51 protein-coding genes and 1 tRNA gene (1 of these 52 cut by a window edge) are annotated in these 57,671 nt (G+C 34.3%); 21 read left to right on the top strand and 31 right to left on the bottom strand.

Annotated features, from left to right (window positions below):
* Positions 1 to 62: 62 nt before the first annotated feature.
* The 5 genes from mtaB to ACQY29_RS07650 all read right to left on the bottom strand — a co-directional run bounded on the left by mtaB (position 63) and on the right by ACQY29_RS07650 (position 5,143).
* Positions 63 to 1,391, bottom strand: coding sequence for a tRNA (N(6)-L-threonylcarbamoyladenosine(37)-C(2))-methylthiotransferase MtaB (gene mtaB / locus ACQY29_RS07670; RefSeq protein WP_428224636.1), 1,329 nt, complete (start codon positions 1,389 to 1,391; stop codon positions 63 to 65).
* Between the two features lie 268 nt (positions 1,392 to 1,659).
* Positions 1,660 to 3,057 (bottom strand): aspartate ammonia-lyase, encoded by a 1,398-nt coding sequence (gene aspA, locus ACQY29_RS07665; protein ID WP_428224635.1) that lies wholly within the window; start codon positions 3,055 to 3,057, stop codon positions 1,660 to 1,662.
* A 72-nt stretch (positions 3,058 to 3,129) separates the two neighbouring features.
* Positions 3,130 to 4,302 carry a GlmU family protein gene (locus ACQY29_RS07660; protein WP_428224634.1) on the bottom strand — a complete coding sequence of 391 codons (1,173 nt, stop codon included), beginning with the start codon at positions 4,300 to 4,302 and terminating at the stop codon, positions 3,130 to 3,132.
* Positions 4,303 to 4,304: 2 nt separating this feature from the next.
* A complete protein-coding gene (locus ACQY29_RS07655) occupies positions 4,305 to 4,805 on the bottom strand; it encodes a hypothetical protein (RefSeq protein WP_428224633.1) in 501 nt (166 codons plus the stop codon).
* A gap of 86 nt (positions 4,806 to 4,891) precedes the next feature.
* Positions 4,892 to 5,143, bottom strand: a complete 252-nt coding sequence (locus ACQY29_RS07650; protein ID WP_428224632.1) for a type B 50S ribosomal protein L31 — start codon at positions 5,141 to 5,143, stop codon at positions 4,892 to 4,894.
* 226 nt (positions 5,144 to 5,369) lie between these two features.
* Between ACQY29_RS07650 and ACQY29_RS07645 the strand changes: the two genes are divergently transcribed.
* From ACQY29_RS07645 to ACQY29_RS07620, 6 genes are all read left to right on the top strand, one after another.
* The gene (locus ACQY29_RS07645; RefSeq protein WP_428224631.1) at positions 5,370 to 5,888 is read left to right on the top strand and encodes a DUF4199 domain-containing protein; all 519 of its coding nucleotides are present in this window, start codon (positions 5,370 to 5,372) and stop codon (positions 5,886 to 5,888) included.
* A complete protein-coding gene (locus ACQY29_RS07640) occupies positions 5,888 to 6,838 on the top strand; it encodes a glycosyltransferase family 2 protein (protein WP_428224630.1) in 951 nt (316 codons plus the stop codon). The genes ACQY29_RS07645 and ACQY29_RS07640 overlap by 1 nt, the downstream gene beginning before the upstream one ends.
* Positions 6,839 to 7,144: 306 nt before the next feature.
* Positions 7,145 to 7,303, top strand: a complete 159-nt coding sequence (locus tag ACQY29_RS07635; protein WP_428224629.1) for a hypothetical protein — start codon at positions 7,145 to 7,147, stop codon at positions 7,301 to 7,303.
* 6 nt (positions 7,304 to 7,309) lie between these two features.
* Positions 7,310 to 9,037, top strand: coding sequence for a phospho-sugar mutase (locus ACQY29_RS07630; protein ID WP_428224628.1), 1,728 nt, complete (start codon positions 7,310 to 7,312; stop codon positions 9,035 to 9,037).
* Between the two features lie 118 nt (positions 9,038 to 9,155).
* A complete protein-coding gene (locus tag ACQY29_RS07625; RefSeq protein WP_428224627.1) occupies positions 9,156 to 10,985 on the top strand; it encodes an ABC transporter ATP-binding protein in 1,830 nt (609 codons plus the stop codon).
* 72 nt (positions 10,986 to 11,057) lie between these two features.
* Positions 11,058 to 11,759, top strand: coding sequence for a hypothetical protein (locus tag ACQY29_RS07620; protein ID WP_428224626.1), 702 nt, complete (start codon positions 11,058 to 11,060; stop codon positions 11,757 to 11,759).
* Positions 11,760 to 11,878: 119 nt separating this feature from the next.
* Here the strand turns inward: ACQY29_RS07620 and ACQY29_RS07615 are convergent, their stop codons facing one another.
* The 3 genes from ACQY29_RS07615 to ACQY29_RS07605 are packed head-to-tail and all read right to left on the bottom strand — an operon-like array spanning position 11,879 to position 16,756.
* A complete protein-coding gene (locus ACQY29_RS07615) occupies positions 11,879 to 12,565 on the bottom strand; it encodes a hypothetical protein (RefSeq protein ID WP_428224625.1) in 687 nt (228 codons plus the stop codon).
* Between the two features lie 36 nt (positions 12,566 to 12,601).
* Positions 12,602 to 15,025: a TonB-dependent receptor gene (locus ACQY29_RS07610; RefSeq protein ID WP_428225890.1), complete on the bottom strand. Its 2,424-nt coding sequence runs from the start codon at positions 15,023 to 15,025 to the stop codon at positions 12,602 to 12,604.
* Between the two features lie 36 nt (positions 15,026 to 15,061).
* Positions 15,062 to 16,756 (bottom strand): M23 family metallopeptidase, encoded by a 1,695-nt coding sequence (locus ACQY29_RS07605; RefSeq protein ID WP_428224624.1) that lies wholly within the window; start codon positions 16,754 to 16,756, stop codon positions 15,062 to 15,064.
* A gap of 269 nt (positions 16,757 to 17,025) precedes the next feature.
* Between ACQY29_RS07605 and ACQY29_RS07600 the strand changes: the two genes are divergently transcribed.
* The 3 genes from ACQY29_RS07600 to rny all read left to right on the top strand — a co-directional run bounded on the left by ACQY29_RS07600 (position 17,026) and on the right by rny (position 19,330).
* Complete coding sequence (locus ACQY29_RS07600; protein WP_428224623.1) at positions 17,026 to 17,253, top strand: hypothetical protein; 228 nt, start codon at positions 17,026 to 17,028, stop codon at positions 17,251 to 17,253.
* Positions 17,254 to 17,261: 8 nt separating this feature from the next.
* Positions 17,262 to 17,558 carry a cell division protein ZapA gene (locus tag ACQY29_RS07595; protein ID WP_428224622.1) on the top strand — a complete coding sequence of 99 codons (297 nt, stop codon included), beginning with the start codon at positions 17,262 to 17,264 and terminating at the stop codon, positions 17,556 to 17,558.
* Between the two features lie 209 nt (positions 17,559 to 17,767).
* Positions 17,768 to 19,330 carry a ribonuclease Y gene (rny, locus tag ACQY29_RS07590; RefSeq protein WP_428224621.1) on the top strand — a complete coding sequence of 521 codons (1,563 nt, stop codon included), beginning with the start codon at positions 17,768 to 17,770 and terminating at the stop codon, positions 19,328 to 19,330.
* Between the two features lie 102 nt (positions 19,331 to 19,432).
* Here rny and ACQY29_RS07585 read toward each other — a convergent pair whose 3' ends face one another.
* From ACQY29_RS07585 to ACQY29_RS07575, 3 genes are all read right to left on the bottom strand, one after another.
* Positions 19,433 to 20,629 carry an IS256 family transposase gene (locus ACQY29_RS07585; RefSeq protein ID WP_428224620.1) on the bottom strand — a complete coding sequence of 399 codons (1,197 nt, stop codon included), beginning with the start codon at positions 20,627 to 20,629 and terminating at the stop codon, positions 19,433 to 19,435.
* Between the two features lie 126 nt (positions 20,630 to 20,755).
* Positions 20,756 to 22,267 (bottom strand): PAS domain-containing protein, encoded by a 1,512-nt coding sequence (locus ACQY29_RS07580; RefSeq protein WP_428224619.1) that lies wholly within the window; start codon positions 22,265 to 22,267, stop codon positions 20,756 to 20,758.
* Positions 22,268 to 22,392: 125 nt separating this feature from the next.
* A tRNA-Met gene (locus ACQY29_RS07575) sits at positions 22,393 to 22,466 on the bottom strand.
* A 271-nt stretch (positions 22,467 to 22,737) separates the two neighbouring features.
* On the opposite strand from ACQY29_RS07575, the gene ACQY29_RS07570 reads away from it, so the two are divergent.
* Both ACQY29_RS07570 and ACQY29_RS07565 read left to right on the top strand, forming a co-directional pair.
* Positions 22,738 to 23,130, top strand: a complete 393-nt coding sequence (locus tag ACQY29_RS07570) for an START-like domain-containing protein (protein ID WP_428224618.1) — start codon at positions 22,738 to 22,740, stop codon at positions 23,128 to 23,130.
* A 46-nt stretch (positions 23,131 to 23,176) separates the two neighbouring features.
* Positions 23,177 to 23,986 (top strand): aminotransferase class IV, encoded by an 810-nt coding sequence (locus tag ACQY29_RS07565; protein ID WP_428224617.1) that lies wholly within the window; start codon positions 23,177 to 23,179, stop codon positions 23,984 to 23,986.
* On the opposite strand, the gene ACQY29_RS07560 is transcribed toward ACQY29_RS07565, so the two are convergent.
* The 5 genes from ACQY29_RS07560 to ACQY29_RS07540 all read right to left on the bottom strand — a co-directional run bounded on the left by ACQY29_RS07560 (position 23,983) and on the right by ACQY29_RS07540 (position 28,541).
* Entirely contained in the window at positions 23,983 to 24,543 is a 561-nt protein-coding gene (locus ACQY29_RS07560; protein WP_428224616.1) for a YqgE/AlgH family protein, read from the bottom strand. The genes ACQY29_RS07565 and ACQY29_RS07560 overlap by 4 nt on opposite strands.
* A 116-nt stretch (positions 24,544 to 24,659) precedes the next feature.
* Positions 24,660 to 24,935, bottom strand: coding sequence for an HU family DNA-binding protein (locus tag ACQY29_RS07555; protein WP_428224615.1), 276 nt, complete (start codon positions 24,933 to 24,935; stop codon positions 24,660 to 24,662).
* Between the two features lie 167 nt (positions 24,936 to 25,102).
* A complete protein-coding gene (gene fmt / locus ACQY29_RS07550) occupies positions 25,103 to 26,053 on the bottom strand; it encodes a methionyl-tRNA formyltransferase (RefSeq protein ID WP_428224614.1) in 951 nt (316 codons plus the stop codon).
* Positions 26,053 to 27,951 (bottom strand): RecQ family ATP-dependent DNA helicase, encoded by a 1,899-nt coding sequence (locus ACQY29_RS07545; protein ID WP_428224613.1) that lies wholly within the window; start codon positions 27,949 to 27,951, stop codon positions 26,053 to 26,055. The genes fmt and ACQY29_RS07545 overlap by 1 nt, the downstream gene beginning before the upstream one ends.
* 53 nt (positions 27,952 to 28,004) lie before the next feature.
* Entirely contained in the window at positions 28,005 to 28,541 is a 537-nt protein-coding gene (locus tag ACQY29_RS07540) for an AAA family ATPase (protein WP_428224612.1), read from the bottom strand.
* Between the two features lie 137 nt (positions 28,542 to 28,678).
* On the opposite strand from ACQY29_RS07540, the gene ACQY29_RS07535 reads away from it, so the two are divergent.
* The 4 genes from ACQY29_RS07535 to ACQY29_RS07520 all read left to right on the top strand — a co-directional run bounded on the left by ACQY29_RS07535 (position 28,679) and on the right by ACQY29_RS07520 (position 32,365).
* On the top strand, positions 28,679 to 28,966 hold the full coding sequence (locus ACQY29_RS07535) for a DUF493 family protein (protein WP_428225889.1): 288 nt from the start codon (positions 28,679 to 28,681) through the stop codon (positions 28,964 to 28,966).
* Positions 28,966 to 29,715 carry a DUF4290 domain-containing protein gene (locus ACQY29_RS07530; protein ID WP_428224611.1) on the top strand — a complete coding sequence of 250 codons (750 nt, stop codon included), beginning with the start codon at positions 28,966 to 28,968 and terminating at the stop codon, positions 29,713 to 29,715. The genes ACQY29_RS07535 and ACQY29_RS07530 overlap by 1 nt, the downstream gene beginning before the upstream one ends.
* A 286-nt stretch (positions 29,716 to 30,001) precedes the next feature.
* Positions 30,002 to 31,312, top strand: a complete 1,311-nt coding sequence (murA, locus tag ACQY29_RS07525) for a UDP-N-acetylglucosamine 1-carboxyvinyltransferase (RefSeq protein WP_428224610.1) — start codon at positions 30,002 to 30,004, stop codon at positions 31,310 to 31,312.
* Positions 31,313 to 31,597: 285 nt separating this feature from the next.
* On the top strand, positions 31,598 to 32,365 hold the full coding sequence (locus tag ACQY29_RS07520) for a sulfite exporter TauE/SafE family protein (RefSeq protein WP_428224609.1): 768 nt from the start codon (positions 31,598 to 31,600) through the stop codon (positions 32,363 to 32,365).
* A 47-nt stretch (positions 32,366 to 32,412) separates the two neighbouring features.
* Here ACQY29_RS07520 and ACQY29_RS07515 read toward each other — a convergent pair whose 3' ends face one another.
* Both ACQY29_RS07515 and aroQ read right to left on the bottom strand, forming a co-directional pair.
* Positions 32,413 to 34,887, bottom strand: a complete 2,475-nt coding sequence (locus tag ACQY29_RS07515) for a DUF5686 and carboxypeptidase regulatory-like domain-containing protein (protein ID WP_428224608.1) — start codon at positions 34,885 to 34,887, stop codon at positions 32,413 to 32,415.
* A 49-nt stretch (positions 34,888 to 34,936) separates the two neighbouring features.
* Positions 34,937 to 35,353 carry a type II 3-dehydroquinate dehydratase gene (gene aroQ, locus ACQY29_RS07510; protein WP_428224607.1) on the bottom strand — a complete coding sequence of 139 codons (417 nt, stop codon included), beginning with the start codon at positions 35,351 to 35,353 and terminating at the stop codon, positions 34,937 to 34,939.
* A 345-nt stretch (positions 35,354 to 35,698) separates the two neighbouring features.
* Here aroQ and ACQY29_RS07505 point away from each other — a divergent pair, with 345 nt between their 5' ends.
* From ACQY29_RS07505 to xerD, 3 genes are all read left to right on the top strand, one after another.
* Positions 35,699 to 36,253, top strand: coding sequence for a porin family protein (locus ACQY29_RS07505; protein ID WP_428224606.1), 555 nt, complete (start codon positions 35,699 to 35,701; stop codon positions 36,251 to 36,253).
* A 65-nt stretch (positions 36,254 to 36,318) separates the two neighbouring features.
* Positions 36,319 to 36,924, top strand: coding sequence for a porin family protein (locus ACQY29_RS07500; protein WP_428224605.1), 606 nt, complete (start codon positions 36,319 to 36,321; stop codon positions 36,922 to 36,924).
* 47 nt (positions 36,925 to 36,971) lie between these two features.
* Positions 36,972 to 37,874, top strand: coding sequence for a site-specific tyrosine recombinase XerD (gene xerD, locus ACQY29_RS07495; protein ID WP_428224604.1), 903 nt, complete (start codon positions 36,972 to 36,974; stop codon positions 37,872 to 37,874).
* Positions 37,875 to 38,000: 126 nt separating this feature from the next.
* Here xerD and hisS read toward each other — a convergent pair whose 3' ends face one another.
* Positions 38,001 to 39,419, bottom strand: coding sequence for a histidine--tRNA ligase (gene hisS / locus ACQY29_RS07490; RefSeq protein WP_428224603.1), 1,419 nt, complete (start codon positions 39,417 to 39,419; stop codon positions 38,001 to 38,003).
* 201 nt (positions 39,420 to 39,620) lie between these two features.
* On the opposite strand from hisS, the gene ACQY29_RS07485 reads away from it, so the two are divergent.
* Entirely contained in the window at positions 39,621 to 40,862 is a 1,242-nt protein-coding gene (locus ACQY29_RS07485; protein WP_428224602.1) for an ABC transporter permease, read from the top strand.
* Between the two features lie 106 nt (positions 40,863 to 40,968).
* Here ACQY29_RS07485 and ACQY29_RS07480 read toward each other — a convergent pair whose 3' ends face one another.
* Positions 40,969 to 42,315: a LysM peptidoglycan-binding domain-containing protein gene (locus ACQY29_RS07480; protein WP_428224601.1), complete on the bottom strand. Its 1,347-nt coding sequence runs from the start codon at positions 42,313 to 42,315 to the stop codon at positions 40,969 to 40,971.
* A 202-nt stretch (positions 42,316 to 42,517) separates the two neighbouring features.
* Between ACQY29_RS07480 and ACQY29_RS07475 the strand changes: the two genes are divergently transcribed.
* Together ACQY29_RS07475 and ACQY29_RS07470 are read left to right on the top strand one after the other, a co-directional pair.
* Positions 42,518 to 43,096 (top strand): Crp/Fnr family transcriptional regulator, encoded by a 579-nt coding sequence (locus tag ACQY29_RS07475; RefSeq protein ID WP_428224600.1) that lies wholly within the window; start codon positions 42,518 to 42,520, stop codon positions 43,094 to 43,096.
* 1,594 nt (positions 43,097 to 44,690) lie between these two features.
* Positions 44,691 to 45,074: a VOC family protein gene (locus ACQY29_RS07470; protein WP_428224599.1), complete on the top strand. Its 384-nt coding sequence runs from the start codon at positions 44,691 to 44,693 to the stop codon at positions 45,072 to 45,074.
* A 439-nt stretch (positions 45,075 to 45,513) separates the two neighbouring features.
* Here the strand turns inward: ACQY29_RS07470 and ACQY29_RS07465 are convergent, their stop codons facing one another.
* From ACQY29_RS07465 to ACQY29_RS07415, 11 genes are all read right to left on the bottom strand, one after another.
* Positions 45,514 to 47,778, bottom strand: coding sequence for an aconitate hydratase (locus tag ACQY29_RS07465; protein WP_428224598.1), 2,265 nt, complete (start codon positions 47,776 to 47,778; stop codon positions 45,514 to 45,516).
* 174 nt (positions 47,779 to 47,952) lie between these two features.
* Positions 47,953 to 48,459, bottom strand: coding sequence for a hypothetical protein (locus tag ACQY29_RS07460; RefSeq protein WP_428224597.1), 507 nt, complete (start codon positions 48,457 to 48,459; stop codon positions 47,953 to 47,955).
* A gap of 117 nt (positions 48,460 to 48,576) precedes the next feature.
* The gene (locus ACQY29_RS07455) at positions 48,577 to 48,759 is read right to left on the bottom strand and encodes a hypothetical protein (protein WP_428224596.1); all 183 of its coding nucleotides are present in this window, start codon (positions 48,757 to 48,759) and stop codon (positions 48,577 to 48,579) included.
* A gap of 84 nt (positions 48,760 to 48,843) precedes the next feature.
* Positions 48,844 to 49,629, bottom strand: a complete 786-nt coding sequence (locus ACQY29_RS07450; protein ID WP_428224595.1) for an abortive infection system antitoxin AbiGi family protein — start codon at positions 49,627 to 49,629, stop codon at positions 48,844 to 48,846.
* Positions 49,630 to 49,634: 5 nt separating this feature from the next.
* Entirely contained in the window at positions 49,635 to 50,198 is a 564-nt protein-coding gene (locus ACQY29_RS07445; protein ID WP_428224594.1) for a TIGR02391 family protein, read from the bottom strand.
* A 17-nt stretch (positions 50,199 to 50,215) separates the two neighbouring features.
* Positions 50,216 to 50,428 (bottom strand): hypothetical protein, encoded by a 213-nt coding sequence (locus ACQY29_RS07440; protein WP_428224593.1) that lies wholly within the window; start codon positions 50,426 to 50,428, stop codon positions 50,216 to 50,218.
* 154 nt (positions 50,429 to 50,582) lie between these two features.
* Positions 50,583 to 53,354: a bifunctional aconitate hydratase 2/2-methylisocitrate dehydratase gene (locus ACQY29_RS07435; RefSeq protein WP_428224592.1), complete on the bottom strand. Its 2,772-nt coding sequence runs from the start codon at positions 53,352 to 53,354 to the stop codon at positions 50,583 to 50,585.
* 215 nt (positions 53,355 to 53,569) lie between these two features.
* Entirely contained in the window at positions 53,570 to 54,253 is a 684-nt protein-coding gene (locus ACQY29_RS07430; protein ID WP_428224591.1) for a prolyl oligopeptidase family serine peptidase, read from the bottom strand.
* Positions 54,253 to 55,206: an AAA family ATPase gene (locus tag ACQY29_RS07425; RefSeq protein WP_428224590.1), complete on the bottom strand. Its 954-nt coding sequence runs from the start codon at positions 55,204 to 55,206 to the stop codon at positions 54,253 to 54,255. The genes ACQY29_RS07430 and ACQY29_RS07425 overlap by 1 nt, the downstream gene beginning before the upstream one ends.
* 133 nt (positions 55,207 to 55,339) lie before the next feature.
* Positions 55,340 to 56,692 (bottom strand): peptidylprolyl isomerase, encoded by a 1,353-nt coding sequence (locus tag ACQY29_RS07420; RefSeq protein ID WP_428224589.1) that lies wholly within the window; start codon positions 56,690 to 56,692, stop codon positions 55,340 to 55,342.
* Between the two features lie 13 nt (positions 56,693 to 56,705).
* Positions 56,706 to 57,671, bottom strand: partial view of a peptidylprolyl isomerase gene (locus tag ACQY29_RS07415; protein WP_428224588.1) — the end only. 996 nt of this gene lie beyond the right edge of the window; 966 of the gene's 1,962 nt are visible here — the last part of the coding sequence; its start codon lies off the right edge, out of view; the stop codon is at positions 56,706 to 56,708.

The raw sequence follows: 57,671 nt of genomic DNA, 5'->3' as shown, positions 1-57,671 counted from the left end.
CAATAAAAAAACTCAAATCCAAAAAAATGAATTTGAGTTTTAATGATTTTATTTTAAAAATTTTATTTCGTCACTTCTAAAAACTCCACACGCACGCTACCATCTTCATCAATTTTAGACAAACTTACTTCATGCAACGAATTAACTAATTCAGGATTCCAAGGTGTTTTTACTTTTACATAATTTTCTGTAAATCCATGAATATAACCTTCTTTGTTTTCACCTTCAAAAAGTACGGTTCTTTCTGTACCTATCTGGCTTTCATAAAAAGCACGGCGTTTTTTAACTGATAATCCACGTAACATTTTGCTTCGTTTTGCACGTACATTACCTGGAACCACGCCATCCATTGCAGCTGCTTCTGTATTATCCCTTTCAGAATACGTGAATACGTGTAAATAAGAGATATCTAATTCACTTAAAAAATTATAGGTTTCTAAAAACAGTTCATCCGTTTCCCCTGGAAAACCAACAATTACATCCACACCGATACAGGCATGGGGCATTACTTCGCGAATTTTAGTCACTCTATCCGCATACAACTCACGCAAATAACGACGTTTCATGCGTTTCAATATCGTATTTGAACCTGATTGTAGGGGAATATGAAAATGCGGCACAAAAGTTCTACTTTGTGAAACGAAATCGATAGTTTCGTTTTTCAACAGATTGGGTTCAATGGAAGAAATACGCAAACGCTCTATTCCTTCAACTTCATCTAACGCTTGAACTAATTCTAAAAAGGTATGTTCGTGTTTTTTGTTACCAAATTCCCCTTTTCCATAATCGCCAATATTGACTCCAGTCAAAACGATTTCTTTGATGCCTTTTTGCGAAATTTCTTTGGCATTTTGCATTACATTTTGCATCGTGTCACTACGAGAAATTCCTCGTGCTAAAGGAATCGTACAATAGGTACATTTGTAATCACAACCGTCTTGTACTTTCAAAAAAGCACGAGTACGATCGCCTATAGAATAACTTCCTACATAAAAATCGGCTTCTTCAATTTCGCATGAATGCACTTCGCCCATTTCATTTTTAGACAAGTCATTGATGTAATCGGTAATTTTAAATTTTTCGGTAGCTCCAAGTACTAAATCGACACCGTCCACCGCAGCTAATTCTTCAGGTTTCAACTGCGCATAACAACCTACTGCCGCCACAAAAGCTTTATCATTTACTTTCAAAGCTTTGCGCACCATTTGTTTGAATTGTTTATCCGCATTATCCGTAACTGAACAGGTATTGATAACATATATATCCGCTACTTCTTCAAAATCAACACGTTCAAAACCTTCGTCTTGAAAATTACGTGCAATAGTAGAGGTTTCAGAGAAGTTTAATTTACATCCCAGCGTATAAAACGCTACTTTCTTTTTGTTTTCCATAAGTCATTCTCAATCAATGAAATCGTTGTCAAAAATTGAGGTTGCAAATTTAGATACATTTTTTGGTTTAATACAACAAATTGCACCTATTTTAAAACCACAAAATCTTAAATTGACCATTTTACCAACTTAAAAAGTTTCTATTCTTTGATAATTATCAAAATATCCTTTTTAAATCATTTCACCATTAAGAAATTAAGAGAATTAAGCCCCAAATAAACTTATAAACTTATAAACTTATAATCCCTTAATAGCAAACAGCTAAAATCTAATTAAAATCCTTAGGAGCCAACATGTTTTCTGGGTTCAAAATATCGTCTAATTGTTCTTTGGATAAAATATTATGTTCCAACACTAAATTATAGACACTTTTGCCCGTTTCTAAAGCTTCTTTAGCAATTTTAGTGCTGTTTTTATAACCAATATAAGGATTTAGTGCCGTTACAATTCCAATGCTATGCAACACCATGTCACGGCAATGGGCTTCATTAGCTGTAATTCCATCGATACATTTTTCACGTAATGTATCCATGGCATTGGTCATCAATTGCATCGATTCCAAAATAGCGTAAATCAACACTGGTTCCATCACATTCAATTGCAATTGTCCAGCTTCGGCCGCCATAGTAACCGTCAAATCATTTCCAATAACTCGAAAACACACCTGATTCATCACTTCTGGAATCACAGGATTCACTTTTCCAGGCATGATAGACGAACCTGGTTGCATAGGAGGCAAATTAATTTCATTTAAACCACAACGAGGCCCTGAAGATAACAAACGTAAATCGTTACAAATTTTTGACATTTTGATTGCCATGCGCTTCAATGCTGAAGAATAAATCACATAAGAGCCCGTATCTGGCGTAGCTTCAATTAAGTTAGGCGCTGACACAAAAGGCAAACCGGTTACTTTGGCTAAATTTTCCGCGCAACGCTTCGCATAGCCTATAGGCGCATTTAAACCTGTACCAATAGCGGTTGCCCCCATGTTAATTTCAAGAAAAAGATTGGAATTTTGCGTCAAACGGTCAATTTCTTCTTCAAGAGTCGCTGCAAAAGCTTCAAACTCCTGCCCTAAAGTCATAGGCACCGCATCTTGCAACTGGGTACGCCCCATTTTTAAAACATGTTTAAACTCCTCCCCTTTTCTTCGAAATGAAGCAATTAAATCTTTTAAATGCCCTATCAAATGTATGTTGGAATGTATTGCGCCCACTTTTATTGCTGTTGGATACGCATCATTGGTCGATTGAGACAAATTTACATGGTCGTTAGGCGAACAATATTGGTACTCCCCTTTTTGATGCCCCATGATTTCCAACGCGCGATTAGCCAATACTTCATTGATATTCATATTGGTAGAAGTTCCCGCTCCACCTTGAATCATATCTACTGGAAATTCCTTATCAAATTTTCCTTCAATAACTTCCTTAGCTGCCTGTACTATTGCATTTTTTAAGGATTCATCGAGTAAACCCAACTCAAAATTGGTTTCCACAGCCGCCCATTTTACATACGCCAAGCCTTTTATAAATTCAGGAAACTGATACAAACGCACGCCTGAAATATGAAAATTTTCGATAGCACGCTGGGTTTGAACCCCATAATAAGCCTCAACAGGCACTTGCAAATCTCCTAATAAATCGTTTTCTATTCTGTACATTTCTTTTTGTTTTAAAGCCAAAAAAACCACGATTTACAAGAATCGCGGTTTTTAAATACGTTTTATTTTTAATTACTCTTTTCTATATTTTTTAGTTTCTTCAAAAACATGCTCTAAAATTTTAGCATCTTGCTCTGAAAACTCTACATTTCGTCTTGCCATTACAATTTTAGCCGTTTGAAAAGCCTTAGAAGTCATGTAGGTGGTAAAACCTGAAGCTCCACCCCATGAAAAACTAGGCACAAAATTACGAGGAAAACCACTACCAAAAATATTAGCCGAAACCCCTACTACCGTCCCTGTATTGAACATCGTATTGATACCGCATTTACTATGGTCACCCATCATTAAGCCACAAAATTGCAAGCCTGTTTTTGCAAAACCTTCCGTTTCGTAACTCCAAAGCTTTACTTCTTCATAGTTATTTTTCAAATTAGAATTATTACTATCGGCACCTATATTACACCATTCACCTAAAACTGAATTCCCTAAGAAACCATCGTGCCCTTTGTTTGAATACCCAAACAAAACAGAGTTATTCACTTCTCCACCAATTACGGCATGCGGTCCTACGGTAGTTGCGCCATAAACTTTAGTAGCTAACTTTACACGACCACTCTCACAAAGCGCAAAAGGCCCACGAATTACAGAACCTTCCATGATTTCGGCATTTTTACCTATATATATTGGCCCCGTAGAAGCATTAAGCGTTACAAATTCCAAACTAGCACCTTCTTCAATAAAAATATTTTCGGGCGCAATCACATTCACTGATTTTGGAATAGGTTGCGACGTTCTACCTTCGGTTATCAATTCAAAATCTTCACGCAAGGCCACGTCATTTTTAGAAAAAATATCCCAAGTATTCTCAATACAAATACAGTCTACATGACATTCAATAATTTCAAAAGTATCAAAATCTACTTCTTGATTTTCAGTACTGTAAAAAGCCACCACTTCATCTTTATAGAAAATCGCTTGATTTTCTTCTAAAGATTTTATCATTTCGACTAAGACATCATTAGGCAAAAAAGAAGCGTTAATCATTACATTTTCTTCCATTTCCACCATAGGATATTTTTCAGAAAGATATTCTTCTGTGATGGTGGTGGTGGTATACCCCAAATATTTTTCCCATTTTTCACGAATGGTTAAAATCCCAACACGAATATCAGCCACTGGACGTGTAAAAGTAAAAGGGAGTAAAGCGTTTCGAACGTTTCCGTCAAAAAGTATGTAGTTCATTTTTATTTTTCTATTGATTTTTTACATTTCAAAGCAAATTCGTATTGCTTGCTCCAATATTGCGATTGGATTTCTTGTTCAATTTTAGCATCAGTAACTTCCGCTAAATTTAAATTTAAAATTTTTGCCCAGAACATTTTCTTAGTTTCTGAGTCAAAATAAATATTATAAAAATGGTATTGAAACAAATGAATCAATCCTTTGTTTCTAAGTTTATAAAAATCAAAAAGTGTATTTCTTGAAAAAAGAGTGATTTCTTCAAGAAAGGCAAGATATTTATAAATTTCTTCTGAAGATATATTCTCAAATGATTTGATATCTTTTCTATCTAAAGCATCAAATATTTTTACAAAACTAGGATTATCATAAAACCTTCTCCATAGTTCGCTTAAAAATTGAGTTTTTCTAAAAGAATTAGCACTTAAGTATTGAAATAAAGCCAAAGTGGCTAACACCAAAGGGATAGCGGACTTACTTACATCCAAAATAAAACCTAAATCCATTGTATTGAAATTTTATATTTTGGAACTAAAGGTATAAAAAAAAAGCCTCGAAAAAAATCGAAGCTTTAATTTTTGTTTTCACAATATTATTTGCTGAATTTAGCGTATTTTGTTTTGAATTTATCGATACGTCCTGCAGTATCAACCAATTTAGATTTACCTGTGTAAAAAGGGTGAGAAGTACGAGAAATCTCCATTTTGAATACTGGGTATTCTACACCTTCGTGCATGATAGTTTCTTTAGTTTCAACAGTAGATTTAGTAATGAATACGTCTTCGTTTGACATATCTTTGAATGCTACTAATCTGTAATTTTCTGGGTGAATTCCTTTTTTCATAATAAATCTTTTTATGTTTTGTTGCCTTGGGTCTTGATGCTTTTTTACAATAAAAAGGTATCGACTTACAACAACTTTTATTCTTAAATTATTTTAATTCAGAGTGCAAATTTACAACTATTTTTTAATAATCAAATTATTCTGTAACATTTTTAGTTTTTCGAACACTAACTCCTACAAAACAATAAATTAATATATTTGTACAACCTTATCAAAACAACAAAACATGAACGAAATTATTAAAAAGAACGGGATTCAGTATGGATTAATAATTGCAAGTATTGCGATTTTTTTTCAAATCCTAACCTATATCACAAATATTCCATTTTATAAAAACATGATATTGGGTTTTACTCTAATATTCATATACTGGGTAATCCGAATTTTTCTCGCTAATAAAACAAAAAAAGACTTCAAAAATTCTATCACTTTCAAGGAAGTATTCACAACACTATTTATAGCTTCAACACTAGGTATTGTTATATCCTCCCTCTTTAATTATGTATTTTTTAATTTTGTAGCTATCGATTTAGGCAATGAAATAAATGAATTCATGAACAATAAAATGATTGAATCCTACAAAATAATGGGGAAATCAAAAGCAGAATTAAAAGAAATTGGTGAAACATTAAATTTCTCTTTTTCAAGTTTATTTAAGACTTGTTTGTTCTCGATTTTAATAAGTGCTATTTTTAACTTAATTTTGTCTGCATTTTTTAAATCAAAATCGTCAAATCAACTCTAGTGGATATATCAATTGTAATACCTTTATTAAACGAACAAGAATCATTACCTGAATTAACGTCTTGGATTGAGCGTGTGATGACGCAACATAACTTTTCATACGAAGTTATTTTCATAGACGACGGTAGTACGGACAATTCTTGGCAAACGATACAAGATTTATCTTCAAAAAACGGAAGCCTAAAAGGTATCCGTTTTTTGCGTAATTATGGTAAAAGTCAAGCTTTACACGCTGGTTTTGCAAAAGCACAAGGAGATGTTATCATTACCATGGATGCCGATTTGCAGGATAGCCCAGATGAAATCCCTGGTTTATACGAAATGATTACCCAACAAAATTTCGATTTGGTCTCTGGTTGGAAGAAAAAAAGGTACGACAATACGTTGACTAAAAACCTTCCTTCTAAATTGTTCAACGCGGCGGCACGTAAAACATCGGGGGTACAATTGAATGATTTTAATTGCGGTTTAAAAGCTTACAAAAACGTGGTGATAAAAAACATTGAAGTTTTTGGGGAGATGCATCGTTATATTCCTGTATTGGCAAAAAATGCAGGCTTCAAGAAAATAGGCGAAAAAGTTGTCCAACATCAAGCTCGAAAATATGGAGAGTCTAAATTTGGCATCGACCGTTTCGTTAATGGCTTTTTAGATTTGATTACCATTTGGTTTTTAGGCAAATTTGGCAAACGCCCTATGCACCTATTCGGTTTACTTGGCACTTTCATGTTCCTTATTGGGCTTTTATCCGCTGGATATATTGGCGCTATGAAACTTTGGAAGTTGTATACTCATGAACCAACCATACTAGTTACTGACAATCCATGGTTTTACATTGCCTTAACCACCATGGTAATAGGAACGCAATTGTTTTTAGCTGGTTTCTTAGGTGAAATTATCTTGAGAACTAAAAGCAACGAAGAGCGTTATAAAATTCAGGAAGCCATTTAAGAATTTTCCAGCCCACGTTAATTATGAGAAGTATAAAAATCATTTCGAATAAAATAAGTGGACAAAAAGGCTAAAAGAAGTTGTAAGAAGAAATACTGAAACGTGTTCCCTATTGATTTTATATTTCAATTAGACGAAAACGAAGTAAACCTATATTGATATCACAAAGTGTGATTCCCTCAAAGAATCACTTCGGAGGTTTCAGTGCTTTTGCTTTTACAGTACAAAATATCACCATACTTTAGGTTGTATTGAAAAAAAAAAAGCAATTGAAATCAATATTTCATTCATCAGAGCTTTTGTAAAATGAGATATTTCACCCTGTATGACAAAGAATTAAAAAAAGGAATTGATGAAATTGAAGTTCAATTCCCTGAAATTTATAAAGTTTTGAGTTACCTAATAGAAAAAGATAACGAAGAAACGACACAAAAAGAAAGATTAAAAATTGGCTATAAAAAATAAGGAATTATGCACATCGAAAAGGCAATTTTAGACCAAGTGAATATTTGGTTAACCCCAACATTTGACCAAGAAACACAAGAAGCTATCAAAGAAATGATGACTTCTGCTCCAAAAGAATTAGAGGATAGTTTTTATAAAAATTTAGAATTCGGCACAGGTGGTATGCGTGGCGTAATGGGCGTGGGCACCAATCGTATTAACAAATATACTTTGGGACAAAACACTCAAGGTTTATCTAATTATTTAAAACAGTGTTTCCCTAACGAAGAAATTAAAGTGGCTATTGCTTATGATTGCCGTCATAACAGCGACACTTTAGCAAAAGTGGTTGCCGATGTTTTTTCGGCTAACGGAATTAAAGTCTATTTATTTTCTGAATTACGTCCAACGCCAGAATTATCTTTTGCGGTTAGACATTTAGCTTGTCATGTAGGTATTGTACTTACAGCCTCACACAATCCACCTGAGTACAATGGATACAAAGTGTATTGGCAAGATGGCGGACAAATTGTTCCTCCACAAGACAAAGAAATTATTCAGGCGATTGAAGCACTAGCTTACACGGATATTAATTTCAATGCAAATAACGATTTGATTGAATATATTGACAAAGATATTGACGAAGCCTTTGTAAAAAGCACCATTGAAAATGCTAGTTTCAATACGCCCGCTTACGCTAAAGAAAATTTAAAAATCGTATATACCTCGTTACACGGGACTTCCATCAAAGCGGTTCCTGCTGTCTTGGATGCTGCTGGTTATACCGATGTAAACATTGTTGAAGCTCAAGCCATTCCTGATGGGAATTTCCCAACGGTAAAATCACCAAACCCTGAAGAACCAGAAGCCTTAACGATGGCTATGGAATTGGCAGAAAATATTCAAGCGGATATCGTAGTTGGTACCGACCCTGATTCTGACCGTTTAGGGGTAGCCGTACGCAACAATGAGGGCAAAATGACTTTATTAAATGGCAACCAAACCATGGTTATCATGACTGCATTTTTACTAGAACAATGGTTAAAAGCAGATAAAATTACTGGAAATGAATTTATAGGTTCAACCATTGTTTCTACACCAATGATGCTCGATTTAGCTGAAGCTTATGGCGTAGAATGCAAAGTAGGCTTAACTGGATTCAAGTGGATTGCTAAATTCATTAAGGACTTCCCTGAACAAACTTTTATTGGTGGTGGTGAGGAAAGTTTTGGTTTTATGGTAGGCGATGCCGTGCGTGATAAAGATGCAGTTGGTGCTATTTTATTAGTTTGTGAAATTGCTGCACAAGCCAAAGCTGAAGGACAAACTTTATATCAAAAATTAGAACAATTATATGTTGACTTTGGTTTTTACAAAGAGCATTTAATTTCTATTACCAAAAAAGGAATGGATGGTGCTGTCGAAATTCAACAAATGATGAAGGACTTACGTGAAAATCCATTGGAAGAAATCAACGGAAACCGCGTGGTTTGTGTAGAAGACTACCAAACTTCTAAAGGTAAAGATTTCATGAACAATGAAGAATTTGGTATTAACATTCCAAAATCGAATGTATTGATTTATTATTTAGAAGACGGAAGCAAAATCTGTGCGCGTCCAAGCGGTACAGAACCTAAAATTAAATTTTATTTTAGTGTGAACTGTGCCATCGAATCTGTTGAGGATATTGCTGTCGCTGAGCTACAATTGGACGAGAAAATTAAGAACATCATTAACGATATGCAATTGAATTAATTACATAAAACTAATTTCCGTGATTCCGTTAAATAGAATCACGGAAACCAAACTTACCTATTTTGCTTTGAAAAGCATTAAAAAAGTGTTTTTATTTAAAACCTAATTTTTTTTTCACATGAAAAGAATATTTAAACAAATGTATCCGTATATACTTCCCTATAAAACACATGTAATATGGAATGTTATCTACAGCCTTTTGTATGCTTTTTTTGGCACGCTTGCATTTGTCACATTAATCCCAATGCTAAGTGTATTATTTGATAAAACCCGTAGAGTTCTAATTGAGCCTAAATATACAGGTATAACAAACATCAAAGATTACGCTTCAGATCTACTATCTTACAAACTCACCCTTTACACTAATAGTAACCAGCCTGAGAAAGCACTTTTACTTACAATCATCCTAATCATTGCTACCTTTTTCCTAAAAAACATTGTAGGCTATTTATCTTCCTATCATATGATGCATTTAAGAAACGGAGTAAGTAATGATGTTAGAAAAATGATGTTCAATAAAATCATCTCGCTACCTATTCCATTTTTTTCAGAAAGAAGAAAAGGGGATGTTATGACACGCATGCTGGGTGATATAGGTGAAGTTCAAAATTCTTTCTTTGCCATATTAGATTTGATTATTAAAGAACCTTTAACAATCATATTTTCAATTGTAACTATGTTCTACATAAGTACTAAACTTACCCTTTTTGTATTTATTTTTTTACCAATTTCAGGTTTAATTATATCAAGAATAGGTAAAAGTTTAAAATCAAAATCCTTACAAGTACAAAACGAAAGTGGTAATCTAATTTCAGTTGTAGAGGAAACACTAACAGGGCTAAAAGTAGTTAAAGCTTATAACGCAGAACCATTATTCAAGGCTAAATTTGGAGGAATCTTAGACCGTATCCTTAAATTATCGAATTCCATTGGTTCAAAAAACAATTTAGCCTCTCCTATGAGTGAGTTCATGGGGATAGTAACAATAGCTACCTTATTATGGTACGGAGGTCATTTGGTCTTAATTGACAAAAGTATTGACGGCTCTGTTTTCATAACTTATATGGGATTAGCATACAATATTTTAACACCAGCAAAAGCGATTACCAAAGCTAGTTATGCCCTAAAAAATGGTTTAGCCGCTGCAGATCGTGTATTTGAAATTATTGACGAGCCTAACACGATCGCTAATAAACCAAATGCAATTACTAAAGAAGATTTCAAAGAAAAAATTACTCTAGAAAACATCAACTTTGCATACCAAGAAGAAAATGTACTAAAGAATTTCAGTATCGAAGTTCCCAAAGGAAAAACTGTAGCCTTAGTTGGTCAATCGGGTTCTGGAAAAAGTACTATTGCGAATTTATTAACTCGCTTTTATGATGTACAATCAGGAGCAATTAAAGTTGACGACATAGATATTAAAGATATGACTGTAGAGTCATTACGCGGTTTGTTAGGAATTGTAACTCAAGACTCTATACTTTTTAATGATTCGATAAAAAATAACTTATTGATAGGTAAACCTGATGCTAGCGATGAAGAAATTATAAATGCACTAAAAATTGCTAATGCATACGAGTTTGTCAAAGATTTAGCTGAAGGAATTCATACCAATATCGGGGATGCTGGAGGAAGACTTTCTGGCGGACAAAAACAACGTTTATCGATTGCACGTGCCGTACTGAAAAACCCTCCAATCATGATTTTAGATGAAGCTACTTCTGCACTTGATACAGAAAGCGAAAAACACGTTCAAGTTGCCTTAGAAAACATGATGCAAAATAGAACCTCAATTGTTATTGCCCATCGTTTATCCACCATTCAAAAAGCAGATAACATTGTAGTCATGCAAAAAGGAGAAATAGTTGAGCAAGGCACACATGATGAGCTCTTAAACAAAAATGGAACTTATGCCAAATTAGTTTCCATGCAAAGCTTTGAATAATTTAAAAATCCCTTTTTTAGGGATTTTTTTTTATCCTTAAAAAAGGTTATTTTTAAAGATAAAAAGCTACCAATGTACAACCAACATCCAAATATCATTTTAAATGGAAATTCTGACACCATTATTTGGAAATATTTAGACTTGTCAAAGTTTTTGGATTTACTCCTTTCACAACGCATGTTTATGTCTCGTTCTGATAAGTTTGAAGATCAATACGAAGGAACTTTTAGCGAACCCACTTTTGAAGAAATAAAAAAAATAGCGACAAACAACCCTAAATTTCTTGATTATTACAAAACACATCGTGAAAATGTAGTAGTTAGTAGCTGGCATACTAATGAATATGAAAGCTTTGCCATGTGGCAAATTTTTACCAAGAACAACGAAGGCTTAGCGATCCAGTCAACCTTAGGAAGATTACAAGAAGCCTTAAGTGCAGAACGTCATTTTGAACAATTTATAGGTGAGGTGAATTATATTGATTACAAAAAAGAACACATTCCCTTTGACGACACCTTTTTCCCATTTTTATTCAAAAGAAAAAGTTTTCAATATGAAAAAGAAATACGTGTACTGACCGATGTGAGTCACAAAAACCTAACCATAAATGATGGCTTAAAAATACAAGTGGACATCAATACACTAATTGAAAAAATTTACATTCACCCTAAAAGCGAAAACTGGTATAAAAAATTAGTTATTGAACTGGTCCATCGGTTGGGTTTTCATTTCGATGTGGAAAAATCAGATCTGGAAAGTGATATTTTGATTTAGAAGATGTGGGGTGATGGATGATTGAGTGATAGATAAAGAGAACAAATCAAAAAGCTCTTAAGGATACTTATCACCTAATAAATCTTCACAAATTGATTTATTCTCTTAAACAAGAACAATTATTTCACAACAGAAACCTCTTGTGCTTTCCATTCTTTCATTAGGTTTACATAAAAATAATGAATCCCATCTTGTTTGTCAAAAGCCCCATTCTTGTTTCGATCGTCTAACGTTCTAAAGAAAATTTTCCCAGTATTTTCAATATAATTCCAGTCTAAAACCTCCTGCATATCTGCCGATAGTTTGGTAAAATCTTTACCTAATTCAGAACTGATATATAGCGATTTCACATCATCTGCATCCACTTTTCCGTCTTGATTGGTATCACTGTCAGCTAACACGTAAACAAATATTTTTTTATGCTTTAAATAGGTCATTCGCTCTATATGCAATTCTTTATCCGACAAAACATGCAAAGAATCTTTACCTATCTCTTGAAATTTAATATTTTTCATATATCCTGTCAATTCATCATCCATGACATTAGAAACATTAAAAACAGCTCCTTCCGTTTTTTCAGATTCAAATTCGCCTTTTCTAAGATCGCTTACTCGCAATTGTCCTATAGGATACACTAAAACACTCCCCATTTGCACTGGCAAATCAGCCACTTCTAAACGAGTTGTATCTTGCTTAATCGCTATTTTTGTTACAGGTTTATCATACTTTACTTTAGGCTTAGGTTGTTCTTTGCAACTAAACAAAAGACACAAAAAAGGGAGTATATATAAAATTGATTTTCTCATAGGTCATTCATTTCTTTCAAAGTTAACAAATCTAACTTACAATTTTATAGTCAGCTTTGCACTAAATACACGTGTAGTCAAATAATTCGGAATTCCATACTGCGTTTTGCTATATACATCGCGCACCCAAGTATTTGTAATACTATTTTGATTGTTAAACATATTAAAAATTTCGAAACCTAATGCTAATTCTCTAAAATGGCGCAACCAATTATCTTTTTCTTTAGCACGAGCTCTATCTGTAAACACATAAGAAAACCCAACATCTGCCCTTCTATAATCCCTTAATCTTGATTGGTATTCATACGGATTAGCATAAGAAGGAGAACCTCCAGGTAAGCCCGTATTATACACTAAATTCAAATACATTTTAAGAGCAGGAATATTAGGCACATAATCTTGAAAAAGCACACCAAATTTAAGGCGTTGATCTGTAGGTCTTGCGATAAATCCTTTATGATCAATATTTTCTTCGGTTTTCATATACCCAAAACTCAACCACGACTCTGTTCCAGGCACAAACTCACCATTTAAACGCATATCTATACCTTCGGCAAAAGCTTCCGCATTATTTTTTGCTTGATAGCGTATACGCACATTGTCAATAGTATATGGATTTACTTGAGTCATATCTTTATAATAAAGCTCTGAAACCAACTTGAATGGTCTATTCCACATTTTAAAGCTAAAATCATGTCCCAAAACAAAATGTACAGACTGTTGCGCTTTAACATTAGGCTGCACTATTCCCAATGAATCTCTCAGCTCACGATAAAAGGGAGGTTGATGGTACCACCCTCCTGAAATTCGAAATAACATGTCTTTTTTCCAGTTTGGTTTGATTGCTAATTGCGCTCTTGGACTAACTGTAAGCTGATTGACTCCCGAGATATTCGCATCTTGCACACTCCATTGCTGCGCACGAACACCGGCATTAGTAAACACATCCATTCCTTTCCATACAAATCGTCTATTCCATTGCACATAAGCTGAAAAACGATTGATATTAGTATAATTAAAAGCTCTTACACTTGTATAAGGTACTAATGGTCCTGTGTATGAAGTATAGGGTTGATCATTTTCAGGAACAATTTTAGGAGGATTTAAGGAAAAACCAGCTGAATCAATTACCTCATATTCACGAATTCGATCGCGAATGCTTTCTCTTGTATATTTGAAACCCCAATCTATTTGATTTTCTTTTTTTCGGTGATTTCCTTTTATTTCCACATTTGCTATTAAAGCATCTAGATCATTTCTTGCGTGGGTAAGTTGCGAACCTATTCCTCTAGAAAAATCTACATTCCCAAAATTTGCATCTCCTAAGTTAGAATTAACCTCACCCAAACGATAAAACCCTTCAATATCAAAATACTCTTGTTCTATGGTATGATACACAGAAGTGATGAGTTTTAAATTATGATCTTCATTAATTTTATACATTGATTTTAGGGCACCAAAAACAGTCGTATATCTATCTTTTTCTTGTCCTTCATATTGCACTAACAACGCAATAGGCTCTTGTAATGTACCAAAATTTGTTTGTCTGCTTACCGGTGTATAATCGTATTTATTTTGAGAAATGTTTCCTAAAATACCAAATTGCCATTTCGCATTTGGGGTAAATGTTACATACATTTGAACATCTGCAAAACGAGGTTTGAAATTAGTTTGAGTTTCTTGACTTTTCACTAACAAACTATTATCACGATAGCGCACACCTGTGATTGCACTCCATTTTTGATTTTTAGACACATTGTCCATTGACAAGTTAGCTCCTAAAAATGAAGCTTCAAGGGTTGCTCCAAATTTGGTAGGTTTACGATACGAAATATCTAAAACCGAAGACAATTTATCGCCATATTTAGCTTGAAAACCACCCGAAGAAAAATCGACATTCTGCACCAAATCAGTATTGGTAAAACTCAACCCTTCTTGCTGTCCAGAACGAATTAAAAAAGGACGATACACCTCAATTTCATTCACATAAACAAGATTTTCATCATAATTCCCGCCACGTACCGCATATTGCGTACTTAATTCATTGTTAGCATTCACCCCTGGCAGTGATTTTAAGATATTTTCAACCCCAGGATTAGCACCAGGTATCAAACGAATAGCTTTAGGAGAAATGGTTGTTATACCTTCTACCCTTTTCTTATTGTTATTTGAAACCACAACTTCACCCAATTGTTCCGCATTGCTTTTTAAAATTAAATTGAATTCATAGTCTTCATTAGGCTTTAGCTCTAAACCTATCACTGCCGTTTTCAAAGACAAATGCGTAAAACGAAGATTTGATTTGACTTTTGATGGAATAGTTAATAAATAATACCCGTTTTCATTGGTTTTAGTATGCTTGTCTTGAAAAGAAACATTAACTCCTTCTACGGGTTTATCCTGCTCATCTAACACAATCCCTTTTACTCTTGCGGTTTGAGACCAAACCGAGTGTACCATCAATACTAATAACAGCGCTAATCTTGCTTTCAAAATTTATAGTTTTGTTTTATAAAAATTCGACTCAAATGTAGTTGTATTTCCTAAATTATCAGTCACTACTAACTTAAAATCATTTTTCCCATCCTGATACTTATTATCCGAAAAATAATGAATTAACCGATTCAATTTATTTTCATACTCCATCAAAATCCATGCTCCGTTTAAATAAGCATTAAACTCTCGAATCCCTGATAAATTGTCTGAAATGAAAATTTTTAACGAATCCCTTTTATCAAGATTTTCTCCTTCTTTAAAATTTGGAGCAAAAATTTTAGGTGCAATTGTATCTTTTGCTAACAGGAATTTCCCTAACTTTTTAGTCTTAATAACAAACGTAGAATCTTTCTTTGTGGTTGCGTTATATTCAGTTTTACCATCATCAAGATTCCCTATAAACATTTTCTCACGGTCTTTTTCAGCAATAGCTTTCACATTAAAAGTAATGGTCATTGGCTTACTTACCGCAACACTTTCATCATGCAAAGTCAACTGATTGTTTTTTACCCCAAAATTGAGATAAAAATCTTCATAAAACGTTTGTTCAGGTATAAACACTGAAATTCTATCTTTTTCATAAAGTTGCTCATTTTGAGATTTCAAAAAATAAGGCGTTTTAGCAACAGTCTTCGGCTCTTTTATAGGCAATTCCGTAAAACTAATAGGAATATTTACTATATTTTTATTTCCATGAAAATCCTGAATTTCTAATTTATAAGTAAAACTCAAATTATTAGCTCCTTCTATCAAACCATCATCTTTTTTAAGTTTGATGATACTTTCTGGAAAAACATAACCCACAAAAAGTTTTTGATAGCGTTGATGCGTCTTTTTATATCTTGGGAAATCGATAAAACAATTAATATGTTTTGATTCATCAAAAGAAAAGGTTTCAAAATCGTATGCAAAATGAGGCACACCATTTAGACTGGCTTCTAATTTATAAATCCCATTTTTACCAAAGTTATAATCAGATATATCATGAGCATTTATCGCAAAACCTATTTTACCTTTGGCTTCAATTTTTGAGGCTAAATAAGTACCATCTTCTTCTAAAGTAAGAGGTACATACATTGGATTTTGAGACCCGTTAACAACACCATTTTCAGAAAATGGATAAACCATTAAGCCATTAATAATTGGTTTTTTAGTATCCTTTACCTGTTTATCATACCCGAAAAGATATGGATTGATAGCAAACTCTGAGATAGTATTGCGAATTTCAAAATGCAAATGAGGTCCACTTGAACCACCAGTATTACCAGTATAACCTATTAAATCTCCTTTTTTAACAGGAATTACCGTGGCATCTGGACGTAATTCGATTGTATAACTCTTTGTCATATACTGATGATTTCTCGCCACTTTATCAACTGTGGGTGAAAAGCGTTGTAAATGAGCATAAACCGAGGTAAATCCGTTAGGATGATCAATGTACAAACATTTCCCATAACCAAAATTAGAAACATTGATTCGACTGATAAATCCATCAGCAGTGGCATAAACAGGAAAACCTTCTTTTTGTTGGGTTCTAAAATCAATACCCGAATGAAAATGGTTAGGGCGTAATTCACCAAAAGACCCCGCAATACTCAAATTAATATCTAAAGGCGAGCCAAAATAATCCTTTGGATATTTATCTTGAGCCTGAACAAGCATCGAAAAACAAAAAGGAATCCACCAATTTCTCATAAATCTTTACAATAAAACAAATATTTGCGCTAAGATAACGAATTTGGTTTTATAAAAATTTACTCACAAACAATGTTTTTTAAACAATTCATTTTAAAGCGATTAAATCAAAAAAATGATAATTGTCAATTTTTTTTTGCAATCTTATTGTTAAAATTCATTTTAAAATCTAAATTTGTGAAGTGATGTAATGTATTTTTATTGCAATGAGCGAAATAAGAGGAATAGTTGATTCTCTTGAACTTAAGTTACAGGAGCTTTTCCAAAAGATGGAAGAACTTCGAGCGGACAATCAGGAATTACGATTACGACTTAAGTATTCAGAATCAATTATTCAGAGACAGAATGACGAAATCAAGCATTTGAAAGCTGATTTAGAAGCAATAAAAATTACAAATTCACTTTTAGGTAGTGAGGAATTCAAAAGAGATACAAAACTCAAAATAAATGCTTTAATCAAAGAAATTGATTACTGTATAGCACAACTTTCTGACTAGAAAGCATAATGAGCGAAAAACTTAAAATAAATATAACCATAGCTGAAAGGGAATATCCATTAACGATAAACCCCGAACAAGAGGAAGGTTTACGATCTGCTTCTCAAAAAATTGAGACCATGATCAAGCAGTTTGAGCAAAATTATGCGGTTAAGGACAAGCAAGATTTACTTGCCATGTGTGCCTTACAATTTGCCACACAAGTGGAACACAAACAGTCTGAAAAACACAATGCTGACGAACAAGTAGTCAAAAAACTAGAAAAACTTGACCATTTATTAGCCAGTTATCTCGAAAAAAAATAAATCACGTTCATTACATAGATTAAAACACTACCTACATTAGTACCCATTTGATAAACTCAACACTAACGTTTAAAACGGGCAAATCGTCGATACTATAGCAGGCCTTTCAGTAGGAAGCTTGAACATCGAGTTAACCCAAAACATGCATATTCGAGTTTATGCAATCTCCTAATGTAGGTTTTTTTTATATATAACCATTAACACAAACTATGGAAATTTTATTAATAATTATTGCCGCAATTGTAGGTGTAGCCGGAGGTTTTGGGATAGCCAAATATCTTGAAAAAACCAATGTATCTACGCTGATTAAAAATGCTAAAAAGGAAGCCTCTTCCATTTTAAAAGACGCCAACACCGAAGCTGAAAATATTAAGAAAGACAAAATTCTTCAAGCTAAAGAAAAATTTATCGAACTAAAAGCTGAACACGAACAAGTAATTTTGACTCGTGATCGCAAAGTTGCCGAAGTTGAAAAACGAATTCGCGATAAAGAATCACAGGTTTCTAATGAATTAGCAAAGACTAAAAAGTTAAACGACGAAGCTGAAAACAAAATCAAAGAATACGAAAACAAAGTAGAGACTCTTGATAAAAAAGCAGCTGAAATAGAAAAAATGCACAAAGCTCAAGTTGAGCAGTTAGAAACTATTTCTGGTTTATCTGCCGAAGAAGCTAAGGAACAATTAGTTGAAAGCTTAAAAGCTGAAGCTAAAACTAACGCTATGGCACACATCCAAGAAACTATCGAAGAGGCTAAGCTAACGGCACAACAAGAAGCTAAAAAAATCATCATCAACACCATTCAAAGAGTGGGTACGGAAGAAGCAGTAGAGAACTGTGTTTCTGTATTCAACATTGAATCTGACGATGTAAAAGGTCGTATTATTGGTCGTGAAGGACGTAATATCCGTGCTATTGAAGCAGCTACAGGTGTTGAAATCATTGTTGATGACACTCCCGAAGCGATTATCCTTTCATGTTTTGACCCGGTACGTCGTGAAATTGCTCGTTTGTCATTACACAAACTAGTTACCGACGGACGTATTCACCCAGCGCGTATTGAAGAAGTTGTTGCTAAAACCACTAAACAAATAGAGGAAGAAATTATTGAAGTAGGCAAACGTACCGTAATTGACTTAGGAATTCACGGTTTACACCCTGAGTTAATCAAGATTATAGGACGTATGAAATACCGTTCTTCTTATGGACAAAACTTATTACAACACTCTCGTGAAGTTGCTAAGCTATGTGGTATAATGGCAGCAGAATTAGGCTTAAATGTTAAATTAGCTAAGAGAGCTGGTTTATTACACGATATAGGTAAAGTACCTGAAACTGAAAGTGATTTACCACACGCTTTATTAGGAATGCAGTGGGCAGAAAAATATGGTGAAAAAGAAGAAGTTTGCAACGCCATCGGGGCACACCACGATGAAATTGAAATGAAATCATTAATCGCTCCAGTTATTCAAGTTTGCGATGCTATTTCAGGAGCAAGACCAGGAGCTAGACGTCAAGTATTAGATTCTTATATCCAACGTTTAAAAGACCTTGAAGATATCGCTTACGGTTTTGGCGGTGTTAAGAGTGCTTATGCTATCCAAGCTGGTCGCGAACTACGTGTGATAGTAGAAAGCGAAAAAGTAACCGACGATATGGCCGCTAAGTTATCTTTTGATATTTCACACAAAATTCAAACAGAAATGACGTATCCAGGACAGGTAAAAATCACGGTAATTCGTGAAACCAGAGCCGTTAATATTGCAAAATAACAAAATATAAACCACAAAAAAACACGCAATTTGCGTGTTTTTTTTTATATCGACACTATCCTAAAAAGTGTGTAAGTTATAATAATGGGGTTTGACTTTTTATTAAAGTTGAACCCTTTTTTCAAATATAGTTAAGAACTGATTTAGTATTAATCCCCAATTAGGAATTGGCATTGACCATTTTTTAGTTGCTTCTCTAAGTGCCAAATATACTGATTTTAAAACAGCTTCATCTGTTGGGAATGATAATTTATTTTTGGTATATTTTCTAATTTTACCATTGAGATTTTCGATTAGATTTGTAGTATAAATAATTTTTCTAATTTCAATTGGAAAGTCAAAAAACACAGTAAGTTCCTCCCAGTTTTCTTCCCAAGATTTTACAGCATAAGGATATTTATGGTTCCATTTGCTTGCAAAATCTTCCAGTGCTCCTTTGGCTGCTTGTTTGGTTGGAGCATCATAAATCTGTTTCATATCTTTAGAAAACTCCTTTTTATCTTTCCAGACTACATAACGAGCCGAGTTTCTAATTTGATGCACTACACAAATTTGAGTTTGTGATTCAGGGAACACATTTTTAATTGTTTGTGTAAAGCCATTGAGGTTGTCAGTCGCAGTAATGAGAATGTCTTCCACACCCCGAGCTTTCAAATCAGTCATTACTCCTAACCAAAAGCTAGCGCTTTCATTCTTACCTAACCACATTCCCAAAACTTCTTTTTTGCCGTCTCTATTCAAGCCTACAGCTAAGTAAATAGTCTTATTGATAACCTTGGAGTTTTCTCGGACTTTAAAGACAATGCCATCCATCCAAACAATTAAATAAATAGGCTCTAATGGGCGATTTTGCCAAGCTATAATGTCATTAGTTACAGATTCTGTTATGCGTGAAATGGTGGAAGTTGAAATATCAAAATTATACACCTCTTTAATTTGTTCTTCAATATCGCTAACACTCATCCCTTTGGCGTATAATGATACGATTACATTTTCTAAACCATCAACCATATTTTGCCTTTTAGGAACAATCATAGGATTGAATGAAGCATCTCGATCTCTAGGAATTTGAATTTCTGATTCTCCAAAAGAGGTTTTAACTTTTTTTGTTGAATATCCGTTCCTAGAATTAGATGTTGCCGATTTTTCGTGTTTATCATAACCCAAATGGGCATCCAATTCACCATTTAAAATTGCTTCTAATCCACGTTTTTGTAGTTGAGCAAGAAATCCGTTTAAATCCTCGCCTGTTTTGAATTGCTTCAAAAAATCATCCGATAATAAATCTTCTTTTTTCATAAGACTGTGTTATAATTAAAGTTAAACAAAAAAATAATGGGGTTTTAAAACCCCATTATTTTTTATACTTACACAGTTTCTGTTATAGTACCCGTGTTTTTTTTTTATATCATTTCTAAACCAAACCTATACTAAATCAATACTTTTCTTTTTAAAATAAACCTTAAAAACAGACCCTACCCCCACTTCGCTTTCCACTTCTATTCTTCCTTCCATAGCCTCTATTTGATTTTTTGTAATATACAAACCAATACCTGTCGAATCCTTATTACCATGAAACGTTTTATACAATCCAAAAACCGCTTCTTTAAATCGAGCTAAATTAATCCCTAAACCATTATCTTTTACACAAAACACATCATACCCTTCAACATCTTCCATATAAAAAGAAACAAACTTCCTTTCTTTATCTGCATCAGAATACTTAATAGCATTACTAGCCAAGTTCAAAACCACACTTTCTAAATAAGCCGGAATAAAAGAAACTTCTAAATCCTCACTTACATCAACCTCAACTTCTATCAAATTTCGAACTAAATCTTCGTTTAACAAAGACAACACCTTTGCCAAAAAAGACTTCAAATTCAAATCTTGCTTTTCATTAACTACATCAACTTGGACATTAACCAGCTCAACTAAATTATCAATGGTATCTTTCAATTCAGTTGATACAATTTGTAAACTTTTAATCACTTCTTCCGTTGTTATATATCCATTTTTATGAAAGGATAATAACATACAAAAATTCCCAGTATGACTCTTTAAATTATGCGAAACTATATGAGCAAAATTAAGCAACTTCCCTTTTTGACAATTCACCACATCAAAAGTTTCTTGCAATTTTTGCTCTTTCTCTTTTTGAGAAGTCACATCGGTATGTGTACCAATAATTCGCAAAGGATTACCCAAAGCATCTCTAGCAATTACTTTCCCTCTATCCAGAATCCATTTATAACGTCCATTACACAAAACTCTATGATACGTTTCATAATACGGAATACTTCCCTCAAAATGTTCCTTTATATTTCCAAAATAAACCTCACGATCTTCAGGATGTACTAGTTCATCCCATTTTTCTGGATTAGCAATCAAGTCATGATCATTATTCTCAATTTCAAGTATTTTTAAAGACTGAGAAGAATAAAAAACTTCATTAGTAACCATATTCCAATCCCATACCCCTATACCCGAAGCTTGATTAGCAAACTGGCTTCTCAATTCAGCAATCCTACTATCTTCTTCGAATTTCTTTTGAACCGTTATATCAGAGATTACACCAAAAAAAGCAACACCGTCTAGTTCATTTTTCTCAGTATTTGCATCAATCTTATACCATTTAACTCCATCTGATTCAGACAAAACACGAAATTCTAATTCCCATTTCCCTTGATCATGCATGAGTTTAGCAACAGAATCAATAAATTTAGATTGATCCTCAGCATGAATCATACGCGCAAAAACTGACTTACTATCCTGCTCAGCTTCTTTTAATGCCACGCCAAAATATGCCTCCACATCACCACTTAAGTAATCAAACTTTAATTGTCGATTAACATCAATGGTAAACTGAAAAAAAACAGCTGAAATATTCGTTAAAATCTTATTCAAATAAACAGAATCCGTATGTTTGGAGATCATTTTATACCGTATTGAACCACTTGCAATAATAAGAAAAATTAAAGAAAAAAACGGCTTAAAACACTTAAACCCATTCTAAATAAGCCATAAAAAAACCCGCAACTTAATAGTTACGGGCTTTATTGTAGCGAAGACGGGAGTTGAACCCGTGACCTCAGGGTTATGAATCCTGCGCTCTAACCAACTGAGCTACCTCGCCATTTCATGTTGGTCGCTATCCTTTGTGATTGCGAGTGCAAAGATAACACTAAATTCTATTTTCACAAGATTTTTTTTCAAAAAAAAACACAACCCGAAACCAACATAAACACAATTCTCTAACACACAATAAATTAACAAAAACAAAACTCCAACAGTTTTACAAAACTGCTAGGTACAACTTTCAAACAAAATAATAACAGCCAAAAAAAAACCTGAAAAAATTTTTTTATTTAAACAAAATATCTATATTTCAAAAAAATATCGCAATCATGAACAACAAAATACGCTACGAACTCGAATTCCCCATACACTCCTCTCCTCAATTATTATATCAATACATTTCAACTCCATCTGGATTACAAGAATGGTTTGCCAACAATGTAAATTCAAGAGGTGATTTTTTTACTTTCAAATGGGATGATTCTGAAGAAAAAGCAAGAATTTTTTCAAAAAAAACAGGTGAAAAAATAAAATTCAAATGGGTGGATGAAGAAAACAAAGACACCGATTATTATTTCGAATTACGCATATTAGAGGATGACATCACCAAAGACGTTTCATTAATGGTAGTTGACTTCGCAGAAGAAGATGATTTACCAGAAGCAAAAATGCTTTGGGAAAATCAAATTTCAGACTTAAAACACGTGATTGGCTCTGTTTAAAAAAGAATAAAACCTATCTTTGTCCCGATTTTATCGGGACTTTTTTATGCAAAATACTATATTACAAGAAAACAGAGGCTTCCTTTACGGAGATGCTCTTTTTGAAACCATTAAAATTTTAGACGGAAAGGTTTTATTTAGCGAAGATCATTACTTTAGATTGATGGCTTCTATGCGTATCCTAAGAATGGAAATCCCCATGGATTTCACTTTGGAATACTTTGAAAATAAAATACTTGAAACCGTAAAAGAAAACAATTTAACCCATTCTGCTAGAGTACGTTTTAACATCTACAGAAAAAATGGAGGTCTTTATCTGCCTAACAGCAACGAAATTGATTTTTTTATAACAGCTACTCCATTAGAATCGCCAATTTACCATACAACCGATACCGCGTATGAAGTTGATATTTACAAAGATTTTGTAATCACAAAACAACTACTTTCAACGCTAAAAAGCACCAATAGAGCAATCAATGTAATAGGAAACATTTTTGCAAAAGAAAACAACCTAAACAATTGCTTACTTTTAAACCACGAAAAAAACATAATAGAAGCTTTAAATGGCAACCTATTCATGCTTAAAGACGCTGTACTATCTACTCCTCCAATAAGTGATGGCTGTTTAAATGGGATTATGAGAAAGCAAGTAATTACTATTGCTAAAACAATTGAAAACCTTGAAGTTAAAGAAGCTTCTATATCCCCTTTTGATTTACAAAAAGCGGATGAACTCTTTATCACCAATGTAATTACAGGCATACAACCCATAACCAAATACCGTAAAAAGGACTTTACAACAGATTTATCAAAAACCCTAACCACTAAACTGAATACTCAAATTAGACTCGGTTAGTTATATATGGGATTTTCAGGAGCATTAGACCAAATGAGATAATCACCTCCTTGTTCTAAAATTTTCTGCCTCCAAAAATCGGAAGATGATTTGCCTATAATTTTATATTGCAGGTCATTTTCCGAGATAATCCAAGAATGCGAATCGAGCTCACCTTGTAGCTGTTCTGCATCCCAACCTGAATACCCTAAAAAGAAACGAATATTATCACGATTGATTTTCCCATCATTAATCAAATCTTTTGTTTTCTCGAAATCACCTCCCCAATAAATTCCAGAAGCTATTTCAATACTTCCTGAAATCAAATGCGGAATATTGTGAATAAAATAAAGATTATCCTGTTCGATAGGGCCTCCATTATAAATTTTGAACGAAGCTGATATTTCAGGTATCAAATCATGAATGGTATAATGCAAGGGTTTATTCAAAATAAAACCTACTGAACCTTCTTCATTATGGTCAGCCAATAAAACAACGGAACGATTAAAAGACAAATCGCCTATAATAGAGGGTTCTGCAATTAACAAATGCCCTTTTTGAGGTTTAACAGCTACCATAATATTTGATTTTTAACTAAATTTAACAAAAAATATAAGTAACTTCAAAATTTAATCGTTGAAAGACATAAAAAAAACCGTGCTAAACACGGTTTTCTTTTTATATGGAAGAACTATTATTTATTAACAGAACCTTCTAATTCAGCACCAGCTTTGAATTTCACTACTTTTTTAGCTTCAATAGTGATTGTTTTACCAGTTTGTGGGTTTCTTCCTTCTCTAGCCGCTCTTTCAGAAACTGACCAAGAACCAAAACCTACTAAAGCTACCTTACCACCTTTTGCTAAAGTCCCTTCTACATTACTTAAAAATGACTCTAACGCAGCCTTAGCAGCAGCTTTTGTAATCCCTGCATCAGCAGCCATAGCATCGATTAAATCTGATTTGTTCATAATAATTAGTTATTAATTGATAGGTTAATATTATTCTAAGTGCCACAAATATAAAAGGATTTCCTTATTCCACAAGGGTTTAGACTTTTTTTTATAAAAATTTGCATAATTTTTCATAAAATATCGACAAAATATCGAATTTATTCTACAAAAAGCATTTTATTCCATTAAAAAACAATAGCCTCAGTGGTAAAAGACATCCCATTTAACAACTCCTGAGCCGTCATCCTTTTCTTACCTGGGAACTGTAAAGACTTCAAATTCAGAAAACCTCCTGCCACTGCAATTTTAATTTCTTTTTTTGTAGCTAGGACTTGCCCAACCTTATAGGTGTGACTTTCTTCTACTTTTAAAGCTTCATAAATTTTCACATTCCACTCTTGCTCCCCATCTTTAAAAAAACAATAGGCCGCAGGATAAGGTGACAAGCCTCGAATGAGATTATAACAAACCTCAAGTCCTTTGGTAAAATCAATTTTACAATTCTCTCTATCTAATTTATACGCCGTTTTAATTTCTGGAGAATCTTGTTGTATTTGCGTTACTACCTTATCATTGGCAATCAAACCTAAAGTTTCTACGACAGTTTCACAGCCCAGATGCATTAATTTATCATGCAACTCCCCTGCATTTTCATCAGATGTAATCGCAATCGACTTACTCATAATCATAGCTCCCGTATCAATTTTATCATCAATAAAGAAGGTAGTTACTCCCGTCTGAGTTTCCCCATTGATAATCGCCCAATTGATAGGCGCAGCCCCGCGATATTCTGGCAATAAAGAAGCATGAAGATTAAAAGTCCCCAATTCAGGCATTTGCCATACTACTGCTGGCAACATACGAAAGGCAACCACCACTTGTAAATTGGCTTGTAAAGCACGCAACTCCGTTAAGAATTCTTCATTTTTTAAATTGGTAGGTTGCAATAAATGCAAACCTTTTTCTAAAGCATATTCTTTAACAGCAGAATACTTAATCTTCTGCCCTCTCCCAGCAGGCTTGTCAGGTGCAGTAATCACCCCTACTACTTCATATTTATTTTCTTTAACAATCGCGTCTAAAATCCCCACTGCAAATTCTGGGGTTCCCATAAAAACTATTCGTAATGGTTTCATTATATAATCGTAAATTGATTTTTATCATTAAGAGTTACCATTTGGTACTCCAACATTTTTTTTAACACCGCTAACAATTGATGCTCATCTGCTCCAAAAATAGCTGCTATTTCACGAGACGTCATTGGAGCTTTTTTCAGAACATTTAAAAGTTCCACATGCAAATGATTCGCTTCGCTATTCTCTTTATTTTTATTTTTATTCAAACAATGCGAGCATGCACCACAATCTTTTTCTACTTTTTCGCCAAAATAAGTCAACAACAAACGACTTTTACACTGTACCTCATCCGCTACATAAGTGATAACCGATGCCAATTGACTTTTCTTGGTTAAATTTTGCTTCTCTAAATACTTTGCTACTCGATTAATCGTACGTTCATCTTCTCGAACTTCTAAAAAAGTAAGTTTCGATTCGTTTTGCATGATAAACATATCCACGATTCCTCGGTCTCGTAATTTTTCAAGCACCTGAATCACCTTTTCTTCGGTAACTTTAGTGCTTTTTGCTACAAAAACAGTATTCACATTGGTCACCACTTCAAAAATTCCAGGATAACTACGTAATATTGTCGTAATAATTTCCTCGTCGTCTGGATTCAAACTGATGTATCGAATCACTTCTCGCGTCTCAATCACAAATTGCAATTGTACTTTTTCCGATTGCTCGTTAGTTAACGAAATAATCGATTGACGGTCTAAAAACTGCAACGCATTAAAGGTTTTTAAAATAGGAAAATTATAATGTGCACAAAATTTATTCAAGCTAAACGGAAATTCATCATTAAGTCCCTCTCCATAAGGCACTTGAAAATAAGAACACAACTTTTTATACATTTCTTTTAAAAAAGCTACCTCAGGCAATACCGACAAAAATTGTCCTTCCGCTTGCAAGACATCATTCGAAGACGATAGTAAAAGTGCAAAAGCTTTTTCGCCATTACGTCCTGCTCGCCCCGCCTCTTGATAATAACTTTCGAGATTTTCAGGCAATTGCACATGAATAACCGTTTTCACATTCGGTTTATCAATTCCCATCCCAAAAGCACTGGTGGCAATCATTATCGGGCGACTTTCATTCATCCAAGCTTGCATATTAGCCTCTTTTTCTTTTGGAGGCAAACCACCATGATAATAGGTCGCCTTAAATCCCAAATCGTTAAGCTGTGAAGCATATTCGACACAAGACTTTCGATTGCGTACATAAATAATGGAAGGCTCTGGATTTTTAGAAAGAATTTGTTTTATTTTAAATAACTTATCTTCCGATTTTAATACATGATACCCTAAATTAGCACGTGCAAAGGATTTGGTAAAAACTTGAGGATTTTCTAACCCTAAACTCGTTAAAATATCTTGTTGTACTTCTGGAGTAGCCGAAGCCGTTAAGGCAACAAACGGAATTTTAGGAAAAGCTTCTTTAAGTTTAGCAATTTTCAAATAAGAAGGTCTAAAATCGTGACCCCATTGCGATATACAATGCGCTTCATCTATAGCAATCAAAGAAATTTTCAAGGTTTTAATCCTTTCCAGTACCCAATCTTGCTCTAATCGCTCAGGAGACAAATACAAAAACTTATAATTCCCAAATTGACAATTATCTAATAATTGAATCAACTCCTCGGAGTGAATTCCTCCCGTGAGTGCAATGGCTTTGATATCTCTTTTTTGCAATTGTGTCACTTGGTCTTTCATCAAGGCCACTAAAGGCGACACCACAAGACACAAGCCTTCCTGAACCATTGCTGGCACTTGAAAACACAAAGATTTTCCTCCACCCGTAGGGAGCAACCCAAAAGTATCGTTGCCCTCTAAAACCGATTGGATGACATCATCTTGTGTGGGTCTGAAGCTATCATACCCCCAATATTTTTGAAGAATTTGTAATGCTTTTTGCAAGTAATCTCTATTTTTATTTGGCTAAAGTTAATAACTTTAACTTTTTAAAGCAATTACTTTAAAGCATTAAAGATAAACTCTATTCGTGCTTCTACAGTTCCTGTAGGCACTTCAATTAAATTGTAGCCGTACTTTTGGTAAGTCATTTTCAAATGTTCGTATATAACTTTAGCTTGCTCAAAATTTTCATAGCGCGCTTCATCACTTACATAAATCTCTTCCCAAGGTGGCAATACAAAAACGGTATCGTATTTGGTTTCATCACAATGTGCATGAAAATGTTCAGGATATTCATCGCCTATAAAATCCATATACGCTAAAATATCTGGCACTCCTCTATCAATAAAAACCATTGCTTCCTCTTCTTGTTGCGCATTTTGATATTGGCGTACTCTTCCGTCCAACAACATTTGACTAAACAATAGAGGTTCGGTAAGAAACAATTGTTCTACCCCTTGCTTTTGCGCTTCTAAAGTAACTTCACGTGAAATTTCAGGATAACACATATATCCTTTTTCAACTAAGCGTTCGATAATGGTGGATTTACCCGTCCCAGGTCCACCTGTAATAACTATAATACTTTTTCTCAAAACCTGAATTTCAAGTTGCAAACTTAATTAAACTATTTGTTTTTTAGAAATCGAAACGGGAAAAAGCCAAAGTATTAACACATTCAAACATAAAAGAATTAAAAATCTTATATTTGCCTTTATTTTTAATGCAGAAGATGGATAAAAAGACGACAGAATTTTACATTCGCCTAAAAGAAGAATTAAATAGTGTAAATAAAGCTTGGCCTTCAAAATATTTGTATAAATTTATAGTTCCTACAGATACTGAAAAAATTGGTACAGTTGAAAAATCATTTGATGGCATGGGCGCTGTGATAGATACCCGCCAATCAAAAAATGGAAAATTCACCAGTATTTCAGTAGATGTAATCATGCCTAGCGCTGACGAAATCATTAAAAAATACCAAGAAGTTTCAACTATCGAAGGGATAATCTCATTATAATGGCAACAAAATTCAAAGCAGAAGACTTACAGGAAGCAGTAACTTTTTTAGAATATAATTCTGAAAGAAAAGCTCTTGCCATTCCGGAATATGGACGTCACTTACACCAATTGATTGACCACGCTGTGGCTCTTGAAAATCGTGAAGAACGTAATAAACTGGCTAAATACATCATTGGTGTAATGGGTACATTGAACCCACACTTACGTGATGTACCTGATTTCCAACACAAACTATGGGATCAGTTATTTATCATGTCGGATTTTCAATTAGATGTTGATTCACCGTTTCCAATCCCGACAAGAGAGGTTATCAATTTGAAACCTGCTCCGCTTCCGTACCCGCAAAACTTTCCGAAATACCGTTTTTATGGCAACAATATCAAGTATATGATTGCTAAAGCGAACGAATGGGAAGAAGGTGAGTTAAAAAACGCTTTGATACGCGTGATTGCCAATCACATGAAAAAATGTTATTTGAGCTGGAATAAAGACACGGTTACAGATGCAGTTATCTTTGAACATTTGTATGAATTGTCTGATGGAAAAATTAATTTGATGACTTCCACAGAAGAACTTTCGAATACGCAAGATTTGATGCGTACCAATAAGAAGACTTCAAACAAAATGCAACATTCGAACACAAATAACAGCAACAATAATAACACCAACAATAAAAACAAAAATCCGCATCAACACCAAAACCAAAATCAGAAAAACAACTACAAAAAGCCGTTTAAGAAGCAGTAGTGAGGGAAGGCTGAATTTAGAAAAGTTATGAGTTATGAGTTATGAGTTATGAGTTATGAGTTATGAGTTATGAGTTGTGAGTTGTGAGTTGTGAGTTATGAGTTATGAGTTATGAGTTATGAGTTGTGAGTTGTGAGTTGTTAGTTGTGAGTTATGAGTTGATAGTTCTTTTAAACTTTTAAACTTTTAAACTTTTAAACTTTTAAACTTTTAAACTTTTAAACTTTTAAACTTTTAAACTTTTAAACTAAACATAAAGTAGAATAAAAAAACACCAATATAAGTAATGGGAACATTTAAAATTGAAGGAGGAAAACCATTAAAGGGTAATGTGCAACCACAAGGTGCAAAAAATGAAGCCCTACAGGTTTTGTGTCCTGTATTATTGACTTCTGAAAAAGTACGAATTACAAACATACCAGACATTATTGACGTTAACAAACTAATTACCTTATTAGGAAATTTGGGCGTTAAGATTCAAAAAAATGGTCCGGGGGATTATACTTTTCAAGCAGACGAAGTAAACATTGACTACCTAAAAACAGAAGCTTTCAAAAAAGAAGGTGGAAGTTTACGAGGGTCTATCATGATAGTTGGTCCGCTATTAGCACGTTTTGGTTGTGGTTATATTCCAAAACCGGGAGGAGACAAAATTGGTCGTCGTCGTTTAGATACCCACTTTGAAGGCTTCATCAACTTAGGTGCAAAATTCCGTTATGAGAGAGCCGACCATTTTTACGGGGTTGAAATCGATGGAAAACTGCAAGGTACTTACATGCTTTTAGACGAAGCTTCTGTAACAGGAACTGCTAACATCGTGATGGCCGCTGTTTTAGCAGAAGGTACAACAACGATTTACAATGCTGCTTGTGAGCCTTATTTACAACAGTTGTGTAAAATGCTGAACGCAATGGGCGCTAAAATCACGGGAATTGGTTCTAATCTTTTAACGATTGAAGGAGTAGATGCATTAGGCGGTTGCGAACATCGTATTTTACCAGATATGATTGAAATTGGTTCTTGGATTGGACTTGCTGCTATGACAAGAAGCGAAATCACTATCAAAGATGTGAGCTGGGAGAATCTAGGTGTTATCCCTAATGTATTCCGTAAACTAGGAATTACTTTAGAAAAAAGAGGCGACGATATTTACATTCCAGCACATACCGACGGATATGAAATCAAAACCGACATCGACGGTTCTATTTTAACCATTGCCGATGCACCATGGCCTGGGTTTACACCTGACTTATTAAGTATTGTGTTAGTTGTAGCTACTCAAGCTAAAGGAGACGTATTGATTCACCAAAAAATGTTTGAAAGCCGTTTATTCTTCGTGGATAAATTGATTGATATGGGAGCAAAAATCATGTTATGTGACCCGCACCGTGCTGTGGTTATGGGACATAATTTCCAATCGCAATTAAAAGCAACTACGATGAGTTCACCTGATATTAGAGCGGGTATCTCTTTACTGATTGCCGCTTTAACCGCTAAAGGAACTAGTACGATTCAAAACATTGACCAAATAGACCGTGGTTACGAGCGCATTGACGAGCGTTTGAGAGCTTTAGGTGCAAATATTATTAGAGCATAAATGAGTGTTCAGTGTTCCGTAATCAGTGTTCACTACACAACAATCCGAAACATTGCAACATTTTAAACTAAATAAAAAAGCAACAACCTGAAAATAACAGTTGTTGCTTTTCTTTTTTCTAAAAACTGATTACTGAACACAAAACACTGATTACTGAACACTGATTACTGACTACTGACTACTGAACACTAATTACCGAACACTGATTACTAAACACTAATTACTGAACACTAATTACTGAACACTAATTACTGAACACTAATTACCGAACACTGATTACTAAAAATGGAAAACTACATTATCTTTTTACTTTGTTTAGCGTCTTTCTTTGCAGGTTTTATTGATGCCATAGCGGGTGGTGGTGGATTGATACAAACCCCAATCGCTATGATTTTACTTCCTAATCATCCTATTGCTAGTTTAACAGGCTCTTTAAAAGTCCCTGGGATTACTGGAACAAGCATTGCCTCCATTCAATACCTAAAAAAAGTAAAAATCAATTGGCGTCTTTTTCTTCCTTTAGCCCTAGGCTCGGCAATTAGCGCTTTTCTAGGCTCTTACCTACTCACCCAAGTAAGCAATGCATTTATGAAACCCCTATTACTTGTCATTTTAGGATTATTAGCCATTTACACCTTCATCAAAAAAGATTTTGGCAAGCATATACCTAAAACGCTTACCCAAAAACAATACCTAACCTACGGTTTACTTATCAGCACCCTAATTGGATTTTACGACGGCTTTATAGGCCCTGGCACGGGAAGTTTTTTGATAGTCGCATTAATTTTTATCCTAGGACAAGATTTCCTTCATGCTTCCGCTAATGCCAAACTCATTAATATTGCTTCAAATGTTGGCTCCTTGGCATTGTTTATTAGTAAAGGAAAAATCTTATGGCTTATGGCCTTACCTATGGCGGTTTGCAACGGTTTTGGAGGTTGGTTAGGCGCAAAATTAGCCATTAAGAAAGGCAACGAATTTATTCGCATTTTCTTTCTCCTTGTGGTTATTGGCACTCTGATACGCTTAGCCTATGATGTGTTTTGGAAATAAATAAAAAAAGACGTTTCTTAAAACCCCCTTTAAATCTTTTCATTAATTTATTCAGACAACAACATTCCAAGTCCTAGCAACACCCCATCAGTTTTAAATCCACCTTGATAGGAACGCACATAATCCAATCGAAACATTTTGAATTTACCAAAACCTAATTTATCTAACCCAATAGAAACCTCCTGGTAAGGTTTTGCATCCGTTAGATTAAGTTGATGAAACCCCATAATCATATTTGCTTTTAAGACACGTAATAAAGGAATTTTATTAAACAAAAAACCTTTATCATCATACTCCGAATGCCATTCCATATAGGATGCCTTGGTACTGTTTTGATAATACGGCATCAAATTAAACACATTCAAATATTTTTCGCCTTCTCCAATATACGTTTGGTTTCCATTGAAATGTTTATAATCTACAAATGAAATGTTTTTAGCATTTAAAAATGTTCCTCCAGTAAGTCCATACGAAAAAACACCTCGATGCCCTAGTGCCAATGTTTGTTTTGCAGTCACTTCAAATTTATCAAAATGGTTTTGGGTGTCGTTACCTAGCAATCCTTTTTGATAATCAAAGCCCAATACAGGGTATTTTGATTCAGAAAGATTGATTTTCCCATCGGGACGCGTGATGTATTTTTGACCAAAAACAAATTCTGTTTTCCATTTCAATTTTAACAAATTGTGTTTTGAAATGATAGCCTCTGTAAAATTATCAGGTTGTAAAGGGTGGTTTGAAGTATAGCTCTTTTCCTTATCTGACCATGACATGGAAGTAGCATTAAACAATGGATTACGCTGGGAATATTCTAAACTCAGTTCTGAATGAATACCATTTATGATTTCGCTACCATAGCTAACTTTAAAAAACTTCTTATCATAAAACTTTGCAAAATTAGATTTAAAAAGAAGCGAACTCACACTATTAATCAATGGATTCATAGGATTATCTTCATTGAATTGATTTACAAGAAGACCTCCACTTGCAGAAATAGTTGCTTTATTGAAATTGTTTAACTTTTTAGAAAACTCAAAATTTGGACGAAAACGCTGGTCCGAAAAACCATAATTCGCTTTTACCTCCCATTCGGTCCACGTACGCTTATCCTCATCATCTTTACGATAACTAATTACTGGTGCAAAATGAAAACCTTGCACGGTATTAAAATTCCAAGCTGACGCAAGTCCTTCATACGAAACCTTCCATTGCTTCAGACTATTTTGAAAATTATACCCCATTAACAAGGACAACGGTTTAAGTTTATTATGTTTCTTATCTATAGAATCTAAATATTTCGGAGATGTACGAACGGTTTCGATACTATCTTTTTTCACATAATCTTTAACTTCTTCCGTGGTTAATGGAACAGGACGATTTTGCTCCCAATAACTATCCGCTTTTTTATTAGCATCATTTTCAATAAAAACCAATTCATTATCAAAAGTTTTCTTATTAAACTCGTTATTAAAGTCATAATTACTATACACATAGGTGTAACCTCCAAAAATAGAAATCCCAAATATTTTGACCTTAAAATCCAAAATTTGCGATTTTTTTGTCCATACATTATCCTGACTATCAAAAGCAAAGCTTTGTTTAATCGTAAAATCCTCTATCATAGGATTTTCCATACGATACCCTTTGATAGCCACATCTACAGCATACAACGCCCAAGAATTTTCAACTATATAAATGTATCCTTCAAAAACAGGCTCAGCATCCCGGCGCGGTATCACTTTAATTTTATTAACCATTTGTTGGTCAGCAGTAACAAATGAGGATTCAAATTTGAATTTGTAATACGCAAAAGCACTCGGACTGAGAGGAGAAATGGCTTTTTTATTTTCGAAATTTATCGTATTTTCATAGAAATCATAATTTGCCTTTTGTGCCGTATTGAAACTATATACTTTATTATTACCACTCATCTTAGAGGCAATAATCGTTTCTTTCATAGCGTTTGGTCTTTGAAATTGTAAGCGGGAAAATGTCTCTGAAAGATATACCATATCTGAACCTGTAGAATCTAAATCAGCACCATTAACTTCCACTTTCATCCCCAATATCTTTTTAGGAACATCTTTTAAGTTCATGGTTCCTTTGGAATAAAAATCACAAGAGAAAGTCTTTAATTTATCTGTATTATTCACTTTATGCGCTATGGCATTTCTAATGATAGCATGGGCAGGATTTTCTTTATTACTAACAACAATTTCCTTTAAAATATAATTTTCATCTTGCAACTGACAATTCATTTCGAAGGGAAAAGACGTAATATTCACAGGAATTTTCTTGGTTTTAAAACCTAAACTTTGAAAAACAAGTTGATAAGTTCCCCTTTTTGCAAAAGGGAGTTCGTAATTCCCTTTTTCGTTAGAAGTCGTGTTCCGATTTGTTCCTTCTAAAATTATAGTAACCCCAGGCAAGGTAATTCCTTTACTATCGGTAACTGTACCTTTAATTTGCGCTACTGTAGCCGTGCTTAACAAGAGACATAAGCCGTAAAATAGTTTGTTCATTTGATTGAAATTTCGCGCAAAAATAAAGCGGTCTTTTTGACCGCTAGTATTATTTAACAAAACTTTGCAGTGCTAAATCATAACTCTGCAAGCCAAACCCGAGTATCACACCATGAGCATTTGGAGAGATATAGGATTGGTGACGAAACGCTTCCCTTGAAAAAGTATTTGAAATATGCACTTCAATAACAGGTGTCGCAATCGCCTTAATGCAATCGCCTATCCCCACAGAAGTATGCGTATAAGCACCAGCGTTTAAGACAATTCCATCATAAGAAAAGCCTACTTCTTGAAGTTTATTAATCAATTCACCTTCCACATTACTTTGGTAATACTCCAATTGCATAGCAGGAAACTTTTGTTTTAGTACTACCAAATAATCTTCAAAAGTTTGTCTTCCGTATATTTCAGGTTCGCGCTTTCCTAAAAGGTTTAGATTAGGTCCGTTGATGATGCAAATTTTCATGTTTTTGATTTTTGTAAAAATAAAAAATAAAAAGTTCCATCATAAGAATCCCAAAAAAAATCATTAGTGACAATTAAATAACAGATACTCGATTATTATGTTACAATTTCAAAGAGCAGATTATTTCAAAAAATTCTCAAATAGCAATAACTGCTAAACCTTTTAAATTAAAAAAGTAAGAATAAACTTAGGTCTAAGCCCTTAATTTTAGTGATACCAGAAAAAAAATTCTTACTAAATATCAATCATTTACCATTTAGAAAGAAAATATTACAAAATAAAACAACTTGTGAATATAAAATTTATATACATTTGCCTCGTTAATTTTAAAATTAAAAACTAACTATGAAAAAGTTAATTATGACTGCTGCAGCGGTTTTCGCATTTGGTTTTGCTAATGCACAAGAAGTTAAATTTGGAGTTAAAGCTGGTTTAAACGTTGCTAATCTAGGTGGAGATGTTAAAGATGCTTCTACAAAAGTAGGTTTCCAAGTAGGTGGTTTAGCTGAAATTAAAGTTTCAGATAAATTTGCTATTCAACCTGAATTATTATTCAACTCAGTTGGAGCTAAAAGAAACAACATCTCTATGGCCTTAAATTACATTTCAGTTCCTGTAATGGCTAAATATTTTGTAGCTGAGCAATTCAGTTTAGAAGCAGGACCACAAGTTGGAATTTTAGCATCTGCAACAGCTAGTGCTAATGGGCAATCAGTAAGTATCAAAGATGAATTCAATACTTTAGACTTTGGTATGAATGCAGGTGTTGGTTATGATATTACTGAAAATATCGTTGCTTCAGCAAGATACACTTTTGGTGTTGCAAATATCATTAAAGATTCACCTGAGTTCAAAGGAACAAACAATGTATTTTCTGTTGCTTTAGGATATAAATTCTAATCAAAAAAATATTTAAAATTAAAGCCGTTTTAATAACGGCTTTTCTATTTAAAAAAGCATTTCCAATGATAAAAAAAATTCTTACACTTATAACACTAATTACTATTACAAGTATAAGTGCTCAAAAAGCAAATTTTGGTCTTAAAGGAGGCCTTAACATCACTAATTTTTCTGGAGATTTAAAAGCGAATTCCTCTAAAACAGGTTTCAATGTAGGCGCCTTTGTAGCCATAAAAACTTCAAGTCAATTAATTATACAACCCGAGCTAATTTATTCTACACAAGGGGTTACTGATTCTGGATCAACATTTAACCTTGGTTACATCAATATCCCAGTGATGTTTAAATATATGCCAGTTGACAAAGTAAGTTTAGACTTTGGCCCTCAATTAGGTTTTATGACTAGTGCTGACGTGACAACCACCATTCCAGGCTCTAATACCGCTATAACCGTAGATGCATCAAAACTCTTCAATTCTACAGATTTTGGTTTAAATTTAGGAGCAACGCTTTATGCTACTCAGAAATTAGGAATTGGATTAAGATATAATATTGGTTTTACAAATATAGCTACGCAAGAATTAAAAGACATAGCAAGATACACTGCTAATATTAAAGACGCTTATGGCGCTAATAGAGTATTTTCTGTTAACGTTGAATATAAATTCTAAACACAAAAATCCCGAAATCCTCGGGATTTTTTTCTACCTTGCCTCTTATGAACTGGCAACCTTATATCAAAGACTTTCAATATTATTTGCAAATAGAACGGGGCTTATCTAAAAACTCTATTGATAATTACATACTGGATGTAGAAAAACTAGAGGGATATCTAACACAACACCAAATTTCCATTTCCCCTGTACACATCAGCCAAGAAACGGTACAAGATTTTATTTACGCTACTTCAAAAACCATTAATCCACGAAGTCAAGCACGACTTATTTCGGGATTAAAAAGTTTTTTTAATTATTTAATTTTTGAGGATTACCGTCAGGACAATCCTTTAGAATTGATTGAAAGTCCGCGTTTAGGTCGAAAACTCCCCGACACCTTGAGTGTAGAAGACATCGACCGATTAATTGCAGCCATAGACTTGAGTACACCTGAAGGGGAGCGCAACCGTGCTTTACTTGAAACCTTATACAGTTGTGGATTACGCGTTTCGGAACTAACTTCACTAAAAATTTCTGATTTATTTTTTGAAGAAGGTTTTATCAAAATAACGGGAAAAGGGAATAAACAGCGTTTTGTACCCATTAGTACATTAACTCAGAAATACATTAACTTTTATAGAAATGATATTCGTTGTCACTTAAACATTCAAAAGGGACACGAAGACACTTTATTTCTAAATCGCAGAGGGAAAGAGCTTACACGTGCTATGATTTTTACTATCATCAAAGATTTGGCTAAAAAAATCAACCTCAACAAGACCATTAGTCCGCATACTTTTCGTCATTCGTTTGCGACCCATTTATTAGAAAACGGTGCCGATTTACGTGCCATTCAAATGATGCTTGGCCATGAAAGCATCACTACTACAGAAATCTACATGCACCTTGACCGAAAACATCTAAATGAGGTTTTAAAGAAATTTCATCCAAGAAGTGGTTCTTAAAGTCTCGTAAAACAATTTAACCCTTTTTTAATTTAACTTTATACCTAACAGCTCTTTGAGACCTGTTAGGTCTAATACAAGTCAGTAAAAAAAAAAGAGACTCATTTCTGAATCTCTTTTCTAATTTTATTTTAACATCTCAGCTAAAGTTTCAAAAGTTACATTTTGTTGTTCTCCTGAAGCTAGATTTTTAATGTTATAACTATTATTTTTCATTTCTTCACCTCCCACAATAATTGCAAACGGAATCGCTCTTTTATCAGCATATTGAAATTGTTTTCCCATTTTAACAGCATCAGGATACATTTCTACTTTTATGCCTTGCTGGCGTAATTTAGCAATGGTATGCATTGAAAACTTAGCTTCTTCCACACCCATATTCAAAAAAATAGCTTTAGATGTTGATGTCACTGTCTCTGGGAATAATCCTAATTCTTCCACAACTAAACAAATTCTATCCAAACCGAAGGAAATACCTACACCACTCATGTTCTTAAGTCCAAAGATACCCGTCAAATCATCATAACGACCACCACCGCCTATAGAGCCCATGCTTACACCCGCAGGAGCAGCCACCTCAAAGATAGCCCCTGTATAATAGTTTAATCCGCGTGCTAGTGTCACATCTAAATCTAAAAATGATTCTTGTAAACCTATGGTTACAACATTTTCACAGATAAACTGTAACTCTTCCACGCCTTTCATTCCTTCTACTGAAGAAGCTAATAATTGCGAAAGTTTTTCTATTTTTTCGGTTATAGTTCCTGTAAAATTAAATAACGGTTGTACTTTTAGAATCGCTTCATCCGAAATGCCTTTTTCTAACATTTCCTTTTTCACGCCTTCTTCGCCTATTTTATCTAATTTATCTAAAGCAACGGTAAAATCAATTAATTTATCCGACGCCCCAATAACTTCCGCAATACCTGATAAAATTTTACGATTATTGATTTTGATCGTCACGCCTTTTAATCCTAAATCACTAAAAACTGCGTCGTACAATTGCACCAAATCAACTTCTTGCCATAACGAAGTAGACCCTACCACATCGGCATCGCATTGATAAAACTCTCTAAAACGTCCTTTTTGTGGACGGTCAGCACGCCAAACCGGCTGAATTTGATAACGTTTAAAAGGAAACTCAATTTCATTTTGGTGTTGCACCACGTAACGGGCAAAAGGAACAGTCAAATCATAACGCAAAGCTTTTTCAGAAATCTTATTGGTAAATTGGTTTAATTCCACCAATTGTTCTGTAGATATAGTTTCTGCTGAATTAAGTTGTAATTCTTCTATACTTGCAGGTAATTCAATCTTCTTTTTATTGAAAAAATAATTCCCTGAATTCAATATTTTAAAAATCAAACGGTCGCCTTCTTCTCCATATTTCCCCATTAACGTTTCCGAATTTTCAAACGTAGGTGTTTCAATAGGTTGAAATCCGAAACGTTCAAAGTGCTTGCGTATCGTGTTAAAAATATAATTACGTTTGGCTACTTCAATTGGCGAAAAATCACGAGTCCCTTTAGGTATACTTGGTTTCATTTTTAAATTAAAAATTATAAGTTATAAGTTATGAGTTAAGTTACTAGCAATTCGATAAATAACTAATACTAGAAAAATATAAATTTCAAAAACTTATAATTCAATTCTCATAACTGTAGTGCAAATATCTTACATTTAAAATGAATTGGAAAATTTTAGCCGATTTTGTAACAAAATCCCTTTTTAAGCTACTTATCAAACATGATTGGATTAGTAAAAGAAAACATAAAAATTGCATTGGGTTCTATTCGCACCCAATTATTACGCACTATTTTGACAGTAATGATTATTGCTATTGGCATCATGGCATTAGTAGGTATCTTAACAGTAGTATCAGCTCTTAGTTATACTCTAGCAAAAGACTTTGCCTCAATGGGTGCTAATACATTTACCATTAACCAATACAAAGATGTTTCACGCAGACACAGGCGTAACGAACGTCAGCAAGTTAACCCCATAATTAGTTATCCAGAAACACAAGCTTTTAAAGAAAAGTTTAACTACCCAATGACTACAACTTCTATTTCTTTTACAGCTACAACCACTGCAGAAGTAAAATACGAAAATCAAAAAACCGACCCAGAAGTACAAGTTGTAGGCGTTGATGAAAATTTTACAGGCAATTCGGGATTAGAAGTCATCAAAGGGAGAAACTTCACGGGTTTTGATATAGCAAATAACAATCCTGTTTGCATTTTAGGAGCAGACTTTGAGAAAAAATTATTAGCCGATGTAAATCCTTTAGACAAAACCATAGCGGTTAGAGGTACTAAGTTTAAAGTGATAGGGGTACTTAAAGAAGAAGGCTCAACCTTTGGAAATAGTCAAGATTTAAGAGTATTGATTCCAATTCAAATTGGTCGTTCTATGTTCAGCGCTCCTAATATAAATTACACAGTAAGTGTGATGGCACACAAAAAAGAATTACTAAATAGCACTGTAGATAACGCTACGATTACTATGCGAAAAGTACGTAAACTCAGCCCTATTAAGGAGAATAATTTTGGAATTTCTAGAAGTGATGATTTAATCAATCGCATTGTGGAATTCACAGACTACTTAGACATTTCGGCATGGGTTATAGGAGTTATTACCATTTTTGGTTCTTCCATTGCTCTAATGAACATCATGCTTGTTTCCGTAACCGAACGCACACGTGAAATAGGTACTCGAAAAGCTTTAGGTGCAAAAAGAAGCACCATTGCCTTTCAGTTTTTCATGGAAACCTTAGTAATTGGGCAATTGGGTGGATTAGTAGGAACATCATTAGGTATATTAATTGGCTTTGGCTTCGCATCCTTATTAGAATTTGATTTCGTTATACCTTGGTTGGCAATCATTTGGGCTTTTATTGTTTGCTTTATCGTCGCTATCATTTCAGGTTCGTACCCAGCAATAAAAGCTTCTAAACTTGACCCAATTGAGGCGTTACGCTATGAATAATCTCTAATAAACATCTTCTTAAAAGAATTCAAATAACAAGACAACATACAAAAAAAGGCTTAATTGAAAATCAATTAAGCCTTTTTTTGATGAGTATAAAATCCAATTATTCTTTTTTCGCTTGTTCATCTTCTTCTAATAGCACACGATTAATTTGTACAAAACGACGAGCATAATACGCCTCTTTCAATGACGACACCATCACTCCAGAACTCGTAGAAGAATGAATAAACTTAATTTCATCGTCGTTCACCTCCGTAATCATCCCTACATGTCCTACACCACGGCCACGAGTAGCGAAGAAAATCAAATCCCCTTTTTGCGCCTGACTACGGTCAATGCGTACGCCTGCTTTCTGAGCCATTTCACGAGAAGAACGTGGTAAAGTCATTTCTAAATTTTTAAACGTTGCAAACATCAATCCTGAACAATCAAAGCCACCGTTGCCTGTAGCACCACTACGATAACGCGCGCCCAAATTTTCGGAAGCTTTAGCAATTAAAAATTCAGCTTTCGACATATTTTCAGCAGACAAAGGTGCCACTACTGTAATGGGCATTTCAGGCTGTATCGCTTCTGACTCTGCTAAAAGTTCATCCGAATTCTCTTCTTCAATTTGTGGTTTTACCTCTACAATTTTAATTTGTCCACTATTCGAAGTAGGCATTTTGATAGCTGGCTTTGTTTTTTCAACTTCTTTGATTTCCTTTTCAGGAACTACTTCCACAACAACTTCCTTTTTTGCAGGCACTTCTTTAACAATCTTTGGTTTTACTTCTTCAACCACAGCAGGGGTTTCGGGTAATTTATTGGTTTTAACAACCAATTTATCACCTATTGCTAAACCATTTTTAGCCTGAGGATTTAAAGCTTCTAATTCTTGAATGGTAATACCGTACTTTCTCGAAATCCCATACTTGGTTTCCTTTGTTTGCACCTCGTGTATGATTTCGGTACGTGTATCTGGCACTTCGGCTACTGGAACCACTACAGGAGTTTCTTTCTTTGTTTTTTTAGATTTCTCTTTTTTAGGCTGTTCTACTACCTCAGCCGCTACTGTTTCTTCTGTAGGAATTTTAATTTTCTCACCAATTTTTAACCCTTCGGATTCGATACTCGGATTGGCTTCCTTAATTTTCTCTATAGTAGTATTGTACTTTTTAGACAATCCGTACAAGGTTTCTTTAGTTAAGACTTCATGCTCGACAATTGCAGTTTTAGCAGCTCCCTTTACATTTTTAGCCGATGCTGGAATTTCCAACACCATATTTAATTGTAATGTTTTTTTAGCTTTTGGATTTAGCGCAATGATTTCATTGGGTTTAACCTGATATTTTTGAGCGATACTGTACACCGATTCGCCATTGACGACGGTATGTTTGATTTTTTCTTGTGAAAAAACCGTAACCGAAAAAAGTAACAGACTATATATAAACGTTTTTTGGAAATTCATTTGTTGATTTGATTTCAAAGTGATACAACACTTTTTTTGTTCGGTTCGCAATTTACGCAATTAAAGTCGGTGAGGCTCTAAATTTTAACATTTTTTAAGAAAGTTGTCAAATAAAAGATGGAAAATGATGCTTAAATTCGTGAAGTTCAATTCTTCTTCTAAATTTGAAAAGAAAATGAACGCAAACCTTTTTTAACATTTTATGACCGCTTTTTTAGACGCAATTTTCAATACCTCAACTTTAAGTGAAGCAGAAAAAAACGAAATTCAATCCTTTTTTCATGCAATTCCCTACGCAAAAAATCATTTTTTAATTGAAAACGGAAAAATAGCGCAACGGTATTGGTATTTAGAGACAGGATATATCCGTGCCTTTGCCTATGATACCGAAGGAAACGATATCAGCACGAATTTTTACGCACCTACGGATTTAGTGATTGATTGGACTTCATTCTTCCTGAAACAACCCGCTCGTGAAAACTTACAATGCCTGACCGATTGTGTTTGTTGGGAAATAGATTTTGAAAACTTCAATTATTTATTCAACAAATACGAAGCCTTTCGCGAAATAGGTCGGTCTGCCATGGTGCAAAGCTATTTTGAATTAAAAAGTAACAGTTTATCAATGATTACGGATTCGGCCAAAGACCGTTATTTAAAACTCATTGAAACCAAACCGTATTTACTTCAAAATATATCGTTGAAACACTTAGCCTCCTTTTTAGGTATTACGGATACTTCCTTGAGTCGAATCCGAAAAGAAATTGTAAGTCAACCTTGATTTCTTGTCATAGGACAAGTTTAAAATGTGGGTTTAAAAGTAAATTTGGATATGCGAAAGTGCTTACAATAAGCAATAAAAACACAGATGTTCACAGAGGACACAGATAAAAAGCAAAACGAATATTGACTATGAAAAATTTGTGGAAATCAGTGTAATTTGTGGCTAAAAAACGAATTGCTCGAATTAAAACGAATCAAAAAAATAAACATCTGTAGAATCTAAAAAAACACAGATAGTCACTGATGACACAGATAAAAAGCAAAATAAATATTGACAATAAAAAAAATGTGACTAAAACACGAATTGCTCGAATTAAAACGAATCAAAAAAAAAAACTTCTGTGCAATATGTAAAAAACACAGATAGTCACTGATGACACAGATAAAAAGCAAAATAAATATTGACAATAAAAAAAATGTGACTAAAACACGAATTGCACGAATTGCACGAATTTACACGAACCATACAAAGAAAACATCTGTAGAATCTAAAAAAAACACAGATGTTCACTGATGACACAGATAAAAAGCAAATTAAACATTGAGAATAAAAAATATATGGAAATCAGTGTATTTTGTGGCTAAAAAACGAATTGCACGAATTGCACGAATTTACACGAACCATACAAAGAAAACATCTGTAGAATCTAAAAAAACACAAATGTTCACTGATGACACAGATAAAAAGCAAATTAAATATAGATTATAAAAAATTTGTGGAAATCAGTGTATTTTGTGGCTAAAAAACGAATTGCACGAATTAACACGAATCAAAAAAACAAACTTCTGTGCAATATGTAAAAAACACAGATAGTCACTGATGACACAGATAAAAAGCAAAATAAATATTGACAATAAAAAAAATGTGACTAAAACACGAATTGCACGAATTGCACGAATTAACACGAACCATACAAAGAAAACATCTGTAGAATCTAAAAAAAACACAGATGTTCACTGATGACACAGATAAAAAGCAAATTAAACATTGAGAATAAAAAACATATGGAAATCAGTGTATTTTGTGGCTAAAAAACGAATTGCACGAATTGCACGAATTGCATGAATTAAAACGAAACATACAAAGAAAACATCTGTAGAATCTAAAAAAAAAAAATGTTCACTGATGACACAGATAAAAAGCAAAATAAATATTGACAATAAAAAAAATGTGACTAAAACACGAATTGCACGAATTGCACGAATTAACACGAACCATACAAAGAAAACATCTGTAGAATCTAAAAAAAACACAGATGTTCACTGATGACACAGATAAAAAGCAAATTAAACATTGAGAATAAAAAACATATGGAAATCAGTGTATTTTGTGGCTAAAAAACGAATTGCACGAATTGCACGAATTGCATGAATTAAAACGAAACATACAAAGAAAACATCTGTAGAATCTAAAAAAAAAAAATGTTCACTGATGACACAGATAAAAAGCAAATTAAATATAGATTATAAAAAATTTGTGGAAATCAGTGTAATTTGTGGCTAAAAAACGAATTGTACGAATTAACATGAAACATACAAAACAGAAACCTCTGAGAATCTGTTTAAAATACAAAACAAATAAAACAATATATATGGAATTCAATAAAAATGCAATTAACTGGTTTGAAATACCTGTAACCGATTTTGAAAGAGCCAAACAATTTTACAGTGCTATTTTCGATTTTGAGATGCCTGAAATGATGATGGATGCGATTCGTATGGGTTTTTTACTTTACGACCAAGAGAATGAAGGCGTTGGAGGTGCTATTGTTCATGGAGAGGGTTGTGTACCTTCGGAGGCGGGTGCACGAGTGTATCTGAACGGAGGTTCAGATTTGAATATCGTTTTGAATCGTGTGGAAAATGCAGGTGGCGCAGTGGTATTACCTAAAACCGATATTGGTTCTGGATTTGGTTTCTTTGCTTTATTCAAGGATACAGAAGATAACCTTTTAGGCTTGCATTCTATGGCATAAACGAAACATCATCAATCAAAATAGAAAATCCATCTCGCTTGAGGTGGATTTTTTTATCATTTAACCATTAAATTCCTCAATACTATACATAATTAGCTCTCGGCATCCCTAAATCTCTTCAAAGGGAGAATCTTTAAAATTAAATATTCGCTACCCATTCTTCGATAAGAACCGATAGAATTCAAGTTTATTTTTGTATTATTCTTAATTTTTAAACTGATTTTAAACATAAAATCTCTGAATTCAGAGAAAAAGATGTGAATTGTAATAGTTTATCATTAAAATTCATTTCTAAAACTCTGAAAAGACACCTTCAGGATTGATTTTCAATACTTTTTAATTAAATTTCATTGCTACAAGATTTAAAATCAAAGAAAATTGATGATTTTTGATTACTTAACTACATATTCTATGACAAACACGGGGGCTCAGTGTACAGTTAGGCTTTACCAGCCGCAATCAAATTTAAAGCTGAGCCGGCTACAAACCAACCAATTTGACTTTCATTGTACGTATGATTTGCCAAAATAATATTTTTTGAACCGTCGTCATGAACGAATTCTAACGTTAACGGTTTTCCAGGAGTAAATTCGGTTAAATCTAAGAAGTTGATGGTGTCGTCTTCCTGAATTTTATCATAATCGGTTTCGTTAGCAAAGGTTAAAGCTAACATCCCTTGCTTTTTCAAGTTGGTTTCATGAATACGAGCAAATGATTTTACCAATACCGCTTTCACGCCCAAGAAACGAGGCTCCATAGCCGCATGTTCACGAGAAGAACCTTCACCATAATTGTGGTCACCCACAACGATTGAAGGAATTCCAACAGCTTTGTAGGCTCTTTGCACCTTTGGCACCTCATCATAATCACCTGTCAATTGATTTTTAACTGAATTCGCTTTGCTATTAAAAGCATTTTCAGCTCCAATAAGCATATTATTCGAAATATTATCCAAATGACCTCGGTAACGCAACCAGGGTCCAGCCATAGAAATATGATCGGTGGTACATTTTCCATAGGCTTTGATTAACAACTTCGCCCCTGTTATATTCTTACCGTCCCAAGCTGGGAAAGGGGCTAACAATTGCAAACGATCGGAAGTTGGCGAGACCAAAACTTCCACCGAAGAACCGTCAGTAGCTGGCGCTTGAAAACCTGGATCCTTAACATCAAAGCCTTTCGTTGGCAATTCATCTCCATGAGGTGGTTGAAAACGCACTTCTTCTCCTTTATCGTTCAGTAATGCATCTGTTAACGGATTGAAATCCAAACGTCCTGCGATTGCTATTGCGGCAACCATTTCGGGAGAAGTCACAAAAGCGTGGGTATTCGGATTACCGTCGGCTCTTTTAGAAAAGTTACGGTTAAACGAATGAATGATGGTGTTTTTCTCTTGCTTATCTGCTCCAGCTCTATCCCATTGCCCTATACAAGGGCCACAAGCGTTGGTAAACACTTTGGTTCCCATTTTCTCAAAAGTGGCAATGATACCGTCCCTTTCGATAGTATAACGAATTTGTTCCGAGCCTGGATTGATTCCAAATTCCGCTTTGGGCGTAATCCCGTGCGCTACTGCTTGCTCTACTATGGAAGCCGCTCTCGACATATCTTCGTACGACGAATTGGTACACGAACCGATTAATCCCCACTCTACCTTAATAGGCCAACCATTGGCTTCGGCTTCGGCTTTCATTTTAGAAACGGGCGTTCCGCGATCAGGTGTAAAAGGCCCATTAATATGAGGCTCTAATTCCGTTAAATTGATTTCGATTAATTGGTCAAAATAGTTTTCTGGATTGGCATACACTTCTGCATCAGCCGTTAAATGCGACGCTACTTTATCGGCGGCATTTACCACATCCTGACGTCCCGTAGCCGCTAAATACCTTCTCATCGATTCGTCGTAACCAAAAGTAGAAGTCGTTGCGCCAATTTCGGCACCCATATTACAAATCGTTCCTTTTCCAGTACACGACATCGAGAGGGCACCTTCTCCAAAATATTCCAAAATGGCACCTGTACCTCCTTTTACGGTCAGTATATCAGCTACTTTTAAAATCACGTCTTTGGGCGAAGTCCAACCGTTTAATTTTCCAGTCAGTTTTACCCCTATTAGCTTCGGAAATTTCAATTCCCACGACATACCCGACATCACATCAACCGCATCGGCACCTCCTACTCCAATGGCTAACATCCCTAATCCACCGGCATTTACCGTGTGCGAATCGGTTCCAATCATCATTCCTCCAGGAAAGGCATAATTTTCCAAAACAATTTGATGAATGATACCCGAACCTGGTTTCCAGAACCCAATCCCGTATTTGTTAGACACGGATGCTAAAAAATCGAAAACTTCTTTGGATTGATTTTTAGCATAAGCCAAATCGGCCACTGCTCCTGACCTTGCCTGAATCAAGTGGTCGCAATGCACTGTAGTGGGGACTGCCACCGTTTTTTTACCGGCATGCATAAACTGCAATAAGGCCATTTGTGCCGTAGCATCTTGACACGCCACTCTATCGGGAGCAAAATCGACGTAGTCTTTACCTCTTGTGAAAGCTTGAGAAGGCATTCCTTCCCAAAGGTGGGAATATAAAATCTTTTCAGAAAGTGTGAGTGGACGCCCCACCAGCTCACGTGCTTTATCCACACGAGAAGCCATAGTAGCGTACACTTTTTCTATCATTTCAATGTCAAATGCCATAGCTATACGATTTAATTTATTTGCTAGTTGTTTATAACCCTACAAGTTACGAAAAATTACCTTGGGATTGAAGAAAAACTTGTTAGGCAAAGTCAGGGGGCTTTGCGTTACTAACACAGCTACGCAGCTACGCATTCTATGATGAGACTTCGTAGAGCCTGTGGTATAACTTAGTTAATTAAGCGCATCAATTTTCAATTCAACTTCTTTTATCTTATCCAACCAATATTTAATAGCTTCCATATTGGAAATAGTCTCACCTTTTTTCCTCTGTTCAAAAGGAACTAGACATATATTTTCCCAAAACTTATTATTTTCACTTTGAATTTCACTTTGATTAGAAGGTTCATTTCTGTTTCTCCAAAAAATCAACTGTTCATTATATTCCGTCAGTATTTCTTGAAAATATGCAATCAATTGTTTTTTATCCTTAGGAATATAACCAGGTCCAGTACAACCGCAAGAATGAAATGTTATTCCTACTGAGTATAAATCTTGCAAATGACGCCATACTTTACTATTCTCTTTTTTAGGTGATTCAAAATCTAACCCCATATTCGCCATAAGCGCACCACATTGTGGACATTTTGCCTCACCTGATTCTTTTTCATCCCACCTTAACTTACGTTTAAACGTTTTTTTACACTTAAAACAAGCATAATGTGGCTTATACGTTTTCATAGCGTATCTACACATGATTTTTTTATTTATTTTCAGCTAACAGAACCTTGATTCGTCTTCTATGATAAAAGTTAGTTAAGCCTCATTCGACAAAAACTTAGATATTAGAAAAAGGAATTATGTATTTTTAAGTTTTCTTATTTCGGAAATTAATTTCAGAATATCCTGCTTGGCATTTGCTATAAAAATCAAATCTTCCTTTCTCCCATCAATTAAATAAATATCATTTCCTCTTTCAGGACTTTTATAATCTTCAGGATTATTAACACCTGTCATTATAAAGTCATCCTCGCTACGCATTCTATGATGAGACTTCGTAGTGCCTGAGGTTTCATTGTTCGTGCTCCTCACGCAACGAAACCTTAGCTGTTGTGTGCCGTTTTTTTACAGGTTCTGTTCTATTTGCTTAATCGTTAGAATTTTAGAAATCAATATTTCTTTGCTAGTATCTGTAAAATCAAGCTTAGATTTTTTTATAACCTCAATTAATAAATTTCTATTTTCATCATTTTCAACTATAATATTTTCTATATCGTTTGCTTTGAAATTTAGTTTTACTTGATTCAAAATTGGTTTGTTTTTTGTATTTCCTCTCCAAGTAATAAATTCTTCTTCTGTTTGTTTTAATTCACAAACCGCACAATCAAATTCAGGGATATAACGCCATTCTCTTTCGTCATAAAATCTATAATTTGGATTATAAAAATCTTCACGTTCTAGTTCATCTTCATAATGCTTTGTGTACATTAATGAATATGAAAGATATTCTAAAGATTTTGTAATGTTTTTAGTTATTTGAATGTTTTTGGGATTTTGTTTTAATATTTGGTTTGCGATATTTAGTGTTGTTAAACTATTTTTCATGGATGTGACTAAATTGTCAATTAAACGAGAATTTTTGTCGATGTACAAAACTGGTGTAAGTTTATTTTCTGTTGCCCATTTTTTTGTTAAGCTAATTCCAAATTTCCCATATGGTGAGGAAACATTTGTATATGTTTTTATTGGCATATCGCAGAATGAAATCATTGGAATGAATCGAGGAATAACTTCTCCATTATATCTCAAAATTTCCTTACAGTAACTTCCATAGATTACACCATCTAATAATTTTGTCAATTTTGAAAACTCATTTGTATAATGGGTTATACAGTTTGAAGATAAATTCATTTCTTTTATTTTTTATAATCTAATTTTCGATGAATTATTGAAATTGTAGACATTATATCCAAAGCATCTTCTTCAGTAATTTTCCAAACTATTTTTGGAGAGTGAGCTGTTGGATTTCTGAACATCCCAAAAACTCCTTTAATTAAGTTAGCAAATCCTTTATGTTCACTTTCTTTTGTTTCAGTTGATAAGTCATTAATTTGAATTAATGGATTTTTGATTGAGAATGCAATATCAATTAATTCACTTCCATCTTGAAAAAGATTGGTTTTTTGCCTAATTGTTTCGGCTACACTTTTAACTGCTTCAAAAACCGAGTGAAAATAATTTTCAGACAATAATTCAGCATTGCAATATTCATAAATTTTGGAATGAACATTTCTTTGTTCAAGTTTGCTCTTAAACCTATTTACTCTTTGTTCAGCTTCCGAAATTGTTGATGTATTTTCAACTTTCATGAATTTGCCCCTTTCGGAAAGTTCTAATCCGATAAATGATAATCTTTTATTTAATTCAAATCTAGTTAATTCAAATCGTTCATTTCTACCAATAAATCTTGCAGGATTCATTGATAGATTAATAAATTTTAGAATATTATTTGATTTTTGTTTTGATATTCAACAAAGGCATTGAATAATCTTTTCCATTTAGTGTTACTGAAATCGATATCTTCAATTACAGCTTCTTGAAGAAATTTTGAAATTTCTGGACCAGTTAACCCTTCGTTTGTATCACCTAAAGTTTTGCAAATTCCTTCTAAAACACTTCCGTTTATTGGTGGATGTATTTGTTTACTCATAGTTTTTTAAAATAGCACACAACTCACAAATATACACAAGTTCATTCGTTTATAAATACTTACAAATATTTATAAAGGTAAGTAATTACAAAAAACGATTACACAAAAAACCCGAGCTTTCACTCGGGTTCTTCATATTCATTCAATAGAATTATTATTTCACTAACAACTTGTGCGAAGGCATAAACTTAGTCAAGTTGATTCCTTGTACTGCTTGTTTGTATTCTTCAATAGATGGGGTTCTACCTAAAATAGTGGATAACACAACCACTGGCGTAGAAGACAATAACGATTCTCCTTTTTTAGTATCGGTATCTTCTACCACACGCCCTTGGAACAAACGCGTAGAGGTTGCCATAACAGTATCGCCTTTAGACGCTTTTTCCTGGTTACCCATACACAAGTTACAACCTGGACGCTCTAAGTACAACATGTTTTCGTACTCGGTACGTGCTGCACCTTTAGGTGCGTCGTCGTTGAATTCGAAACCTGAGTATTTTTGCAACACTTCCCAGTCTCCTTCAGCTTTTAACTCATCTACAATGTTGTAGGTAGGTGGCGCTACAACTAAAGGTGCGTTGAATTTTACTTCCCCGTGTTGCGCTTCTACGTTTTTAAGCATTTGTGCTAAGATTTTCATATCGCCTTTGTGCACCATACATGAACCGATGAATCCTAAATCTACGGTTTTTGTTCCTCCGTAGAAAGACAACGGACGGATAGTATCGTGGGTATAACGTTTTGAAACATCTGCATTGTTTACATCTGGGTCGGCAATCATGGGCTCATTAATCACGTCTAAGTCAACCACCACCTCTGCATAGTATTTTGCATTGGCATCCGGACGTAACGCTGGTTTTTCACCCGATTGGATTTCGGCAATACGTTGGTTTGCTTTATCAATTAAACCTTGAAGTACTTTATTAGCGTTATCCATACCCTTGTCAATCATGATTTGGATACGAGACTTCGCAATTTCTAACGATTCAATCAAAGTTTCATCTTCTGAAATACAGATAGACGCTTTCGCTTTCATTTCCGCAGTCCAGTCGGTAAATGTAAACGCTTGGTCAGCCGTTAACGTTCCTAAGTGTACTTCAATAATACGTCCTTGGAATACGTTTTCGCCACCAAATTGGTGTAACATTTGCGCTTGAGTAGCGTGAACCACATCACGGAAATCCATGTATTCTGCCATTTTTCCTTTGAACGTCACTTTTACTGACTGTGGAATAGGCATAGACGCCTCACCTGTTGCTAAAGCCAATGCCACTGTACCTGAATCGGCACCGAAAGCTACCCCTTTAGACATACGTGTGTGTGAATCGCCACCAATGATGATAGCCCATTCGTCAACCGTGATATCGTTTAATACTTTGTGGATAACGTCGGTCATCGAGTGGTACACTCCTTTAGGGTCACGTGCTGTAATCAAACCGAAATCATTCATGAATTTCATTAATTTCGGGATGTTCGTTTGTGCTTTTTTATCCCAAACAGATGCTGTGTGACAACCTGATTGGTACGCTGCATCAACAATTGGCGAAATCACTGTTGCCGCCATCGATTCTAATTCCTGAGCGGTCATTAAACCTGTAGTATCTTGCGAACCTACAATGTTCACCGTTACACGAACGTCAGAACCAGCGTGTAATACTTTTCCTGGCGTATTACCTACAGCATTTCTGTTGAAGATTTTTTCTACTGCGGTTAAACCTTGTCTTTCGTTAGAAACTTCTTTTGAAGGTGCGAACACTACTGGAGCGGTTACCCCTAAGGTTTTAGCCGCAAAGGTTTGGATTTTTTTACCAAAAACGATAGCGTAAGAACCACCCGCTTTGATAAACTCCATTTTTTGTGGCGTGAAAGACCTAGAAATATCGATTAATTCTTGGTCGCCGTTGTATAATTTTTTTGTTTTTGTATTAATCGTCAATACTGTTCCTGTAGCTACAGAATAGGCTTGTTCTAACACAGGTTCCCCGTTTGCATCACGTACTACTTCGCCGTTAGCATCGGTCTTTTTCACCCAGTTTTTAAGGTCGATACCGATACCACCCGTTACGTCAACCGTAGTCAAGAAGATTGGAGAAATCCCGTTAGTTCCCCCAACGATTGGTGCAAAATTTACGAAAGGCACATACGGACTTGCTTGTTTACCTGTCCATAATGCCACGTTATTTACCCCAGACATACGAGAAGAACCTACTCCCATCGTACCTTTTTCAGCAATCAACATAACTGATTTATCAGGATGTTGCGCTTGTAGCGCTTTGATTTCTTCTTGCGCTTGCGCCGAAATCATACATTTTCCGTGTAATTCACGGTCTGAACGTGAGTGCGCTTGATTTCCTGGAGATAATAAGTCCGTAGAAATATCACCTTCACCAGCGATGAACGTTACCACTTTGATTTCTTCTGCTACTTCTGGCAATTTCGTAAAGAATTCCGCCTTAGCATAACTTTCTAAAATATTTTTAGCTACTGCATTCCCGTTATCAAAAGCTACTTTTAAACGCTCCATATCAGCGTCGTATAAGTACACTTGTGTTTTTAACACTTCAGCCGCTTGATTCGCGATAGCTTCGTTGTTTCCTAAAGCTAAATCCAACAATGCGATAATTGATGGACCACCTTTCATGTGTGATAACAACTCGAAAGCAAATGCTGGAGTGATTTCAGCCACTGATTCTTCTCCAAGAATAATTTCTTTTAAGAATTTCGCTTTCACACTAGCTGCGCTGGTAGTTCCAGGCAAAGTGTTGTAAATAAAAAACTTTAATGAATCAGCTCTATCGGCATGATTCACGTCTTTAATTTGTGCTACAATTTCAGTAAGCAATTCTGCTCCATCAATAGGTTTAGGATGTAATCCTTGTCCTTTTCTTTCCTCAATTTCCTTAAGGTATTCTTTATACAATTCCATATCTAAAGCTATAAGTATAAGGTTATCATTTTTTGTCGTCCAAATTTACAAAATGTTCGCAATGGTTAAAAATTTTTCAATCAAATATCGCATTCGCCCATTATTTTTTATCAAAATATCAAAATCAGCATTTTATATTCAATAATAAACAAAAAAGAGGTTGCATTTTTAGCGAAATACAACCTCTTTTTTGGAAATCATCAGAAAAATCCATATTATTTATTCGGTTTGATGTATTTGAATAGCCAATTATAGAACACATCTTGATGAAAGTAGCGTTCCACACTGCCATGATTCCCTTTAGGTTCGATAGTTAAGGTAGCATCTGCATCAGGCATACAGCTTTTAATCGCCTCAAATATTTTGGTTGATTCACGAAGCGGCACAATAAAATCTTTAGCCCCATGAATAATCCATAACGGTAATTGTGCTAAGTTAAAACTATCCGCCATATTACCTCCCCCGCAAATAGCTACCGCAGCGGTAAGCTCTTTGGGATATTTACCTGCAAAATGTAAGGTACCATAACCCCCAAGACTCATCCCGCATACATAAATACGGGAAGCATCTACGGCGTAATTTTCTTTAGCATATTTAATAAGTTCCAATACTTTATCCGGATTCCAAGCCCCTTTAGCCAATTGAGGCGCCATAACTACAGCATCTATTTTGCGACCACGCTCGATAGCACGCAATACGCCATAGCGTTTTACACGATTCAAATCGGTTCCTGAAAGACTTTTCCCGTGTAAAAAAAGGAGTAAAGGCAATTTTTCACCATTCTTAGGCGCTTGCACCCAAAATGGGTAAGAAGTTTTTCCTCGAACAGCTTCTATCGATTTTGGTTTTTCTTGAAAGGAAAGAAAAAAAAGGGCTACTATAATTCCTATCCACCTCATTAGAATAATTTTTTAATGATACTTTCTTCTGAGATTCCCTCAGCATCGGCTTTGTAATTCTTTACAATTCTATGACGAAGAATACCTACAGCTACCGCCTGTACATCTTCGATATCTGGGCTAAATTTCCCATTTAATGCCGCATGGGTTTTCGCTGCTAAAATCAAATTTTGAGAGGCACGAGGCCCAGCCCCCCAATCGATATAGTTTTTGACCAATTCAGGTGCTAAAGCATTATCCGGTCTTGTTTTAGAAACCAAAGTCACTGCATATTCAATCACATTATCGGTTACAGGAATACGACGAATTAAATGTTGGAAATCGATAATCTCCTGAGCCGAAAACAATGGATTTACAGTTACTTTAAAATCGGCAGTCGTGCTTTTCACCACCATCACTTCTTCTGCAAAAGAAGGATAATCTAACTTAATCGCAAACATAAAACGGTCTAACTGTGCTTCGGGCAACGGATACGTTCCTTCTTGCTCAATTGGGTTTTGCGTAGCCAGTACAAAGAAAGGCAAATCTAGCTTGTAATGATGTCCCGCTACTGTAACCGATTTTTCTTGCATGGCTTCCAATAGTGCAGCCTGTGTTTTGGGAGGTGTACGGTTAATTTCATCTGCCAAAATAATATTAGAAAATATGGGACCTTTGATAAATTTGAAGGTACGATTTTCGTCTAAAATTTCACTTCCTAAAATATCCGAGGGCATCAAATCGGGCGTAAACTGAATGCGTTTAAAATCTAAGCCTAAAGCTTGTGAAATGGTATTTACCATTAACGTTTTGGCTAATCCAGGCACGCCTACTAATAGTGCATGTCCCCCAGAAAAGATACTCAACACAATTTGATTTACAACTTCTTCTTGTCCTACAATTACTTTAGCAATTTCGGCTTTTAATTCTTTTTGTTTTTGAACTAGGCGTTCTATAGCGGCTACGTCTGACATTAGATATTTAATTTAGAATTCTGAATTTAGAATTTAGAATTTGAAAACCATCCAAATAAAAAACTCTTATACAATAAAAGCGTTAGTTTTAGAAAAGTTAAAACTAACGCTTTTATTTCAAAAAATAAAGAAATTATTTCTTCAACCAGTTATTTGTAAAAGTACAATCGCGGTACTCTCCATTGATTTTGATATGCGTTTCTTTAATTTTTTCTTCGCTCCATTTAGCAATCGCTTTCAATTGTTTTTCTTTCAGAGCTAATTCTTTTAAACGAATGTAGTCATTTGCATAATCAGCAGTGTGCTCTTCGAAACGATTAGTAACCGTCATAATTTTATAAAATTTAGCTCCTGTTCTATCCTCATCTGTTACTGGATATGAAATTTCACCATCTTTCAAATTTGCAACTAAACCATATACAGAAGGATCCATTTTAGTTAATTCAAAACGAGTACCTTGTGTTTTAGGGTTTGTTAACACACCACCATCATTTTTAGTTTCTTTTTCGTCCGAGAACTGACGTGCGGCATCAGAAAAAGACAACTCCTTGTTTAAAATTCTAGTTCTAATTTTTTCTGCTTTTTCTTTAGCTGCTTTTACAGCATCAGCTGAAGGTTTAGGTGAAATAACGATATGACGTAATTCGATATCTTGCCCCTTTATTTTATCTACTTGAATGATATGAAATCCAAATTCAGTTTCAAAAGGCTCCGAAATTTCACCTTCATTTAAACTGAAAGCAACATCTTTGAACTCTTTTACGAACTGTGTTTTACGATTCATTTTATAATAACCTCCACTGTTTTTTGAACCTGGATCTTCAGAATACAAAACTGCTTTAGTATAAAAACTCGCTCCATTTTCTAAAACATCCTTTTTAAAACCCTTTAACTGATCAATTACAGCTTGTTTTGCTTCTTTAGAGATTTCAGGCTTAACCACAATCTGCGCTAATTCCATTTCAGCACCAAAAACTGGTAAATCTTCTTTAGGCATTTTTTTAAAGAAATCTCTTACTTCTTCTGGAGTAATTGTTACTTCGTCAACAATTTTCTTTTGCATTTCGGAAGTTAATTTATTCGATTTAATCACTTCGAATAGTTCGCTTCTCAAATCTTGTTCTGAAGATTTTTTATAAAACTCAACCACTTTATCTATAGAGCCTAATTGCTGTTTAGCATAATCTAATTGCTCATCTAATTTTTGATTAACTTCGGCATCTGTAACCTTAATACTATCTTGAATTGCTTGATGTGCATATAATTTATCCTCTAATAGTTTACCTAACATCTGGCAACGTGTTACTTCTTTTGTATCGACACCTTGTTGCTTTAACTCTATAAAAGTTTTATCAATATCTGAATCTAAAATAACATAATCTCCTACTACTCCTACTACTCCATCCACTTTGGTTTTCTGTGCCGATGTATTCAATGTTGCTAACATAACACATAAGAAAACACTTACTCTTTGAATTAATTTCATTTTTATGGTTTTATTACTTTTTCATTGATGCTTTCAAACGCTCAAAAACATCATTATTAATGGTTACTTTAAATTCTTTTTTCAATTCGTTTACCCAATTATCTTCTAAATATTGTTGGTAATCACTGATCAATTTCCCTTTGGTTTCTTCCATTTTTTTAGGTCCCGCAGGTAAAACTTTAACTACCTTATTAAGGTAGAAGTAATCTTTGTCTTTATATATCTTAGAAACACCTTCTTTTAAAGCTACATTTGGATTAGAACCTTCTTCTAGTATTTCTTGTTTAACCATAACATTTACAACATCTTTTGTATTTAATTTTTCCTTTATTACTTCAGCAGTTGCATTATCTTTGATTAATTTTTGCGCTTTTTTAATAAAATCTTCATTAGTTGAAGAAAGTATCATAACATCAGCTCTATTTTTCCATTGGTATTTTGCTGTATTTATATCGAAATGTTTTTTAAGACCAATGGTATCTTGTTTAGCTTTATTCCAAATTTCCTTTTCCATCAGATCGAAAAGTAACAAACCATCTCTATACTCTTCTACTATATTAGCAAACTCAGGAAACTCTTTTTCTAAATTATCGTTATAATAACTATTCAATTGTGCATCTAAAAATGAAGTATAAACTTGATCCACTAACTTTGCAATAGGTTTAACGGATAATTTATTTTTTTGTTGTACATTTAATTCATTCATAAAAGCGGTACCTGAAATAGATTTTGATTGAAAACTGATTAATTCATTATCAAATTCTTTACGTTGTTCAGGTAATTTCCATTCTCCTTTATAAAAAGTATCATTTACTGATTTTTTAATTTCAGTGTATAATTTTTCATTACGCTTTACAGCATATTTTTGACGCAATTTAGCATTCAAAGCAGTTACTATGATTCGGGAACGGTCGTCTTTTTTCAATTTTGCTTCTAATTCACGCTCCATTTCCTCTTGCTTTTTTACAGGAAATTTCTC

It is taken from the genome of Flavobacterium sp., from assembly GCF_965262375.1.
Lineage (GTDB): Bacteria > Bacteroidota > Bacteroidia > Flavobacteriales > Flavobacteriaceae > Flavobacterium.
This window is presented reverse-complemented; position numbering and strand designations above follow the sequence as displayed.

Bases quoted from the DNA above. Each gene is read 5' to 3' on its own strand.
- mtaB (WP_428224636.1), bottom strand. From the start codon at position 1,391: ATGGAAAACAAAAAGAAAGTAGCGTTTTATACGCTGGGATGTAAATTA.
- aspA (WP_428224635.1), bottom strand. From the start codon at position 3,057: ATGTACAGAATAGAAAACGATTTATTAGGAGATTTGCAAGTGCCTGTT.
- ACQY29_RS07660 (WP_428224634.1), bottom strand. From the start codon at position 4,302: ATGAACTACATACTTTTTGACGGAAACGTTCGAAACGCTTTACTCCCT.
- ACQY29_RS07655 (WP_428224633.1), bottom strand. From the start codon at position 4,805: ATGGATTTAGGTTTTATTTTGGATGTAAGTAAGTCCGCTATCCCTTTG.
- ACQY29_RS07650 (WP_428224632.1), bottom strand. From the start codon at position 5,143: ATGAAAAAAGGAATTCACCCAGAAAATTACAGATTAGTAGCATTCAAA.
- ACQY29_RS07645 (WP_428224631.1), top strand. From the start codon at position 5,370: ATGAACGAAATTATTAAAAAGAACGGGATTCAGTATGGATTAATAATT.
- ACQY29_RS07635 (WP_428224629.1), top strand. From the start codon at position 7,145: ATGAGATATTTCACCCTGTATGACAAAGAATTAAAAAAAGGAATTGAT.
- ACQY29_RS07630 (WP_428224628.1), top strand. From the start codon at position 7,310: ATGCACATCGAAAAGGCAATTTTAGACCAAGTGAATATTTGGTTAACC.
- ACQY29_RS07625 (WP_428224627.1), top strand. From the start codon at position 9,156: ATGAAAAGAATATTTAAACAAATGTATCCGTATATACTTCCCTATAAA.
- ACQY29_RS07620 (WP_428224626.1), top strand. From the start codon at position 11,058: ATGTACAACCAACATCCAAATATCATTTTAAATGGAAATTCTGACACC.
- ACQY29_RS07615 (WP_428224625.1), bottom strand. From the start codon at position 12,565: ATGAGAAAATCAATTTTATATATACTCCCTTTTTTGTGTCTTTTGTTT.
- ACQY29_RS07610 (WP_428225890.1), bottom strand. From the start codon at position 15,025: ATGGTACACTCGGTTTGGTCTCAAACCGCAAGAGTAAAAGGGATTGTG.
- ACQY29_RS07605 (WP_428224624.1), bottom strand. From the start codon at position 16,756: ATGAGAAATTGGTGGATTCCTTTTTGTTTTTCGATGCTTGTTCAGGCT.
- ACQY29_RS07600 (WP_428224623.1), top strand. From the start codon at position 17,026: ATGGAAGAACTTCGAGCGGACAATCAGGAATTACGATTACGACTTAAG.
- ACQY29_RS07595 (WP_428224622.1), top strand. From the start codon at position 17,262: ATGAGCGAAAAACTTAAAATAAATATAACCATAGCTGAAAGGGAATAT.
- rny (WP_428224621.1), top strand. From the start codon at position 17,768: ATGGAAATTTTATTAATAATTATTGCCGCAATTGTAGGTGTAGCCGGA.
- ACQY29_RS07585 (WP_428224620.1), bottom strand. From the start codon at position 20,629: ATGAAAAAAGAAGATTTATTATCGGATGATTTTTTGAAGCAATTCAAA.
- ACQY29_RS07580 (WP_428224619.1), bottom strand. From the start codon at position 22,267: ATGATCTCCAAACATACGGATTCTGTTTATTTGAATAAGATTTTAACG.
- ACQY29_RS07570 (WP_428224618.1), top strand. From the start codon at position 22,738: ATGAACAACAAAATACGCTACGAACTCGAATTCCCCATACACTCCTCT.
- ACQY29_RS07565 (WP_428224617.1), top strand. From the start codon at position 23,177: ATGCAAAATACTATATTACAAGAAAACAGAGGCTTCCTTTACGGAGAT.
- ACQY29_RS07560 (WP_428224616.1), bottom strand. From the start codon at position 24,543: ATGGTAGCTGTTAAACCTCAAAAAGGGCATTTGTTAATTGCAGAACCC.
- ACQY29_RS07555 (WP_428224615.1), bottom strand. From the start codon at position 24,935: ATGAACAAATCAGATTTAATCGATGCTATGGCTGCTGATGCAGGGATT.
- fmt (WP_428224614.1), bottom strand. From the start codon at position 26,053: ATGAAACCATTACGAATAGTTTTTATGGGAACCCCAGAATTTGCAGTG.
- ACQY29_RS07535 (WP_428225889.1), top strand. From the start codon at position 28,679: ATGGATAAAAAGACGACAGAATTTTACATTCGCCTAAAAGAAGAATTA.
- ACQY29_RS07530 (WP_428224611.1), top strand. From the start codon at position 28,966: ATGGCAACAAAATTCAAAGCAGAAGACTTACAGGAAGCAGTAACTTTT.
- murA (WP_428224610.1), top strand. From the start codon at position 30,002: ATGGGAACATTTAAAATTGAAGGAGGAAAACCATTAAAGGGTAATGTG.
- ACQY29_RS07520 (WP_428224609.1), top strand. From the start codon at position 31,598: ATGGAAAACTACATTATCTTTTTACTTTGTTTAGCGTCTTTCTTTGCA.
- ACQY29_RS07515 (WP_428224608.1), bottom strand. From the start codon at position 34,887: ATGAACAAACTATTTTACGGCTTATGTCTCTTGTTAAGCACGGCTACA.
- aroQ (WP_428224607.1), bottom strand. From the start codon at position 35,353: ATGAAAATTTGCATCATCAACGGACCTAATCTAAACCTTTTAGGAAAG.
- ACQY29_RS07505 (WP_428224606.1), top strand. From the start codon at position 35,699: ATGAAAAAGTTAATTATGACTGCTGCAGCGGTTTTCGCATTTGGTTTT.
- ACQY29_RS07500 (WP_428224605.1), top strand. From the start codon at position 36,319: ATGATAAAAAAAATTCTTACACTTATAACACTAATTACTATTACAAGT.
- xerD (WP_428224604.1), top strand. From the start codon at position 36,972: ATGAACTGGCAACCTTATATCAAAGACTTTCAATATTATTTGCAAATA.
- hisS (WP_428224603.1), bottom strand. From the start codon at position 39,419: ATGAAACCAAGTATACCTAAAGGGACTCGTGATTTTTCGCCAATTGAA.
- ACQY29_RS07485 (WP_428224602.1), top strand. From the start codon at position 39,621: ATGATTGGATTAGTAAAAGAAAACATAAAAATTGCATTGGGTTCTATT.
- ACQY29_RS07480 (WP_428224601.1), bottom strand. From the start codon at position 42,315: ATGAATTTCCAAAAAACGTTTATATATAGTCTGTTACTTTTTTCGGTT.
- ACQY29_RS07475 (WP_428224600.1), top strand. From the start codon at position 42,518: ATGACCGCTTTTTTAGACGCAATTTTCAATACCTCAACTTTAAGTGAA.
- ACQY29_RS07470 (WP_428224599.1), top strand. From the start codon at position 44,691: ATGGAATTCAATAAAAATGCAATTAACTGGTTTGAAATACCTGTAACC.
- ACQY29_RS07465 (WP_428224598.1), bottom strand. From the start codon at position 47,778: ATGGCATTTGACATTGAAATGATAGAAAAAGTGTACGCTACTATGGCT.
- ACQY29_RS07460 (WP_428224597.1), bottom strand. From the start codon at position 48,459: ATGAAAACGTATAAGCCACATTATGCTTGTTTTAAGTGTAAAAAAACG.
- ACQY29_RS07455 (WP_428224596.1), bottom strand. From the start codon at position 48,759: ATGCGTAGCGAGGATGACTTTATAATGACAGGTGTTAATAATCCTGAA.
- ACQY29_RS07450 (WP_428224595.1), bottom strand. From the start codon at position 49,629: ATGAATTTATCTTCAAACTGTATAACCCATTATACAAATGAGTTTTCA.
- ACQY29_RS07445 (WP_428224594.1), bottom strand. From the start codon at position 50,198: ATGAATCCTGCAAGATTTATTGGTAGAAATGAACGATTTGAATTAACT.
- ACQY29_RS07440 (WP_428224593.1), bottom strand. From the start codon at position 50,428: ATGAGTAAACAAATACATCCACCAATAAACGGAAGTGTTTTAGAAGGA.
- ACQY29_RS07435 (WP_428224592.1), bottom strand. From the start codon at position 53,354: ATGGAATTGTATAAAGAATACCTTAAGGAAATTGAGGAAAGAAAAGGA.
- ACQY29_RS07430 (WP_428224591.1), bottom strand. From the start codon at position 54,253: ATGAGGTGGATAGGAATTATAGTAGCCCTTTTTTTTCTTTCCTTTCAA.
- ACQY29_RS07425 (WP_428224590.1), bottom strand. From the start codon at position 55,206: ATGTCAGACGTAGCCGCTATAGAACGCCTAGTTCAAAAACAAAAAGAA.
- ACQY29_RS07420 (WP_428224589.1), bottom strand. From the start codon at position 56,692: ATGAAATTAATTCAAAGAGTAAGTGTTTTCTTATGTGTTATGTTAGCA.